This is a genomic window from Streptomyces sp. NPDC003023, from assembly GCF_042888225.1.
Classification (GTDB): domain Bacteria; phylum Actinomycetota; class Actinomycetes; order Streptomycetales; family Streptomycetaceae; genus Streptomyces.
In genome coordinates this window covers 1-57,671 of record NZ_JBIAPL010000013.1, presented here as the reverse complement: position 1 = coordinate 57,671, position 57,671 = coordinate 1, and the positions used below count along the sequence as shown (strand labels likewise).

Annotated in this window: 42 protein-coding genes and 1 pseudogene; 30 read left to right on the top strand and 13 right to left on the bottom strand. The window is 70.9% G+C overall.

Annotated elements, in window-relative coordinates; genetic code table 11:
• Positions 1-614: 614 nt before the first annotated feature.
• Positions 615-902, bottom strand: a complete 288-nt coding sequence (locus ACFYV1_RS30660; RefSeq protein ID WP_389398877.1) for a hypothetical protein — start codon at positions 900-902, stop codon at positions 615-617.
• 703 nt (positions 903-1,605) lie between these two features.
• Between ACFYV1_RS30660 and ACFYV1_RS30655 the strand changes: the two genes are divergently transcribed.
• Entirely contained in the window at positions 1,606-1,758 is a 153-nt protein-coding gene (locus ACFYV1_RS30655) for a hypothetical protein (RefSeq protein WP_389398876.1), read from the top strand.
• A 140-nt stretch (positions 1,759-1,898) separates the two neighbouring features.
• On the opposite strand, the gene ACFYV1_RS30650 is transcribed toward ACFYV1_RS30655, so the two are convergent.
• On the bottom strand, positions 1,899-2,651 hold the full coding sequence (locus ACFYV1_RS30650; RefSeq protein ID WP_389398875.1) for a dienelactone hydrolase family protein: 753 nt from the start codon (positions 2,649-2,651) through the stop codon (positions 1,899-1,901).
• A gap of 772 nt (positions 2,652-3,423) precedes the next feature.
• Complete coding sequence (locus ACFYV1_RS30645; protein ID WP_389398983.1) at positions 3,424-3,675, bottom strand: hypothetical protein; 252 nt, start codon at positions 3,673-3,675, stop codon at positions 3,424-3,426.
• Here ACFYV1_RS30645 and ACFYV1_RS30640 point away from each other — a divergent pair.
• Positions 3,675-4,058 (top strand): annotated as a pseudogene (locus tag ACFYV1_RS30640) (hypothetical protein); the annotation flags it as partial. The gene ACFYV1_RS30645 and the pseudogene ACFYV1_RS30640 overlap by 1 nt on opposite strands.
• On the opposite strand, the gene ACFYV1_RS30635 reads toward ACFYV1_RS30640, so the two are convergent.
• Positions 4,036-4,569, bottom strand: a complete 534-nt coding sequence (locus tag ACFYV1_RS30635) for an NUDIX hydrolase (RefSeq protein WP_389398874.1) — start codon at positions 4,567-4,569, stop codon at positions 4,036-4,038. The pseudogene ACFYV1_RS30640 and the gene ACFYV1_RS30635 overlap by 23 nt on opposite strands.
• A 327-nt stretch (positions 4,570-4,896) precedes the next feature.
• Between ACFYV1_RS30635 and ACFYV1_RS30630 the strand changes: the two genes are divergently transcribed.
• Entirely contained in the window at positions 4,897-5,664 is a 768-nt protein-coding gene (locus tag ACFYV1_RS30630) for a GNAT family N-acetyltransferase (RefSeq protein WP_389398873.1), read from the top strand.
• 18 nt (positions 5,665-5,682) lie between these two features.
• On the opposite strand, the gene ACFYV1_RS30625 is transcribed toward ACFYV1_RS30630, so the two are convergent.
• A complete protein-coding gene (locus tag ACFYV1_RS30625) occupies positions 5,683-6,684 on the bottom strand; it encodes an ArsR/SmtB family transcription factor (protein ID WP_389398872.1) in 1,002 nt (333 codons plus the stop codon).
• Between the two features lie 60 nt (positions 6,685-6,744).
• Between ACFYV1_RS30625 and ACFYV1_RS30620 the strand changes: the two genes are divergently transcribed.
• The 3 genes from ACFYV1_RS30620 to ACFYV1_RS30610 all read left to right on the top strand — a co-directional run bounded on the left by ACFYV1_RS30620 (position 6,745) and on the right by ACFYV1_RS30610 (position 11,554).
• On the top strand, positions 6,745-7,953 hold the full coding sequence (locus ACFYV1_RS30620) for an MFS transporter (RefSeq protein WP_389398871.1): 1,209 nt from the start codon (positions 6,745-6,747) through the stop codon (positions 7,951-7,953).
• Positions 7,954-8,243: 290 nt separating this feature from the next.
• Positions 8,244-8,420 (top strand): hypothetical protein, encoded by a 177-nt coding sequence (locus ACFYV1_RS30615; RefSeq protein ID WP_389398870.1) that lies wholly within the window; start codon positions 8,244-8,246, stop codon positions 8,418-8,420.
• A gap of 56 nt (positions 8,421-8,476) precedes the next feature.
• On the top strand, positions 8,477-11,554 hold the full coding sequence (locus tag ACFYV1_RS30610; RefSeq protein ID WP_389398869.1) for an AAA family ATPase: 3,078 nt from the start codon (positions 8,477-8,479) through the stop codon (positions 11,552-11,554).
• Here ACFYV1_RS30610 and ACFYV1_RS30605 read toward each other — a convergent pair.
• The 3 genes from ACFYV1_RS30605 to ACFYV1_RS30595 form a co-directional block, all read right to left on the bottom strand.
• Entirely contained in the window at positions 11,526-11,933 is a 408-nt protein-coding gene (locus ACFYV1_RS30605) for a DUF6191 domain-containing protein (RefSeq protein WP_389398868.1), read from the bottom strand. The genes ACFYV1_RS30610 and ACFYV1_RS30605 overlap by 29 nt on opposite strands.
• A gap of 18 nt (positions 11,934-11,951) precedes the next feature.
• Positions 11,952-13,109, bottom strand: coding sequence for a PQQ-dependent sugar dehydrogenase (locus ACFYV1_RS30600; RefSeq protein ID WP_389398867.1), 1,158 nt, complete (start codon positions 13,107-13,109; stop codon positions 11,952-11,954).
• A 257-nt stretch (positions 13,110-13,366) separates the two neighbouring features.
• Positions 13,367-14,365: an aldo/keto reductase gene (locus ACFYV1_RS30595; protein ID WP_389398866.1), complete on the bottom strand. Its 999-nt coding sequence runs from the start codon at positions 14,363-14,365 to the stop codon at positions 13,367-13,369.
• Positions 14,366-14,441: 76 nt separating this feature from the next.
• Here ACFYV1_RS30595 and ACFYV1_RS30590 point away from each other — a divergent pair, with 76 nt between their 5' ends.
• The 7 genes from ACFYV1_RS30590 to ACFYV1_RS30560 all read left to right on the top strand — a co-directional run bounded on the left by ACFYV1_RS30590 (position 14,442) and on the right by ACFYV1_RS30560 (position 24,552).
• The gene (locus tag ACFYV1_RS30590; RefSeq protein ID WP_389398865.1) at positions 14,442-15,392 is read left to right on the top strand and encodes a 2-hydroxyacid dehydrogenase; all 951 of its coding nucleotides are present in this window, start codon (positions 14,442-14,444) and stop codon (positions 15,390-15,392) included.
• 524 nt (positions 15,393-15,916) lie between these two features.
• Positions 15,917-18,727 (top strand): putative bifunctional diguanylate cyclase/phosphodiesterase, encoded by a 2,811-nt coding sequence (locus ACFYV1_RS30585; protein ID WP_389398982.1) that lies wholly within the window; start codon positions 15,917-15,919, stop codon positions 18,725-18,727.
• A 210-nt stretch (positions 18,728-18,937) separates the two neighbouring features.
• Positions 18,938-20,791, top strand: coding sequence for an acetolactate synthase large subunit (locus ACFYV1_RS30580; RefSeq protein ID WP_389398864.1), 1,854 nt, complete (start codon positions 18,938-18,940; stop codon positions 20,789-20,791).
• Positions 20,792-20,809: 18 nt separating this feature from the next.
• The gene (gene ilvN, locus ACFYV1_RS30575) at positions 20,810-21,334 is read left to right on the top strand and encodes an acetolactate synthase small subunit (RefSeq protein ID WP_389398863.1); all 525 of its coding nucleotides are present in this window, start codon (positions 20,810-20,812) and stop codon (positions 21,332-21,334) included.
• A 106-nt stretch (positions 21,335-21,440) separates the two neighbouring features.
• On the top strand, positions 21,441-22,442 hold the full coding sequence (gene ilvC, locus ACFYV1_RS30570) for a ketol-acid reductoisomerase (RefSeq protein WP_389398862.1): 1,002 nt from the start codon (positions 21,441-21,443) through the stop codon (positions 22,440-22,442).
• 223 nt (positions 22,443-22,665) lie between these two features.
• Positions 22,666-24,258: a phosphoglycerate dehydrogenase gene (gene serA, locus ACFYV1_RS30565; RefSeq protein ID WP_389398861.1), complete on the top strand. Its 1,593-nt coding sequence runs from the start codon at positions 22,666-22,668 to the stop codon at positions 24,256-24,258.
• A gap of 150 nt (positions 24,259-24,408) precedes the next feature.
• The gene (locus ACFYV1_RS30560) at positions 24,409-24,552 is read left to right on the top strand and encodes a hypothetical protein (RefSeq protein ID WP_389398860.1); all 144 of its coding nucleotides are present in this window, start codon (positions 24,409-24,411) and stop codon (positions 24,550-24,552) included.
• Positions 24,553-24,679: 127 nt separating this feature from the next.
• Here the strand turns inward: ACFYV1_RS30560 and ACFYV1_RS30555 are convergent, their stop codons facing one another.
• Positions 24,680-25,915: a PucR family transcriptional regulator gene (locus ACFYV1_RS30555; protein WP_389398859.1), complete on the bottom strand. Its 1,236-nt coding sequence runs from the start codon at positions 25,913-25,915 to the stop codon at positions 24,680-24,682.
• A gap of 169 nt (positions 25,916-26,084) precedes the next feature.
• On the opposite strand from ACFYV1_RS30555, the gene ACFYV1_RS30550 reads away from it, so the two are divergent.
• The 6 genes from ACFYV1_RS30550 (at position 26,085) to ACFYV1_RS30525 (ending at position 32,311) form a co-directional block, all read left to right on the top strand.
• Positions 26,085-27,011 carry a proline dehydrogenase family protein gene (locus ACFYV1_RS30550; protein ID WP_389398858.1) on the top strand — a complete coding sequence of 309 codons (927 nt, stop codon included), beginning with the start codon at positions 26,085-26,087 and terminating at the stop codon, positions 27,009-27,011.
• Between the two features lie 248 nt (positions 27,012-27,259).
• Positions 27,260-28,891, top strand: a complete 1,632-nt coding sequence (pruA, locus tag ACFYV1_RS30545) for an L-glutamate gamma-semialdehyde dehydrogenase (RefSeq protein ID WP_389398857.1) — start codon at positions 27,260-27,262, stop codon at positions 28,889-28,891.
• Between the two features lie 131 nt (positions 28,892-29,022).
• The gene (locus ACFYV1_RS30540) at positions 29,023-29,397 is read left to right on the top strand and encodes a hypothetical protein (RefSeq protein ID WP_389398856.1); all 375 of its coding nucleotides are present in this window, start codon (positions 29,023-29,025) and stop codon (positions 29,395-29,397) included.
• Positions 29,398-29,660: 263 nt separating this feature from the next.
• Positions 29,661-29,789 carry a hypothetical protein gene (locus ACFYV1_RS30535; protein ID WP_389398855.1) on the top strand — a complete coding sequence of 43 codons (129 nt, stop codon included), beginning with the start codon at positions 29,661-29,663 and terminating at the stop codon, positions 29,787-29,789.
• A gap of 85 nt (positions 29,790-29,874) precedes the next feature.
• The gene (locus tag ACFYV1_RS30530) at positions 29,875-30,945 is read left to right on the top strand and encodes a 3-isopropylmalate dehydrogenase (RefSeq protein ID WP_389398854.1); all 1,071 of its coding nucleotides are present in this window, start codon (positions 29,875-29,877) and stop codon (positions 30,943-30,945) included.
• Positions 30,946-31,204: 259 nt separating this feature from the next.
• Entirely contained in the window at positions 31,205-32,311 is a 1,107-nt protein-coding gene (locus ACFYV1_RS30525; protein ID WP_389398853.1) for a branched-chain amino acid aminotransferase, read from the top strand.
• A 454-nt stretch (positions 32,312-32,765) separates the two neighbouring features.
• Here the strand turns inward: ACFYV1_RS30525 and ACFYV1_RS30520 are convergent, their stop codons facing one another.
• On the bottom strand, positions 32,766-34,187 hold the full coding sequence (locus ACFYV1_RS30520; RefSeq protein ID WP_389398852.1) for a cytosine permease: 1,422 nt from the start codon (positions 34,185-34,187) through the stop codon (positions 32,766-32,768).
• A gap of 140 nt (positions 34,188-34,327) precedes the next feature.
• On the opposite strand from ACFYV1_RS30520, the gene ureA reads away from it, so the two are divergent.
• From ureA to cimA, 5 genes are all read left to right on the top strand, one after another.
• Positions 34,328-35,014: an urease subunit gamma gene (gene ureA / locus ACFYV1_RS30515; RefSeq protein WP_389398851.1), complete on the top strand. Its 687-nt coding sequence runs from the start codon at positions 34,328-34,330 to the stop codon at positions 35,012-35,014.
• A complete protein-coding gene (locus tag ACFYV1_RS30510) occupies positions 35,014-36,696 on the top strand; it encodes an urease subunit alpha (protein WP_389398850.1) in 1,683 nt (560 codons plus the stop codon). Before ureA ends, ACFYV1_RS30510 begins: the two co-directional genes overlap by 1 nt.
• 10 nt (positions 36,697-36,706) lie before the next feature.
• Entirely contained in the window at positions 36,707-37,723 is a 1,017-nt protein-coding gene (locus ACFYV1_RS30505) for an agmatine/peptidylarginine deiminase (protein ID WP_389398849.1), read from the top strand.
• Positions 37,724-37,763: 40 nt separating this feature from the next.
• Positions 37,764-38,384, top strand: coding sequence for a TetR/AcrR family transcriptional regulator (locus tag ACFYV1_RS30500; RefSeq protein WP_389398848.1), 621 nt, complete (start codon positions 37,764-37,766; stop codon positions 38,382-38,384).
• Between the two features lie 598 nt (positions 38,385-38,982).
• Complete coding sequence (gene cimA / locus ACFYV1_RS30495) at positions 38,983-40,602, top strand: citramalate synthase (RefSeq protein ID WP_389398847.1); 1,620 nt, start codon at positions 38,983-38,985, stop codon at positions 40,600-40,602.
• Between the two features lie 101 nt (positions 40,603-40,703).
• Here cimA and ACFYV1_RS30490 read toward each other — a convergent pair whose 3' ends face one another.
• Positions 40,704-42,575, bottom strand: coding sequence for a ricin-type beta-trefoil lectin domain protein (locus tag ACFYV1_RS30490; protein ID WP_389398846.1), 1,872 nt, complete (start codon positions 42,573-42,575; stop codon positions 40,704-40,706).
• Positions 42,576-42,829: 254 nt separating this feature from the next.
• Here ACFYV1_RS30490 and ACFYV1_RS30485 point away from each other — a divergent pair, with 254 nt between their 5' ends.
• The 4 genes from ACFYV1_RS30485 to ACFYV1_RS30470 all read left to right on the top strand — a co-directional run bounded on the left by ACFYV1_RS30485 (position 42,830) and on the right by ACFYV1_RS30470 (position 50,395).
• Positions 42,830-43,810, top strand: a complete 981-nt coding sequence (locus ACFYV1_RS30485) for a LacI family DNA-binding transcriptional regulator (protein WP_389398845.1) — start codon at positions 42,830-42,832, stop codon at positions 43,808-43,810.
• 606 nt (positions 43,811-44,416) lie between these two features.
• Positions 44,417-47,512: a glycoside hydrolase family 3 N-terminal domain-containing protein gene (locus tag ACFYV1_RS30480; protein WP_389398844.1), complete on the top strand. Its 3,096-nt coding sequence runs from the start codon at positions 44,417-44,419 to the stop codon at positions 47,510-47,512.
• Positions 47,513-47,674: 162 nt separating this feature from the next.
• Positions 47,675-49,060 (top strand): hypothetical protein, encoded by a 1,386-nt coding sequence (locus ACFYV1_RS30475; protein WP_389398843.1) that lies wholly within the window; start codon positions 47,675-47,677, stop codon positions 49,058-49,060.
• A gap of 144 nt (positions 49,061-49,204) precedes the next feature.
• Positions 49,205-50,395 carry a S8 family peptidase gene (locus ACFYV1_RS30470; RefSeq protein WP_389398842.1) on the top strand — a complete coding sequence of 397 codons (1,191 nt, stop codon included), beginning with the start codon at positions 49,205-49,207 and terminating at the stop codon, positions 50,393-50,395.
• Between the two features lie 112 nt (positions 50,396-50,507).
• On the opposite strand, the gene ACFYV1_RS30465 is transcribed toward ACFYV1_RS30470, so the two are convergent.
• Positions 50,508-51,128 (bottom strand): YceI family protein, encoded by a 621-nt coding sequence (locus tag ACFYV1_RS30465; protein ID WP_389398841.1) that lies wholly within the window; start codon positions 51,126-51,128, stop codon positions 50,508-50,510.
• A gap of 389 nt (positions 51,129-51,517) precedes the next feature.
• The gene (locus tag ACFYV1_RS30460) at positions 51,518-52,729 is read right to left on the bottom strand and encodes a glycoside hydrolase family 64 protein (protein WP_389398981.1); all 1,212 of its coding nucleotides are present in this window, start codon (positions 52,727-52,729) and stop codon (positions 51,518-51,520) included.
• 245 nt (positions 52,730-52,974) lie between these two features.
• Here ACFYV1_RS30460 and ACFYV1_RS30455 point away from each other — a divergent pair, with 245 nt between their 5' ends.
• Positions 52,975-56,814, top strand: a complete 3,840-nt coding sequence (locus ACFYV1_RS30455) for an endo-alpha-N-acetylgalactosaminidase family protein (protein ID WP_389398840.1) — start codon at positions 52,975-52,977, stop codon at positions 56,812-56,814.
• A gap of 252 nt (positions 56,815-57,066) precedes the next feature.
• On the top strand, positions 57,067-57,671 hold a 605-nt coding region (locus tag ACFYV1_RS30450; RefSeq protein ID WP_389398839.1), incomplete at its 3' end, for a carboxyl transferase domain-containing protein.

The window sequence follows — 57,671 nt, the reverse complement described above, 5'->3', positions numbered from 1 at the left end:
CATAGGGGGACGCGTGGCCCTCGCGTCGCACTTTGTGAGGGCTCGTCGCCTTCTCCGGTGAGCTGTCTCGGGCTGGTGGCGGCCAGACCGTCGGGTCGGCGTCGGCCACCGGTCTGCTTCTGTGGGCTCACCGCCTGGCCTACACGGAATCTGCGCCTGATCTCGCCGGAGAGAGGCACCTTCTGCCGTCCTGATCGCCTGTTGGACAGCCCACCTCGTGAGATCACGAGGCTCGTTGGCGGCCCGGCGCGCGACCCCGGCGGCAGCCTAACCGGGCGTGTCAACGGATCGCGATCCGCACTCTCTTGACATGCTGACCACATCGAGGTGCATCCCCGAGGTGTCGTGGTAGGCCCGGGTATTGGTGGGGTCGACGCTCACCGGCGACAGGTCACCTTGCCCTGCTCGGCGGCCGGGCTGTCAGCCTTCCAAGAGGGACTTGAGGACATCGGCGTCGCGCCACTGCCGGAGACGGTTGTGGCAGGTACGGCTCGATGACTTCCCCTGTGGCTGCGCCAGTTGCGCTTGCGTCATGTGGAAAGATCTGCCGTCGCGGCGGCCCGTGCGAGGGTGAAACACGGCCTGTCACCGTCCGTCCTCGGATCGAACTCGGCTCAGCCGAGACCACGATGGGCGGCCCACAACTCCCCGGCTCGGCCGGCGGCGTCGGCGACCAGCGCCGCGAGCTCGGGTTTGTCGGGCACGGGGAACGAGACGTACGCGCCCCGACCACCGCCCACCGGGCGGCCGTAAGCCTTGACGGCGAGGTGACCATCCGGGAGAAGCCGGACGTTGAGTGTGGTGAGGGTGAACGCCTCGCCGCGTCGGGTGTCCGTCCAGCGGAGCGCCTGAGGGATCGTGACGTTGATCGCCAGAGCACTCACTTCCAGGTCGCTGCTCATGGACGGATGATCTCACCCGAGCTCGCTGCAGGTGCCCCGCACCGAGAGATTGACTCAAACGCGCCCCGGGAGCAAAGCCCGCCCGCATTGCCGTGCCGGCGTACGGCTGAGCATGCCCTGCCTCGACGCCGAGCAGGACACTGGTCGAAGCGGCCGCGGCCGATCGCGTGGCAGCCCGCCAACGATGCCCGCGACGAGGCCGAGTGCCAGTCGTCGTGCCAGAACCTCGCCTACACCGACCGCGACATCACCCAACTCCGTGCGCGGCTGGTTGTGTTGGCAACGGGCGCTGCTGACCTGCTGGCTCCCCTTCCCCTACGTGATCGCGCTGCCGCCCGGGCCGCCAAAGTGCGGAAGGTCCTGGACCGCCACAACGCTGTCACTCCTGCCACCGAGTCCGCCGAGAAGAGCACCTCATGAGCCGTCAGCCCCGTGACCACAACGCCCGAACGCACGGCCCTCCGCGCCGCTGCGGACCGCCTGCTCGCGGGCACCCCCTTGCGGTCCACAAGAGGCAAGCTCACCGGCACCGAGCTGATCACCGAGTCCGGTCTGCGACGCGATGTCGTCTACGGCGACCACAACGAGTTGGCCGAGGAGTTCCAGGCCCGCGCAAAGCCCAGCACACGGACCCAACGCCGCCGAGAAAATCGCCGAGCAGAATCGAGCCCTCAAAGAGGAGAACGCCGCCCTCAAAACCGACATGGCCGCCGAGCGAGAGAGGAACAAAACCCTGACCAGGGTCGCCGTCGAACTGTCGCTGGAGTTGGAGCAGGCGAAGGAGGAACTCACCCAGAACGCGGATGTGGTGCGGTTGCCTGGCAGCCGCACCAACTCCCCATCCTGGCAGCGCTGATCAACCTGCAGGCCCCTGGGGTCCTTTCCTCGGCAGGTGCAGCGGGGACGTGAGGGCGGGCTCAGCCCGCCCTCACACCGGCTTCTAAACCCTTGGACTCCGGAGCCGTGTACTTCAGGTTTGGTTTCCGAGCCGGAGCCTCAGCGGTTGGCCAGGGTGCGGTCGAGGAGGGGCAGGAGGCGGTCCCAGTGGCGCTGCAGCGCGGCGAGGTTGAAGGCGTCGGTGTCGGCCATGGTGAAGCCGTGGATGGTGCCGGGGTAGATCTCGGAGGTGTAGTCGACACCCGCGGCGTCCAGGGCCTGGTTGAGCTCGCCGAGGGCCTCGGGTGTCAGGTCTGTTTCGGCGTGGCCGAGGTAGACCTGGGCGGTGATCTTGGAGAGGAGGTCGTGCAGGCCGTTGGGCCCGTCTGCGACCACGGGGCAGTGGAATCCGGCGACGGCGGCCACCTGGCCGGGGTGGGCCGAGGCCGTGCGCATCGCCTGGAGGCCGCCGATGCAGTAGCCGGTCACCGCGACCGGTCCGGCGCCGACCTCGGGCTGTGCGGTGAGGAACCTGAGGTAGGCGTCTGCATCGCTCAGGACACGTTCGTCGGCGATGTGCGCCTCGATCAAGGGCATCAGCTGGGCGATGACCGCGGGCCGGGCCTCTTCTCCGATGTGCTCGGGAAGTTCGATCACCGGTGCAGGGCCGTGCCGGTAGAAGTAGTTGGGGACGAGCACGTAGTACCCGTGCCCGGCCAGTTCGCGGGCCATCTCCCGCAGCACGGGCCGGATGCCGAAGGCGTCCGCGTACATCAGCACCCCCGGGTGCCGCCGCTCACCATCGTCGGGGAAGGCGGCGAAAGCGTCGGCCTGGCCGTCCGCGGTGGCAATGTGCAGCGTCTTGGTGGGCATGAGTTCTCCTGTCGTGGTTGACGTGTCGAGCTGTGATCAAAACGACAGGAGGCGGAGCCCGCGCAGCAGCGCAAGATCCTCGATCCAACAGCGGGCCAGCACCGGCCCGTACGGCGCTCAGAGGAGCGCCGGGTCACCAATCCGTGTGTGGCGCGATGCCGTCCCGGTAGTCATGCCGCGCAGCGTAGCTCAGCGGACGAGAGTCGCCGGCGGTACCCCAGAAGATCCCGGGCTCTCTTCGAGACTCCGGAACTGCCCGACAACCTTGATTCCGACAACCCCCTTGCCTAATAAATGCAGCCAAAGTTGCAGCCGAGGTTGATCTCCCAGGAGGTGCGGCAGTAGCCGTACGGGGACGCTCGCGCACCAGCACCGTGCCCTGCGCGGGCCGCCCGCTCAGATCGATACCCCACACTTCGGCGGCAGTCTGCACCGCCAAGGCGGGAAGCGACCCACCGTCGGTGGCGGCTTGGCGCAGGCCCTCGAAATGGTCGGCGGAGATTCGGGCGCCGGCCCGTGTTCCCGGCTTGAGGAGAAGGCGTCCGTCGAGGAGCGGGGAGGCGATCAGAGTGTGGGCCATCGGTGGCCCACCTTCCGGATCACTGAGCGGGACAGCGAGTGGGACTCCTGGCGACCGGCGCGGCAGTGGATCTCGCCCAGCCCGTTGCAGGTGCCGCAGGTCTTGCTGGACGAGTTGGTGCCGCTGCCACCGCAGTCCCCGCACTGTTCGTTGCGAGGCGAGCGAGGGGCCGGGATTTGCGCGGGCTCGCGATCAGTTGGTGCACGAGACCTCCTCCAGGGCGTCTTCCCAGGTGTGCTGCATGGCGTGGTCGGCGAACAGACAGCAGCCCTCACCGTCAGGACCCGGAGCGGCCACCGGGCAGTCCGGCAGCACGACAAGTTCCGCCTCGTCCGTCCCATGCCAGCGGAGCCACAGCGCGGTCCCGTACGCGCCGGCGTCGGCGAGGAGACCGAAGTGCTCACCGCCGTGCGCGGACAACTGACACTGCACCGCCCTGTCGATGTAAGGTCGCCTACTTCGATGAGCCGAAGCTGATCGTGGACACCGGCATCGCGCACGGTCGCCTGGGCGAAGCCGCCCTGGCAGAACCCCTCATCGCGGACGCTCTTCAACGGGAACACCAGTCGAACCACCGAGGCCGGGCCTTCCACGCCTTCTGGCTCGCCCGCACCCAGCTCCAGCGCGGCAAACTCGACGAGGCGTGCCACACGGCCATGGACGCCCTGACCCCGGCAGCGGCCGTCAGCTCGCAACGAGTCGTCGGTCACTTGAGGGAGTTCTACGAACAGTTGAAGCCCTTCCGCCTGGAGCCGGCCGCAGTGGCATTCGAGGCCCGGCTCCGGGCGGTGCTGCCCCGCCAGGTCAGCGGATCGCCTCGTCCATGAGTACGTAGAGCAGCCCGACGAGCGAGCCGCTGCTGACGATCTCGCGCCGGTCGATCATGCCCCGCACGTCGGTCAGCGGGATCCACTCGATCCGGTCCGACTCGTTCCTCTCGGTCGGCGGACCCTCGTACGTCGCCCCGTCGGCCCGGAAGACGTGGTGCTGGGAGTCGGTGATGCCGTTGGCCGGCTCTGCGTAGATCAGCGGCTTGATCGGACCGGGGCGCCAGCCGGTCTCCTCCAGGACCTCACGGGCGGCTGCATCCGCCGGGCTCTCGCCCTCCTCGACCAACCCCATGGGCAGCTCCCACGCCCAGGCGTCCGTGATGAAGCGGTGCCGCCACATCATCAGAACCTCACGCCGCTCGTTGAGCACGACAGCCACGGCCAGGTGGCGGAGCTTGACGACGTGATGCTCCCAGCGGTTCCCGTCCGGCGTCTCGACGTCGGTGAGCCACAGGTTCACCCAGCTGTTCTCGTAGATCGAACGTTCACCGTGGATCTTCCACTGCATCGCTGCGGCCCCTCTCGATCGGCCTCCAGCATCCCAGAACAGCGGCTGACCAAGGCGAGGTTCGATCAGGATTCATGTCAGGCTGACGAATAGTGCCGCGTCTGCACCAACCGGTTCGCCTCCTGGGTACGCGGAAGCTAACCCGGGCGCACGTGCAGAGGCTCGAGGAGTTCGACCACTGGCGTTGGTACGGGCGGTGCGCCGTGCTCCATGACGACCAGGGGGAGCCACAGGAGACCTACTTCTGGGGCTTCTCCGGCGACTGAGCCGCAGCACCCGCTTGAAAACCGTTGGTGCGTGGAAGTGGGCAAGTGCTGCAATGCCTGGATGGGCCCTCATGAGCGCGCAGCCGTACTCGCCTTGTTCGACCGCCAGTTGCGGCGCGATGTCCGCGACGGGGAACGCGACGGCGACGTCGTACGGCAGTCGGGCGCCGACGGTGACTGGAGCGGCGTCCTCTGGTCCTCGCTGCGACCGGAGACGGCCGACGCAGCGATCGCCCGTCAGGTGCGGCACTTCTCGGCGTTGGGCCGGGCCTTCGAATGGAAGCTGTACAGCTACGACACGCCGGGCGACCTCGGCCGCCGGCTGCTCGACGCCGGGTTCGTGCCCGAGCCGGACGAGACGGTGATGGTCGGCGAGGCCGCACGCATGGCCGTCGAGGTGGAACTGCCCGACGGTGTACGGCTGGAGCGGGTGACCGACGAGGCGGGCGTCGACCTCGTGGCACAGGTGCACGAACAGGCCTTCGGCACCGGCAGCGACCGGCTGCGCGAGCAACTGCTCGTACAGCTGGCGAAGGAGCCCGACACGATCGACATCACCGTGGCCATGGCCGGCGGGGTTCCGGTGTGCTCCGCGCGCATGGAGCGGTACCCGGGAACGGACTTCGCCGGTCTGTGGGGCGGTGGCACTCTTGCCGCCTGGCGGGGCCGCGGCATCTACCGCGCCCTGGTCGCCCACCGGGCCGGGCTCGCCGTGGCCGAGGGGGTGCGCCATCTCCAGGTCGACGCGTCGGACGACAGCAGGCCCATCCTCGAACGACTCGGCTTCACGGCGCTGTGCACCACGACGCCGTACGTCCACGAGGCCTGAGCCGTCCGGCGCCTTCCCTTACGCGCCCTGGGCCCGGACCAGCACGTCCCCGGCGTCGGTGCGGTAGTAGAGAACCGACCGGCCCGCGCGGCGGCGGCCCACCAGCCCGGCGTCGAGCAGCACCTTGAGGTGGCGGCCCACCGAGCCGAGACCCTGGCCCGTCGTCGCCACCAGATGCGTGGTGCTCATCGGACTGTCCAGGAGCACCAGCACGTTCGCCCGCCCGGTACCGAGCAGCCTGGTCAGCGCCTCCGGAGCGGCGGCCAGGTCCGGCTCCGCCAGCGTGCCGGAGCACGGGTACACCACGGCGTTCCGGCGAACCGAGCCGTCGGAGCCCGGCCGGTCCGTGGAGATCCATCCCCTGCGCGGTGTGACCGGCACGAGCAGCAGCTGGGCTCCCATCAGTCGCCGCGGCGGGAAGGCACGGGTGTTGATCTGCAGCCGGTTGCCACCCAGCCACCGCATCTCCGGATGCATGTCGTCCAGGGTCGCGGCCCAGCCCGCCCGGCTCAACTGGCCCGTACGCGCGATCACATCCGCCTCGATGACGCGCCGTCGCCGCGCCCAGTCGGGTGCCACGGCCTCCCGCCACACCCACTCCAGCAGGTCCGCGACACGGCCCGGCAGATCGGGCCGTCGCAACGGGTCCGGCAGGGATCCGCGATGAGCGACCTCGAGGTCCGCGTGAGCGGTGCCGGCCGGCGTCTCACGTATCCGTGCCAGCTCGTCGTAGAACTCCGTACCGCCCTGTGCCTGACCCTCGCGGGACGGCACCGGCGTCAGGAAGTCGGCGATCCACCGGTGCCGGCCCAGTGCGACGCGCACCAGCAGGGCGGTGACCGGATCGGCGGCCAGGCGTTTGCGGTAGGCGGGCCCGTGAGCGTCCAGCCAGCGGCGCTCGGCCGGATGGGCGGGGGAGTCCGTCTCCAGGGTCATCAGGCTCGCTGTCGTCTCGCAGAGGGGCGACACGACGAAACGGCTGTTCGCGAGCGTATCCGCGTTGACTTCCCACCAGCCCAATGGTTTCGCCTCCTCGCGAAACATTACCTCCGCGCCCGAACGCCTGCCGAGACTCCGGCCATGCGTACGTATCAAGAGCTTTTCAGGGCCGCGGAGTTCACGGCGCTGCTCGCGGCCTCCGCGGCACATGTGGCGGCACAGACGGTGAGCAGAACGGCTCTGGGGACGCTTGTCCACGACGCGACCGGCTCACCGCTCCTCACCGCCCTCAGCATGTTCGGCCCCCTGCTGGCACAGATGGTCGGCGCGACGTTCCTGCTGTCGGCGACGGACCGTCTGCCGCCGCGCGCCGCGACCGTCGGCCTGGCGCTCTTCTTCGCCGTGGCCACCACCGCCCTGGCCCTGCCCGGTCTGTCCATGGGAGCGATCTTCGCGATCCTCTCGGTGCAGGGCATGCTCGGCTCGATCGGCAGCGGGGTGCGCTTCGGACTGCTCACCGAGATCCTTCCCGCCGACGGCTACCTGCTCGGCCGGTCGGTCCTCAACATGTGCGCGGGAAGCCTGCAGATCTGCGGGTACGCCGTCGGCGGCGTCCTCGTCGTCGTGCTGTCGCCGCGCGGAGCCCTGCTCACCGGGGCCGCCCTGTTCGTCGTGGGCGCGGCCGTCGCCCGCGCCGGACTCACGAGACGGCCGGCCCGCGCGCAAGGCCGTCCGTCCGTGAGCGAGACCTGGCGGACCAACGCGCGCCTTTGGGCGGAGAAGCCGCGGCGCCGCGTCTATCTCGCCCTCTGGGTACCCAACGGGCTCGTCGTCGGCTGCGAGTCCCTGTTCGTCTCCTACGCACCACGCCACGCGGGGCTGTTGTTCGCCTCCGCGGCGGTGGGCATGCTGGCGGGGGACATGCTGACCGGCCGATTCCTGCCCGCGCACTGGCGGCAGAGGTTCGGTGCGCCGCCACTGCTGCTGTTGCTCGCAGTCCCGTTTCTGATCTTCGTCCTGCATCCGGCGCTGCCTGTGGCGCTCGCGGCCGTCGCCGTGGGGTCGGTCGGGTTCTCCGCCAACCTGCTTCTCCAGGAGCGCCTGATGTCGCTGGTCCCGAGCGAGTTGCGGGGGCATGCCCTCGGACTGCACTCCTCGGGGATGTTCACGATGCAGGGTGTCGCCGCGGCGCTCGCGGGCGGCATCGCGCAACTGACCTCACCCGCGACGGCCATGACCTTGATGGCCGCCGCGTCGGCCGCTGTCACCCTCGCCCTGGCACCCGGACTGATGCGGTCCGCACCTGCTGCCCTACGCGTCGGACGCGGACAGGACATGACCAGGACATGAAGTCGCGGACAGGAACCGCGGCCCGTGGACAGGAACCAAGGCCCGCGGACCAGAACCAAGGCCCGTGGACAGGAACCAAGCCCCGCGGACCAGAACTAAGGCCCGCGGACAGGAACCAAGCCCCGCGGACCAGAACTAAGGCCCGCGGACCAGAACTAAGGCCCGCGGACGCGGGACTAAGCCGCCGACCGCCAGGAGATCCGGCAGTCGCCCGATGCGGCCGACCGCATCGAGGGACGAGGGTGGACACACCGACCGGGGCCGAGCGCCCCCGACACAGGAGGAACACCATGTTCGACTACGCCATCCAGCAACTGCGTCACGCCGATCTGATCCGGGAGGCCGACGCCGAGCGTCGCGTCCCCCGCGCGACGCGCATCCGCCGAGGCTCCCGCCCGTCCTCCCGCGACGAAGGGAAGGGGCGGGTGAGCCGGCCCGACAGCCGCCACTTCACACCGGCCGCCTGACCCGTACCGTGACCGGCGCGTCGATCACGGCTGCCGCGCTCCCGGACGGTTGTGCGATGCTCGGCGACGTGGAGACAAGGTCCGTCAGCCCGGTGTTCGTCGGCCGAACCGGTGAGCTCGGGGTGCTCACCGACGCGCTCACCCGTGCGGCCGGCGTCGGCCCGCCGACGCCGGCCGGGGCACCGGGCGAGCCCCAGGCACTGCTCGTCGCCGGTGAGGCGGGGGTCGGGAAGACCCGGCTCGTCGAGGAACTGCTGAGCGAAGCCTGCCGCCGCGACGCCGTCGTCGCGGTCGGCGGGTGCGTCGAGACAGGCGCGGACGGGCTGCCGTTCGCCGCCTTCTCGACCGCGCTGCGCTCCCTGCACCGGAGGCTGCCCGAGGAACTTCTGGCCGCGGCCGGCGGCCAGGAGCAGGAACTCGCCCGGCTGCTGCCCGAGCTCGCCGCCCCCGGCGGCGAACACGGCCGGCACGACGAGGAGGGCATGGCCCGTCTCTTCGAACTCACGTCACGACTACTGGAACAGATCGCGGCGGACCGCACCGTGGTCCTCGTACTGGAGGACCTGCACTGGGCCGACGCCTCCACCCGCAATCTCCTCGCCTACCTGTTCCGCACCCTGCGCCGCGGCCGGCTGGTCCTGATCGCCACCTACCGTTCCGACGACGTCCACCGGCGCCACCCGCTGCGCCCGTTCCTCGCCGAACTCGACCGCATGCGCACGGTGCGGCGCATCGAGGTGCCACGCTTCAACCGGACCGAGGTACGCCGCCAGATGGCCGGCATCCTGGCGGCGGAGCCCGCCCCCGCCCTGGTCGACCAGGTCTTCGACCGATCCGACGGCAACGCCTTCTTCGTGGAGGAACTCGCCACCGGCCTCAGCGCCGACAACTGCCCCGCCCTGCCCGACTCCCTGCGCGACATCCTGCTCGTTCGTGTGGAGGCACTGCCGGAGGACGCGCAGGGCGTGGTGCGGATCGTCGCCGAGGGCGGCTCCACCGTCGAGCACGGACTGCTGCAGGCGGTCGCCGGTCTGCCGGAGGACGACCTCATCGCCGCGCTGCGCTCCGCGGTCGGCGCGAACATCCTGCTCGCCGCACCGGACGGGGACGGCTACCGCTTCCGGCACTCCCTCGCCCGTGAGGCCGTGAGCGACGATCTGCTGCCCGGTGAGCGCTCCCGCCTCAACCGCCGCTACGCCGAGGCGCTGGAGACCGACCCCGCGCTCGTACGGGAGGCGGAGCGGGCCACCCGCCTGGCCACCTACTGGTACCGCGCGGGCGACGCCGCCAAAGCACTGCCCGCCGTGCTCCGGGCCTCCGTCGGGGCGCGGCGGCGCCACGCCTATGCCGAGCAACTGCGGTTGCTGGAAAGGGCCATGGAGCTGTGGGACGGCGCCCCCGAAGGCGTCCGCTCCGAGCTGCGGCCACTGGACCATGCCGAGGTCTACCCTCCGTGCGGCTGCGACCCGGCCACGACACCGCTGCGCTATCTCGACCTGATGGCGGAAGCGGCCGTCGCGGGCCGGCTCTGCGGTGAACGCGAACGGGCACTGAAGACGGCCAAGCGCGGCCAGCGGCTGGCGGAGGCGGAGGACGATCCGCTGCGGGCCGCCTGGTTCTCGGTGCAGCGGTCCCGGCTGGTCTCCGCGCTGGGTCGCGGCGACGGATGGGCCGAACTGGGCGCCGCCCAGGACCTGGTGCGAGGCCTGGCACCGTCCGCCGTGCACGCGGAAGTACTCGCGGAGGCCGCGGCCTGGCGCAGGGAGCACGCACCCGGCGCGGAGAGTCTCGCGACGGCAGAGCAGGCCGTGGAGTACGCGCGCATGGTCGGCGCGGAGGACATCGAGCTCCGCGCCCGTCTCACGCTCGGCAGCCTGATGGCCGACGCGGGCGACGTCGAGGGCGGTGTGGCCGGTATGTACGCCGTCAAGGACCGGGCAGTCAGCCTCGGACTGACCGCGCACATCGGCCGCATCTACACGAACCTGCCTTCCGTGCTGGAGAGCGTCGGCCGTTCACAGGAAGCGATCCGGATCCTTGAAGAGGGCATGGCGATGGTCGGCAGGTACGGGCTGCTGGACAGCCGCGCCTGGATCAGGAACAACCTGGCCGCCTCCTGCTTCTCCCTCGGCCGGTGGGACGAGGCGGAGGAGGCGGCGACGCACGCCCTCCGCGTCGCTCTGAGCCCCAGGCCGAGCGGCCGCGCCGCCGTGCTGCTCGCCGGGATCGCCGTCGAACGAGGCGACATCGCCAGGGCCGTCGAACAACTCGCGGTGGCAAAAAGGCACTTCGGCACGAATGATCCGGTACTGCAGGCCACGCTTCCCTCGACCACGATCGCCCTGCGGATCGCCGCCGCACAGGGCCGGGTCCTCGACGCCCGTCTCGAGCTCGAACGGGCCGCCGCGTCCGGCTTCCCCCTCGGCACCCAGCGTTATGCCTGGCCGCTGCTGCGTGCGGCCGCCGCCCTGGAGGCCGACACCCGGGGGCTGCCGGCCGCGGAACCGGGCCGCCCCGAGGCCGTCCGGCGCATCCGTGCCGCCGCCAAGGCACTGGTGACCGGAGTACCGCTGTGGCGCGCCTACGAACTCCTGGTCCGAGCGGAGCTGCGGCGCGCGGAGGGAGGCGACACCCTCGCCGACTGGACGGAGGCGGCGGAGGCGTTCGAGGCGCTGGAGCGGCCCCACGATCTCGCGGTCGTGCGCCTGAGACGGGCCGAGTGCCTGCTGCGGTCCGCCACCGGAGCGGGCGACCCCGACCGCAAGCAGGTCACGGAACTGCTCCGCCAGGCCCGGGAGGTCGCCCGGGAACTGGGCGCACGTCCACTGGGCGAGGAGATCGACCTGCTGGCCAGGCGTGCCCGTGTCACCCTCACGGAGTCCGCCGAGCCGGTGGACGATGCGCAGGCCGGTCCCGATCTCGGTCTCACCCGCCGCGAGCAGGATGTGCTGCGCCTGGTCGCGGCCGGTCACAGCAACCGCCGGATAGCCGAGGAGCTCTACATCTCACCGAAGACGGCGAGCGTCCATGTCTCCAACATCCTCGCGAAGCTGGGTGTCTCCGGCCGTGGCGAGGCCGCCGCCCTGGCCCACCGTCTTCGCCTCTTCACCGACCTGGCGGGCGACGTGACCTGACGCCGTCCCCGCCGGGGCTCGGTCCGGGCGGCGGGACGCTGTGCTCGGGGGCGCGGCCCGGCTCGGGGACGGGGGCGACGCGTGACTCTCCGGCGGGCTGGTCGGCGGCGCCCGCCTGCGTGACATCCGCCTTCACGGTGTCTGCCGCCGTGGTGTCCGTCTCCGTGGTGTCTGCCTCCGTGGTGTCCGTCTCTTCGACCTCCACCTCCGTGGACCGCGCCGTGCGCGGGTTGACCGTGACCTTGCCCGAGTCGAGGTCTATCGGTCCCCGGCCGGGGTCGCCGTCGCCGACGTCGACCCGCGTCAGCGCCAGTCGGTTGCGCTCGTCGTCGGTGTGCTTGCGGCCGGGTGCGAACATCTCGTCGAAGGCGTTGAACACGGACCGATCACCAACCCCTTATCGCACCTCCAGCTGGAGGATCCTGTCGTCACCCGCCGCGGGTGTGCCCCGGTTGTCCGTCTCGCTGGTGACGAGCCAGAGTTTGTCCCCGCCCGCCGACACAACCGTGCGCAGGCGGCCGTAATCCCCCTCGAGGAACGGCTGGGGGTCCGCGGAAGGTTCCGCTCCGGCGAGCGGGATGCGCCAGAGGCGCTCACCGCGCAGCCCCGCCATCCAGATCGACCCCTGGGCGTACGCGATACCGCTCGGTGAGGCGTCCGCCGTCTTCCACTGGGCGACCGGGTCCACGAAGCCCGACCCGCCGTCGCCCTTGCCCTCGACCTCCGGCCAGCCGTAGTTCTTGCCGGACTCGATCAGGTTGAGCTCGTCCCAGGTGTCCTGCCCGAACTCGGCTGCCCACAGGCGCTTCTCCGCATCCCACGCGAGCCCCTGCACATTGCGGTGACCGTACGAGTAGACGACGGAACCCGACTCCGGATTGCCGGGGGCCGGCTGTCCGTCCGGGGTCATGCGGAGGATCTTGCCGCCGAGGGAGTCCTTGTCCTGGGCCAGGCCGGTCTCACCGGTCTCTCCCGTGCCCGCGTACAGCATCTTGTCCGGGCCGAAGGCGATCCTTCCGCCGTTGTGGACGACTCCCTTGGGGATGCCCCGGAGAACCGTGTCCGGAGCGCCCAGCTGCCGGCCGGCCGGCTTCTGCTCGTCGTACATGAGCCGGGCGATGCGGTTGTCGGAGGCGGTGGTGAAGTAGGCGTACACCTGGTGGTCGGAGGCGTACGAGGGAGAGACGGCGAGGCCCATCAGACCGCCCTCGCCGCCCGGCGCGACACCGGGCACGGAACCGATCTCGGTCTTCTTGCCGGTCTTCGCGTCGACGCGGGTGATCGTCCCCTCGTCGCGCGAGGCGATCAGCAGGTCACCACCCGGCAGCGCGGCCGCGCCCCAGGGCGACTTGAGCTCCTCGGCCAGGGTGGAGACGACCTTCACCGACCCCTTGGCAGGGGGCCCGGCGGGGCGGGGGGAGGTGCTCGACGCCGCGGCCGAGGGGGACGCTGTCTTCTCGGAGGAGCCGGTGGTGCCGCCGGCCGGACGCTTCTCTCCGCCCGAAGAGCACCCCGCCGCGAACAGGAGCGCGACGGCGGCCACTACGGCCGTCACTGCAGGACGGTGCACGGTTCTGATCCCTTCGACGGGCGGCTGGAGCTGCCTTCTCCTCTTCTTACACCGCAGGCGGCGCCGAGGTTCCCGATCCTGCCGAGAAGCCGGCGCCGCGCCGCGCCCAGGCGTGGGGCCGTGCCGGCCCCTGCGCCCCTGGCGCGGCCCGTCATGTGAACGCCGTGGTGCGGGCAGTGCCCAGGCCCACGACCGACGGCGTACGCCGTACCCGGGCCCACGCCCCCTGGCGCGGGAAGCGCTCAGTCCCACGACCCCAGTGCCGCCGGCAGCGACGCGATCTCGGCCAGGTCGTACGCGCTCAGCTCCAGTTCCACCGCGCCCGCGTTCTCCACCGCCCACTCGGGCCGCTTCGTCCCCGGCACCGGCACCACATGCCGCCCCCGCGCCAGCACCCAGGCCAACGCCACCCGTGCGGGCGTCGCGCCCGCCCCGTGCCGCTCCGCGACCCGGCGGAGCCCGGCCACGACCGGCTGGTTGGCCGCCATCATCTCCGCGGTGAACCGCGGATGGCGTGCCCGAGCGTCGTCCGGTTCGAACCCCTGTCCCGGAGTGAGCGTCCCGGTCAGGAACCCGTTCCCGAGCGGCATGGCCGCCAGGAATCCCACCCCCCGCGCCTCGCACCAGGGCAACAGCCGCTCCAGCGCCTCCGGCGACCACACGGACAGCTCCGCCTCGACCGCGCTGACCGGGAACACCTGCTGCACCCGCTCCAGTTGGCGGATCGTTCCCTCGTACAGATGACCGCCTGAACGGCGTGACGCCCGCGCACCGACCGCGCACATCCCGAGTGCACGCACCTTGCCCGCGCCCACCAGCTCGGCCATCGCGCCCCAGGTCTCCTCCACAGGGACCTCGGGGTCGGCGCGGTGCAGCTGGTAGAGGTCGATCACATCGGTCTGCAGACGGCGCAGCGAGGCGTCGCAGGCCCGTTTCACGTATCCCGGCCGCCCGTTGGCGACGATGTGCTGGTCTCCCACGAGCAGGCCCACCTTCGTCGACACGAAGGCGTCGGAGCGCCGCTCCTTGAGCACCCGCCCGAGCAGCAGCTCGTTGGTGAACGGCCCGTACATGTCCGCCGTGTCCAGGAGGCTCGCACCCGCGTCGAGAGCGCTGTGGACGGTACGGAGCGACCGTTCCCCGCGCTGCTGGGAGCTGCTGTAGGCCCAGCTCATCGGCATGCAGCCGAGTCCGACGGCGCCCACCTCGAGACCCGCCGCACCGATAGACCTGCGCTCCAACTCCCCGTACCTCTCCCTCGGCCGCTCCCCAAAACTAACCAATGACCGGCGGCCGCCTTCGCATAGCCTCCTGACCATGACTGCTGATGTGTGGCTTCCCATTCCGGCCGACGAGATCGACGGGCTTCCCGCGCCGTCGGAGACCGGCCTGAACTACCGCTTCTGGGACGGCGGGCCCGAGTACCCGGCCGATCCCGCGGACTGCGCCTTCTACACGGTCCCCTACATGCGGGGCATGGAGGTGGCCATACGGCCCCTCGCGGCCATGCGCTCCGTACGGGTCGTGCAGACGCTCTCCGCCGGAATCGACCATGTGGAGCCGGGACTCGCGTCGCTGCCCGCCGGTGTGCGGCTGTGCAACGCCAAGGGCGTCCACGAGGCGTCGACCGCGGAGCTGGCCCTGGCGCTGGTCCTCGCCTCGCTGCGGGGGATCCCCGGATTCGTACGCGGTCAGCAGGCGGAGCAGTGGCGCGCCGGCTTCTACCCGTCGCTCGCCGACAAGTCGGTGCTCATCGTGGGGTACGGGGCCATCGGCGCGGCGGTCGAGGACCGGCTCGCGCCCTTCGAATGTGCGCGGGTGGCGCGCGTCGCGCGCTCCGCACGGACTACGGAGCGCGGGGAAGTGCGCGCACTCACCGAGCTTCCCGTCCTGCTGGCCGACGCCGATGTCGTGATTCTGACGACTCCGCTCACCGAGCGGACGAAGGGACTGGTGGGCGCCGACTTCCTGAGCCGGATGAAGGACGGTGCGCTGCTGGTCAACGTCGCCCGTGGGCCGGTCGTCGACACGAAGGCGCTGCTCGCGGAGTTGGAGAGCGGCCGGATCACCGCTGCGCTCGACGTCACGGACCCGGAGCCGTTGCCCGCCGGGCATCCGCTCTGGCACGCGCCCGGCGTTCTGATCAGTCCCCATGTCGGCGGCTCGACCTCGGCGTTCATGCCCCGCGCGAAGCGACTGCTCGCCGCGCAGATCACCCGCTTCGCGGCCGGGGACGCGTTGCGCAATGTCGCCGTAGTGACCGAATAACGACCCCAGAGCAATCGGCTGCGAACACGGAGCGAAGTCACTCGAATGCACCGCGTGCCTTAATCGTCGCAGGTGGTCACGGAGAGTAGAGGGGCTATGTCCCTGAGTGACGATATTGGTGTATCGTCCCGACCTGGGGGCTGCACCGTGCGAGGGGTGGTGCTGTGGCGCGAACTGATTGCCGATCAGACGTGAGGGGGGCGACGGGCGATGCAGGGTCGATGGACCTACGATCCGACGCGGCGGGGCAGCCGCCTGCGAGCCCTGCGCACCGTGCTGCGCAGGCCGCTTCCGACATCTCCTCCGCCGGCAACTCCCCGGCCGCCGGGCCCTTGGCCGCCGTGCGTCCCGCCGACGGACCGCCGGCCGACGGACCGCCGGCCGACGGACCGCCCGCCGACGGACCGCCGGTCGACGGACCGCCCGCCGACGGGCCCCTGTCCGGGGCGCATCCGGCTGACATGCATCCGGCCGACGGGCCCCTGCCCGGGGCGCATCCGGCCGACGCACCCCCGGACCGCGCGATGAGCGCGCCGGGGGCATTGGTGATCCGGAAGGTCGTGCTGGGTGGCAACTCCGGGCTGGTTCACCAGCTCGTCCTGGCGTTCGTCTGCGCCTCCTACGCGACCGGCGCCGCCTTCGGCTGGGGTTCCCGCCAATTGGCCCTGATCATGGGCGACTTCGGTCTCAGTGCCGCCGCTCTCGTCGCCGCCGTCTCCTGCCTGCTCTACGCGCGTACGCCGAAATGCCGCTTCCGGCCCGCCTGGATGCTGTTCGCGCTCTCCTCCGCCATGGCGGCCGCGGGGAACGCCGTATGGGGCTGGTACGAGGTGGTGCTGGGCCGCGACGTACCGGACATCTCCCTGGCCGACCTGTTCTTCCTCTGCTTCGCACCGCCCGCCATCGTGGGCCTCCTGGTCCTCGCCAAGAGGCCCGTCTCCAAGGCCGGCTGGGTCTGCCTCGGACTCGACGCCTGGCTGATCGGCGGCTCGCTGCTCACACTCTCCTGGAGCCTCGCGCTGGCCCACACCGCCCACGCGCAGGGCGAGAGCGTGGCCCCCGCGGCCCTCTCCCTCGCCTATCCGCTGCTGGACATCGTCCTGGTCAGCATGGTCCTCGCGCTGCACTTCCGTCGCTCCTCCGCCAACCGGTCGGCCGTCAACACCGCGATCGCGGGACTCGCGCTCACCGTGCTGTGCGACGCCCTGTTCACCTCACCGCTGCTGCGCGAGAGCTACCGCTCAGGCCAGCTGCTCGACGCCGGATGGTTCGCGGGCTCGCTGCTGCTCGCATACGCCCCTTGGGGAGCGCGCAGGATGCCAGACTCCGTCCGGCCGCCACGGGGCCCCACGCACCCGAGCCGCCCCATCACCAGCTCGCTCTCGGCGCTCACTCCGTACCTCGCCGCCGCCGTGTGCACCCTCGGCATCCTCTACAGCGTCATCGAGGGCCGCCGGGTCGACCGGGTCGTCGTGCTCACCGGCTGCACCGTCGTCCTCGCCCTCGTCGTACGGCAGGGCATCATGCTCCTCGACAACATCGCCCTCACCCACGAACTGGCGCAGAAGGAGAACCACTTCCGCTCCCTGGTCCAGGGTTCGAGCGACGTCATCATGATCGCCGCTCCCTCCGGGGTGCTGCGCTACGTCTCCCCCGCGGCGGCCGGCGTCTACGGGCGCGACGCCGAGGAACTGGTGGGAACGGAGCTGGCGGCGCTGATCCACCCGGAGGACCTCGGCCGGGTCGTCCACGAACTGCGCCGCTTCCTGGCCGCCGACCCCTCGGCGAAGCCCACCACACGCATGGAGTGCCGGTTCAGGTCCGGCACCGGCGACTGGCTCAACGTGGAGTCGACGGTCAGCCGCCACCAGGGCGGCCTGATCTTCAACAGCCGCGACGTCACGGAACGGGTGCGGCTCCAGGCCCAGCTCCAGCACAACGCGGAGCACGACCCGCTCACCGATCTGCCCAACCGCGCCCTGTTCACCGAGCGGGTCAGAGGCGCCCTCACCGGCCGCAGGGCGGGCGACGGGGGCACTGCCGTGCTCTTCATCGACCTCGACGGCTTCAAGGGCGTCAACGACCGCCTCGGCCACCAGGCGGGCGACGAGCTGCTGATCCAGGCGGCCCGGCGGCTGGCCGACTCCGTACGGACCGGTGACACCGCCGCGCGGCTCGGCGGCGACGAGTTCGCGGCCCTGATCGTCGGCGACGGCTCCACGGACCGCTCGGCCCGCGAGGCCCAGGTCCAGGAGATCGCCGACAGGCTGCGGCTCATGCTCTCCCAGCCGTACCGCATCGACGGCGGCGAGGTCCGGGTGGCGGCCTCCATCGGCGTCGCCTTCGCCGAGCCCGCGATGAGCCCCACCGACCTCATGCGCAACGCCGACCTCGCCATGTACCGGGCCAAGGCCGGCGGGAAGGACCGCGTCGAGATGTACGTGCCCCAGATGCAGGCCGAGGTGGTCCGCCGCACCGAACTGGCCGCCCGGCTGCGCAGCGCCCTGCACGAGGGCGAGTTCGCGCTGCTGCACCAGCCGGTGGTCAGCCTCGCCACCGGCCGGATCGCGGCCGTCTCGGCACAGGCCCGATGGCGCTCGTCCCAGGGCATCCTGTTCACACCGGCCGAGTTCCTGAGGGTCTCCGACGACGGCGACCGCAGCGCCGAACTCGGCCGCTGGCTGCTCGAGGAGGCCGTGGGGCAGGCGGCGGAACGAGCCGGCCTCGGTCATACGACAACGGTGTCGGTACGGCTGTCCGCGCGCCTGCTGCTGGACAGGTCGCTGCCCCTCGGTTCCATCGAGGCGCTCCTCACGAGGCACGAGCTGCCTTCCGGCGCACTCGTCATCGAGCTGGCGGACAGCGACCCGCGCATCTCCTTCGACGAGCTCGAACAGCGGCTGACCGCCCTGCGCAGGATGGGGGTGCGGATCGCGCTGGACGGCTTCGGCAGCGGCTACGCGGCGATCAACGCGCTGCGCAGACTCCCCGTGGACGTGCTCAAGCTCGACCGGGGGCTGGTGGAGGGCATCGTCGAATCGGCCAGGCTGCACAAGATCACGAGTGGTCTGCTGCGGATCGCGGGCGACCTCGGACTGCAGTCGGTGGCGGACGGCGTCGACGGTCCGGAACAGGTGCTCGCGCTGCGCGCCATGGGCTGCACGCACGGGCAGGGCATGGCCTTCTCCGGGCCCCTGGACGAGTACCGGTTGCGCCGGTCCCTGGTCCGCGGCGAGTACCCCGTACCGAGGGGCATCGCGCTGCCGGTGCTGACGGCGGGCATCCCCCCTGCCCGGAATGGCTCAAATAATGAGACGCGCGTCCCACCCACTTGACAGTGATGGCGCGCCGGGGGGAGGGTCATTGCCATGCGCACCCGAATTCTCGTACTTGGAAAGCGCGTCGGCTAGCAGAGCCGCGAAGACAGCTCTGCAGACAACTCCCGACGCGCTCCCCTCGCTTGCCTCACGGCACGAGGGGTTTTTTGTTGCACCGGAACCCACCAAACCACCGCAAAAACCCTCAGCTTCGAGAAGAGAACTTCGATGACCGAGCAGGCCTCCGGGGCCCACCATCCGCAGCCGCGGGCCCGTAACGGCGGACAGCCGTCCGCCGCCGTCGAACACGTCACGGGTGCGCAGTCCCTCATTCGCTCTCTCGAGGAAGTAGGGGCCGACACGGTGTTCGGCATTCCGGGCGGTGCGATCCTCCCGGCGTACGACCCGATGATGGACTCCTCGAAGGTCCGCCACGTCCTCGTCCGTCACGAGCAGGGTGCCGGACACGCCGCCACCGGCTACGCGCAGGCCACCGGCAAGGTCGGTGTCTGCATGGCCACCTCCGGCCCCGGCGCCACCAATCTGGTCACCCCGATCGCCGACGCGCACATGGACTCCGTGCCGCTGGTCGCGATCACCGGCCAGGTCGCCAGCAAGGCCATCGGCACGGACGCCTTCCAGGAGGCGGACATCTGCGGCATCACCATGCCGATCACCAAGCACAACTTCCTGGTCACGCACGCGGACGACATCCCGCGCACCATCGCTGAGGCCTTCCACATCGCGGCCACCGGCCGCCCCGGCCCGGTCCTCGTGGACATCGCCAAGGACGCCCTCCAGGCGAAGACCACGTTCAGCTGGCCGCCGCAGACGGACCTGCCCGGCTACCGTCCGGTCACCAAGCCGCACGCCAAGCAGATCCGCGAGGCCGCCAAGCTGATCACCGGCGCCAAGCGCCCGGTGCTGTACGTCGGCGGCGGTGTCATGAAGGCCGGCGCCACCGCCGAACTGAAGGTTCTCGCCGAGCTCACCGGCGCCCCCGTCACCACCACCCTGATGGCGCTGGGCTCCTTCCCCGACAGCCACCCGCTGCACGTGGGAATGCCGGGCATGCACGGTGCGGTCACCGCCGTCACCGCGCTGCAGAAGGCCGACCTGATCGTCGCCCTCGGAGCCCGTTTCGACGACCGTGTCACCGGCAAGCTGGACAGCTTCGCCCCGTACGCCAGGATCGTCCACGCCGACATCGACCCGGCGGAGATCGGCAAGAACCGCACCGCGGACGTCCCGATCGTCGGTGACGCCCGCGAGGTCATCGCCGACCTGGTCCAGGCCGTCCAGGCCGAGCACAGCGAGGGCAACACCGGGGACTACAGCGCCTGGTGGAAGGACCTCAACCGCTGGCGCGAGACGTACCCGCTCGGCTACGAGCAGCCGGGCGACGGCAGCCTCGCCCCGCAGCAGGTCATCCAGCGCATCGGCGAACTCGCCCCCAAGGGAACGATCTTCGCCGCCGGCGTCGGTCAGCACCAGATGTGGGCCGCCCACTTCATCGACTACGAGCAGCCGGCCACCTGGCTGAACTCCGGCGGCGCCGGAACGATGGGCTACGCGGTCCCCGCCGCCATGGGCGCCAAGGCCGGCGCCCCGGAGCGCACCGTCTGGGCGATCGACGGCGACGGCTGCTTCCAGATGACCAATCAGGAACTCACCACCTGCGCCCTCAACAACATCCCGATCAAGGTCGCGATCATCAACAACGGCGCCCTCGGGATGGTCCGCCAGTGGCAGACCCTGTTCTACAACCAGCGCTACTCCAACACCGTGCTGCACTCCGGCCCGGAGGCCACCGGCCTGGAGAAGAGCGCCGGCACCCGGGTCCCCGACTTCGTCAAGCTGTCGGAGGCCATGGGCTGCCACGCGATCCGCTGCGAGTCCCCGGACGACCTCGACAAGGTCATCGCGGAGGCCAACTCGATCAACGACCGTCCGGTCGTCATCGACTTCATCGTCCACGAGGACGCCCAGGTGTGGCCCATGGTCGCCGCAGGCACCTCCAACGACGAGGTCATGGCCGCCCGGGGCGTCCGCCCCGACTTCGGCGACAACGAAGACGACTGAGAGAGAGCGATACAAGACATGTCCAAGCACACGCTCTCCGTCCTGGTGGAGAACACCCCCGGCATCCTGGCGAGGATCGCCGCCCTGTTCTCCCGCCGCGGCTTCAACATCGACTCGCTCGCCGTCGGTGTCACCGAGCACCCCGACATCTCACGCATCACCATCGTGGTGGGAGTCGAGGACCTGCCGCTCGAGCAGGTGACCAAGCAACTCAACAAGCTCGTCAACGTCCTGAAGATCGTCGAACTCGAACCGGGCTCCGCCATCCAGCGCGAACTCGTCCTGGTGAAGGTCCGCGCCGACAACGAGACCCGCTCCAAGATCGTCGAGATCGTCCAGCTGTTCCGCGCCAAGACCGTCGACGTCTCACCCGACGCGGTCACCATCGAGGCCACCGGTTCGAGTGACAAGCTCGAGGCGATGCTGAAGATGCTGGAGCAGTTCGGCATCAAGGAGCTCGTGCAGTCCGGCACGATCGCCATAGGGCGTGGTGCCCGGTCCATCACGGACCGGTCGCTGCGCGCGCTGGAACGCAGCGCGTAGCACCGTTTCTCGCCTGGCGAGACCCCGAGACCCCCCGATCCATCCCGCCGTACGGTGGGACGCAAACTGCGTCATCCCAAGACGTGCACACCAAGGAGATATCCCAGTGGCCGAGCTGTTCTACGACGACGATGCCGACCTGTCCATCATCCAGAACCGCAAGGTCGCGGTCATCGGCTACGGCAGCCAGGGCCACGCCCACGCGCTGTCGCTGCGTGACTCCGGTGTGGACGTCCGCGTCGGTCTGCACGAGGGCTCCAAGTCCAAGGCCAAGGCCGAGGAGCAGGGCCTGCGCGTCGTGACGCCCGCCGAGGCCGCCGCGGAGGCCGACGTCATCATGATCCTCGTCCCGGACCCGATCCAGGCCCAGGTCTACGAGGAGTCGATCAAGGACAACCTGAAGGACGGCGACGCGCTGTTCTTCGGCCACGGCCTCAACGTCCGCTTCGGCTTCATCCAGCCGCCGGCCGGTGTCGACGTCGCCATGGTCGCCCCCAAGGGCCCGGGCCACCTGGTCCGCCGCCAGTACGAGGAGGGCCGCGGCGTTCCCTGCATCGCCGCCGTCGAGCAGGACGCCACGGGCAAGGCCTTCGACCTGGCGCTGTCGTACGCCAAGGGCATCGGCGGCACCCGCGCCGGCGTCATCAAGACGACGTTCAAGGAAGAGACCGAGACCGACCTCTTCGGTGAGCAGGCCGTCCTCTGCGGTGGCACCGCGGCGCTGGTCAAGGCGGGCTTCGAGACCCTGACCGAGGCCGGCTACCAGCCGGAGATCGCGTACTTCGAGTGCCTCCACGAGCTGAAGCTGATCGTGGACCTCATGTACGAGGGCGGCCTGGAGAAGATGCGCTGGTCGGTCTCCGAGACCGCCGAGTGGGGCGACTACGTCACCGGCCCCCGCATCATCACGGACGCCACCAAGGCCGAGATGAAGAAGGTCCTCACCGAGATCCAGGACGGCACCTTCGCCAAGAACTGGATGGACGAGTACCACGGCGGTCTGAAGAAGTACAACGAGTACAAGACCCAGGACTCCGAGCACCTGCTGGAGACCACCGGCAAGGAGCTGCGCAAGCTCATGAGCTGGGTCGACAACGACGAGGCGTGATCCTCAGGGGCGAGGGGGCCGGCACCGGCCCCCTCGCCCCGCCACTTCGTCCAGCCACGGACGAGTGATCCTGCCACCGAGGCGCAAGGCGCACTGCGCGGCACCACTACACTCATCAACACACGCGTCAGGCCCACAGTGTCGTGCGTCTTCCACGCGGCTAGCCCCCTCCACCGCTGCGGCCGTCGGGACGGCCGTCTGCACCGGACATGTGAGGACTCACGTGAGCTCGAAACCTGTCGTACTCATCGCTGAAGAGCTGTCGCCCGCCACCGTCGACGCGCTGGGCCCGGACTTCGAGATCCGGCACTGCAACGGCGCCGACCGCGCGGAGCTCCTGCCCGCCATCGCCGACGTCGACGCGATCCTGGTCCGCTCTGCCACCAAGGTCGACGCGGAGGCCATCGCCGCCGCCAGGAAGCTGCGCGTCGTGGCCCGCGCCGGCGTGGGCCTGGACAACGTGGACGTCTCCGCCGCCACCAAGGCCGGCGTGATGGTCGTCAACGCTCCGACGTCCAACATCGTCACCGCCGCCGAGCTCGCCTGCGGCCTGCTCGTCGCCACCGCGCGCAACATCCCGCAGGCCAACACCGCCCTGAAGAACGGCGAGTGGAAGCGCTCCAAGTACACGGGCGTCGAGCTCAGTGAGAAGACCCTCGGTGTCGTCGGCCTCGGCCGCATCGGCGTCCTGGTCGCGCAGCGCATGTCGGCCTTCGGCATGAAGATCGTCGCGTTCGACCCGTACGTGCAGCCCGCCCGCGCCGCCCAGATGGGTGTCAAGCTGCTCTCGCTCGACGAGCTGCTCGAGGTCTCCGACTTCATCACCGTCCACCTGCCCAAGACCCCCGAGACGCTCGGCCTGATCGGCGACGAGGCGCTCCACAAGGTCAAGCCGGCCGTCCGCATCGTCAACGCCGCACGCGGCGGCATCGTGGACGAGGCGGCGCTGTACTCGGCGCTCAAGGAGGGCCGGGTCGCCGGCGCGGGACTCGACGTGTACGCGAAGGAGCCCTGCACCGACTCCCCGCTGTTCGAGCTGGACCAGGTCGTCTGCACCCCGCACCTCGGGGCGTCCACGGACGAGGCCCAGGAGAAGGCCGGTATCGCCGTCGCCCGCTCGGTGCGCCTCGCGCTCGCCGGTGAGCTCGTGCCCGACGCGGTCAACGTCCAGGGCGGCGTCATCGCCGAGGACGTGCGTCCCGGTCTGCCGCTCGCCGAGAAGCTCGGCCGCATCTTCACCGCTCTCGCGGGTGAGGTCGCGGTCCGTCTCGACGTCGAGGTGTACGGCGAGATCACCCAGCACGACGTCAAGGTGCTCGAACTGTCCGCGCTCAAGGGCGTGTTCGAGGACGTCGTCGACGAGACCGTCTCCTATGTCAACGCGCCGCTGTTCGCGCAGGAGCGCGGTGTCGAGGTCCGCCTGACGACCAGCTCGGAGTCCCCGGACCACCGCAACGTCGTCACCGTGCGCGGCACGCTCTCCGGCGGTGAGGAGATCGCGGTCTCCGGCACGCTGGCGGGCCCCAAGCACCTCCAGAAGATCGTCGCCATCGGCGAGCACGACGTGGATCTGGCCCTCGCCGACCACATGGTCGTCCTGCGCTACGAGGACCGTCCGGGTGTCGTCGGCACCGTCGGCCGCATCCTCGGCGAGGCCGGTCTCAACATCGCCGGCATGCAGGTGTCGCGTGCCGAGGAGGGCGGCGAGGCGCTCGTCGTCCTGACCGTGGACGACACGGTCCCGGCGACCGTGCTCACGGAGATCGCCGAGGAGATCGGCGCGGCGTCCGCCCGTTCGGTCAACCTCACCGACTGACCCGTACGACCCACCGCCCGGCCCCCGGTCGCCCGCCCTGTGCCCGCGACCGGGGGCCGGTGCGCGTCGCCGGGCAGAAGTCGCCCGGGACCGCGACGTTTCCGGGGCGGGCCCGCTGGCTCCCTGTGGCGCCTGAGCCCGGAGATCGTGGTGACGGGCGACCAAGTGCCCGCTGTGCGCGACCATCCGGCCAGGTCCGGCGCGAGGGCGCGCGGCATCATCCCGATGCTCATGGGCGGCGAGGAGGCCGACGTCTTCCAGGAGGACGTCGACACGCTGGGCGAATCCGCATGACGCTGATGACGGGCCTGACCGCCCAGTGGACCTTCGACCCGGCGACCGCGATCCGTGGGGGACGAACCCGCCGAGGGGCTGCGGCAGGTGATGAACGCGGCCGAAGGGACTCGGTGGCCCGTCGGTGTCACAGCCGTGCGAGTTTGAGGGCCATGTGCAGCAGCAGCCGGTGTTCGCCGTCGTCGAGATCCAGACCGGTGAGCTGCTCGACGCGCGAGAGGCGGTAGTAGAGCGTCTGGCGGTGGATGCCGAGTGCCGCCGCCGTGCGGCCCGCCTGGCCCGCGGAGTCGAGGAACACCTCGGCGGTGCGGGCCAGTTCCGTGTGCGAAGGGGCCAGCAGATCCCGCACCGCCGGGTCGTCGGCCGTGTCCGCGGGAAGGGCCGTCAGCAGACGGTACGGCCCGAGGTCCGGCCACCGGGCGACCGGCCCCAGCCGGGACTCCGCCCGCGCGGCCCGCGCGGCCGACACCGCCTCCCGCCAGGCACTGCCGAGCTCCCCCAGACCGCGGCGCGGCGCGGCCAGTCCCGCCGCGGCGCCGGCCGGCTGCCGGGCCGCGCCCGCGCCGCCGGCCGTCCGCGGGCCCTCGGCGCCGACGACGGCGCCACCCGCCGCGGCCGCACTCAGCCGGGCCGCGACGGTCTTGGCGGGGGAGGGGTTGCCGGCCGAGCGCAGCCGGACCAGCGCGGCCACGGCGTCCGGGCCGACGGGTGCGTCGGGCCCGGGGGCCGTCGAGGCCGGCAGGGGCAGGGTGCACAGTGCCGCCGTGCCGGGCAGGGACCGTACCGACGGAGCGTCCTGCGCGGTCCACGGCATCACGCACACCAGGATGTGCAGTCCCTCCGCGCCCGCGCCCAGTCCCGTGCTCAGCTCGGCCACCGCCATGTCGTACTGCCAGCCACGCTCCGCCGCGAGCGCCGCCCGCAGTTCACGGGAGAGGTCGGCGCCGACTCGTTCCTCGTCCGCGAGGAGCGTGCCGATCCGGTCCGCGACCTCCATCGCGGCGGTCAGCTGGGCCGCCGACGGCCCCGGCCGCGCGTCGAGCAGCCACACGTACCCGAGCGCGACTCCGTGGTGCCGCACGGGCAGACAGATCCGGTCACGGTAGACGCCGGCCTCCGGCGTGGCGGGGATACGGACCGGCCCTGTCGCGCGGGTGATGCCGAAGCCCTCGAACCAGGCGCGCACCGCCGGAGTGGACTTCCGGGTCAGGATCGAACGGGTCCGTACGGGGTCCATCGCCGTGTCGTCGTCGCTGTCGTGCGCGCCGAAGGCGATCAGTCCGAAATCGCGGTTCTCCAGCGTCGCGGGTGTCGCCAGCAGTGCGGAGATCTCGTCGACGAGGTCCTGGTAGTCGCCCTTCACCCCGCCATTCTCGCACCTCTCAGACATATGTCTGAGATCCGGGACACGGATGCGTGACAGCTGTCGATGGCAGGGGCTCGGCGCGATCCTTAGTTTCAGGGTGGTTCTTCGTGCCGTTTCCGGACCGTTCGGTTTCGGCCACTTCAACACCTGTTCCGTGGAGGTGCCCGTGCTGGGTCCCGTGATCCTCGCCGCATCGCGCAGCGACAAGATGCGCCGCTTCGTGTCCGCCGCACCGGGGACCAAGCAGGTCGTCGCCCGGTTCATCGCCGGCGAGACGGTCGAGCAGGTCGTCCCCGTCGTCAAGGACGCCGCCGCCAAGGGCCTCGAGGTCACCCTCGATGTCGTCGGCGAGGACATCACCACACGCGAGCAGGCCGCGGCCGCCCGCGACGCCTACCTCGAGCTGATCGAGCACCTGGCGGGCCTCGGGCTCGGCACGAAGGCCGAGATGTCGGTCAAGCTGTCGATGTTCGGCCAGGCACTGGAGGGCGGGCACGAGCTCGCGCTGTCCAATGTCCGCCCCGTCGTCGAGGCCGCCGCGGCCATCGGCACGACGGTTACGCTGGATGCCGAGGACCACACCACCCTCGACTCGATGTTTGCCATTCACGAGGAGCTCCGCAAGGACTTCCCCCAGACCGGCTGTGTGATCCAGGCCTACCTGTTCCGCACCGAGGACGACGCCCGCCGGCTCGCTGACGCCGGCAGTCGCGTCCGCATCGTGAAGGGCGCGTACAAGGAGCCCGCCTCCGTCGCGTACCAGGACAAGGCCGAGATCGACAAGGCGTACGTGCGCGTCCTCAGGATCCTGATGGAGGGCGACGGCTACCCGATGATCGGGTCGCACGACCCGCGCCTGATCGCCATCACCCAGGACCTGGCCCACCGCGCCGGGCGCAAGCTCGACGAGTACGAGTTCCAGATGCTGTACGGCATCCGAAGCGACGAGCACGTCAGGCTCGCCGCAGAGGGCCACCGGATGCGCGTCTACACCGCGTACGGCACCGACTGGTACGGCTACTTCATGCGCCGCCTCGCCGAGAAGCCGGCCAACCTGCTCTTCTTCCTCCGCTCGATGATCACAAGAGGGTGACCGGTGGTTGTCGCCTTTCCAGGTGCATCCTGGGAAGCGACAACCACCGCTCTCCGCCCGGCTGCGCCGGACCCGTTCCGATCTGTTTCCCGAAGGAGCAACGGAACCCGTGACTCCGCCCCTTGAGGCTTCTCGGTCACTCGCCGAAGCGAGCTCGTGACGGTCAAGCCCTGACCGCAGCCCAACATACGTACAGGACTTCAGTTCCTCCCGGCTGAAGTCGGCACATCACTCGGAAGAGGTAACCCATGGACGCTGTGACCCAGGTCCCCGCCCCGGTCAACGAGCCGGTGCACGGCTACGCCCCCGGCTCGCCCGAGCGCATCCGCCTCGAAGCCAAGCTCAAGGAGCTGGCAGAGAACCCGATCGAGCTGCCGATGACGATCGGCGGAGTGAAGCGGATGGGCGGCGGCGAGCGCGTCGACGTCGTGCAGCCGCACAACCACAAGGCCGTCATCGGCACCTTCGCCGCCGCCACCCAGCAGGACGCGCAGGACGCGATCGACGCCGCCCTCGCCGCCGCGCCCGCGTGGCGCGCGATGTCCTTCGACGACCGCGCCGCGATCATCCTGCGCGCCGCGGAGCTGCTGTCCGGCCCGTGGCGCGAGACGCTGGCCGCCTCCACCATGCTCGGCCAGTCGAAGACCGCCCAGCAGGCCGAGATCGACACCCCCTGCGAGCTCATCGACTTCTGGCGCTTCAACGTCAAGTACGCCCGCGACATCCTGGCCGAGCAGCCCCCGGCCAACTCGCCGGGCGTGTGGAACCGCATGGACCACCGCCCGCTCGAGGGCTTCGTCTACGCGATCACCCCGTTCAACTTCACCGCCATCGCCGGCAACCTGCCGACCGCGCCCGCCCTGATGGGCAACGTCGTCGTCTGGAAGCCGTCCCCGACGCAGACCCACGCCGCCGTGCTGCTGATGCAGCTCCTGGAGGAGGCCGGTCTGCCCAAGGGCGTCATCAACCTGGTGACCGGAGACGGCATCGCCGTCTCCGAGGTGGCCCTCGAGCACCCGATGCTCGCCGGCATCCACTTCACCGGTTCGACCCGCACCTTCCAGCACCTGTGGAAGACGGTCGGCAACAACATCGAGAAGTACCGTTCCTACCCGCGGATCGTCGGCGAGACCGGCGGCAAGGACTTCGTCGTCGCCCACCCGAGCGCCGACCGCGCCATCCTCAAGACGGCGCTGACCCGCGGCTCGTTCGAGTTCCAGGGCCAGAAGTGCTCCGCGTCCTCGCGCGCGTACGTCCCCGCCTCGATCTGGAACTCCGGTTTCAAGGAGGAGTTCGCCGCCGAGGTCGACGCCATCCGGATGGGTGACGTCACCGACCTGACGAACTTCATCGGCGCCGTCATCGACGAGCGTGCGTTCGCGAAGAACAAGGCCGCGATCGACCGGGCGAAGTCCGACCCGACCTGCACGGTCGTCGCCGGCGGCAGCTACGACGACTCCACGGGCTACTTCGTCCGCCCGACCGTCATCGAGTGCTCCGACGCCGACAACGAGGTCTTCACGACCGAGTACTTCGGCCCGATCCTCGCCGTCCATGTCTACGAGGACGACAAGTACGAGGAGATGCTGGAGCAGATGGAGTCGGTGTCGGCGTACGCGCTGACCGGCTCGATCATCGCCGGCGACCGTGCCGCGGCGGCCGACGCCATGGAGAAGCTCCGCTACGCGGCGGGCAACTTCTACATCAACGACAAGTCGACCGGCGCCGTCGTCGGCCAGCAGCCCTTCGGCGGCGGCCGCGCCTCCGGCACCAACGACAAGGCCGGCGCCCCGCAGAACCTGATGCGCTGGACGCTGACCCGCGCCATCAAGGAGACGCTGGTCCCGCCGACGGACTACACGTACCCGCACATGGGCTGACCGACAGGTCGCCCCCAGGCTCCGCCCCCGTCCCGGCCCCCACGCCGCAACGGGGGCGGCTCCATGTGCGCGGCGGAACGGGCTTGACGAGGGCTCAGTTTGCGGCGGCGTATGCCGGATACCCGAGACGCATGGCTGAGACCAAGAAGAACACGACCAGGGCACGTACGACCGGCAACGCCGGAACGCGAGCGGCACGTCGGGCCGAGGAGACGGCGACGGACGCCGGCCGGCAGACGGTGGGGTCCGTGCGCGACATCGGCGACGCCACCACCCGGAAGGCGGCCGCCGCCGCGAGGACCGTCCGGCGCACAGCCGTCTCCGCGGCGGAGACGGCCGCGGGCCGGGCCGGCGTGGTCTGGTCCCTGGTGAAGGCACGCAAGGCGGTGGTGGCCGGGGCGGGTACGGGGGTGGCCACCGCGGTCGTCGGCTCGTACGCGCTCGGCCGCCGCGTCGGCCTCCGGCAGCGCGGGCCGCTGTCCCGCCTCACGGGCGGCAGGCTCTGAACGACGGACGACAGGACTCGGCCGCACCTCGCCGGCCCCCGCGAGGTGCGGCCGCGGTGATCGCGTCTCAGATAGTAGGAAGTCCGAGTAATTGTGGAGACAGAGCGGCCGAGCTGTCCTAACTTTGTAGAAGCCGAACGTCTCGCTCGATCCAGCGAATGGCGGCCGTGAGTCCGTGCCCCCTGGCAGGCAATCCCTGCGGCACCACTCCCCGCCCCTTCCGGCGCCTCGAAATCTCTTCTGATCTCAAGGAGTCGATCACCATGACCGCTGTGACCGTCCGCCGAGTCCGCCACGCCTCCCGCACCGGCGAGTCCGACCGCAAGAACGCCGCCGCCGCCCTGCAGCGCGCCCTCGACCGCCGTGACAACGGCGGCTCCACCGGCCACTGACGACCACCGGCCCCGTCCCACCCATGGCAAGTCCACATGATGGACGTCTCATGTCATTGGATGGGACGGGGAGTAGGGTGCCGACATGTCACGCAGCATCAATCTCGCAGTTGTCCCCGGTGACGGCATCGGCCAGGAGGTCGTGGCGCAGGGCCTGAAGGTCCTTGCCGCGGTCCTGCCTGAGGATGTGAAGCTGGAGACCAAGGAGTACGACCTCGGCGCCCAGCGCTGGCACCGCACCGGAGAGACACTCCCCGACGCGGAGCTCGACTCCCTCAAGGGCCACGACGCCATCCTCCTCGGCGCCATCGGCGACCCGTCGGTGCCGTCCGGTGTGCTGGAGCGCGGTCTGCTGCTGAAGCTGCGGTTCGCCTTCGACCACTACGTGAACCTGCGTCCGTCGAAGCTGTTCCCGGGCACGGCCACCCCGCTGGCCGGCCGCCCGGACATCGACTTCGTCGTCGTCCGCGAGGGCACCGAGGGCCCGTACACGGGCAACGGCGGCTCCCTGCGCACCGGCACGCCCGCGGAGGTCGCCACCGAGGTCAGCCTCAACACCGCGTACGGCGTGGAGCGCGTCGTCCGCGACGCGTACGAGCGCGCAGCCTCCCGCCCCCGCAAGAAGCTGACGCTCGTGCACAAGAACAACGTTCTCGTGTACGCGGGCCACATGTGGAAGAACATCTTCGACCGGGTCGGCCAGGAGTACCCCCAGGTCACCACCGACTATCTGCACGTCGACGCCGCGACGATCTTCTTCGTCACCCAGCCGGAGCGCTTCGACGTCATCGTCACCGACAACCTCTTCGGTGACATCCTCACCGACCTCGCCGCCGCCGTGACCGGCGGCATCGGCCTGGCCGCCTCGGGCAACATCAACCCGACCGGTGAGTTCCCGTCGATGTTCGAGCCCGTGCACGGCTCCGCGCCCGACATCGCGGGCACCGGCAAGGCCGACCCCACCGCGACCGTGCTCTCCGTCGCCCTGCTGCTGCGGCACCTCGGACACGAGAACGAGGCCGTCCGCATCGAGGACGCGGTCGCCGCCGACCTTGCGGAGCTCCCCCGTAGCCCCTCGGGCACGGGAGGGGCCCCCAACGCCGTCCGCACGACGGACGAGATCGGCGACGCGCTCGCGGTACGAGTAGCGAGCTGACCCGCCGGAAGTCGATTCCGGGGGCGTCCCCGGACACCCCCTGAAGCCGCCGGGTCGCATCCCACACCGCGCCCGGCGGCTTTTGCTGTGCGGCCTCCGGGTGCCACCATCGAACCTGGGCCGCATTCACGCCGTTCCATGCACGGTCACCCACGCGCGATAATCGAACGTGGACCGTGATGCCAGGCGATGCTCGGACGTCCAAGCAGTCGACGTGAGCGCGGTCCGTCACAGACAACCGGTGAAGGACACTGCACTCATGACGACGCCCACGATCGAGCTCAAGCCCTCCTCGAACCCGCTGTCCGACGCGGAGCGCGAGGCGATCCTGGCCAACCCGGGATTCGGCCGCCACTTCACCGACCACATGGTCATGATCAAGTGGACGGAGGGGCGTGGCTGGCACGACGGCCAGCTCGTTCCGTACGGGCCGCTGTCCATGGACCCCGCCAACATGACCCTGCACTACGCGCAGGAGATCTTCGAGGGGCTCAAGGCCTACCGCCGTCCGGACGGCTCCGTCGCCACCTTCCGCCCCGAGGCCAACGCCGAGCGCTTCCAGCGCTCCGCCCGCAGGCTCGCGATGCCCGAGCTGCCGGCCGACACCTTCATCGCCGCCTGTGACGCCCTGGTCCAGCAGGACAAGGCATGGGTTCCGGCGCACGGCGGCGAGGAGTCGCTCTACCTGCGCCCGTTCATGATCGCGACCGAGGTCGGCCTCGGTGTGAAGCCGGCCAACGAGTACCTCTTCCTCGTCATCGCCTCCCCGGCCGGCGCCTACTTCCCCGGCGGCGTGAAGCCCGTCTCGATCTGGCTGTCCGAGGACCGGGTCCGCGCCGTCCCCGGCGGCATGGGAGATGCCAAGACCGGCGGCAACTACGCCGCGTCGCTGCTCGCGCAGGCCGAGGCCGCGCAGAGGGGCTGCGCCCAGGTCGCCTACCTCGACGCCGTCGAGCACAAGTGGGTCGAGGAGCTGGGTGGCATGAACCTCTACTTCGTCTACGAGACCGGCTCCGGCGGCGACCTCAAGATCGTCACTCCCGAGCTCACCGGCTCGCTGCTCGCGGGCATCACCCGCGACTCGCTCCTCACCCTGGCCAAGGACCTCGGCTACGGCTCGGAGGAGGGCCGCATCTCCATCGACCAGTGGCAGGCCGACACGGAGAACGGCACCCTCAAGGAGGTCTTCGCCTGCGGCACGGCCGCGGTGATCACCCCGGTCGGCACGGTCAAGAGCGCCCGTGGCGAGTGGGAGCAGTCCGGGGGCGAGCCGGGTGAGGTCACGATGAAGCTCCGCGAGGCGCTGCTCGACATCCAGACCGGCAAGGCGGCCGACGTCCACGGCTGGTCCCACGAACTGGCCTGACCCAGGGGCAGGTGCGATTGCGACGCCTCGGGCTCCGGTCCCGCTCTCCTTGGAGCCCGGCCGGCGTTCGAGGCCACCGCGCGAAGCGCGGTACACCAACCGCCAGGGCGGTACAGCGGCCCGGCCCCCCGAAACACCGCGCGCAGCGCGGTGAACGGGTCCGGGCGAAGCCGCCACGCGGCGGAGCCGCAAAGTGGTGCAGCAGGAGGGGGCGGGTAGGGGACTGGCCCGCGCAGCGGCCCCGGCGCCGCCCCGCGTCACCGCACCCCGGGCGCGGTCCCGCGTCACTGCCGTAGTGCGCGGCGGCCCGGGCGTGGTCCGGGGCCGCCGCCGCAGGCGGGCAGTGGTCCCGGCGGCCCGGGGGCGGTTCGGTGCCACTGCCGTAGTGCGCGGCGGCCCGGGGGCGGTCCGGCGTCACCGCCGTAGTGCGCGGCGGCCCCGGCGCGGCCCCGCGTCACCGCACCGCAGGCTCCCGCACGGCGGCCCCTGACCCCGCCCCCACCCTCCGCACCGCGAGCGCCGCGTACACGACACCCCCCACCAGCCCCGACAGCACGAAGCTGCAGTCCACCCCGCCGGTCAGCGCGAGCAGAGGGCCCTCGTACAGCGGGGTGGAGACGGCGGCCAGCCCCACCGCGGCGCCGAGCGCCCACGAGAGCGTGGCCCGCGGATTCCAGCCGGCACGGAACCAGTACACGCCGCCCCGCGCGCGGCGGTTGTAGACCTGCAGCGCCTCCGCGTCGTAGGAGCCGCCGCAGCGGACGTGCGTCATCAGGGTGATGACGGCCCAGGGCGTGCCGACCGCCGTGAGCAGCAGGACGAACGAGGTCATCGCCGACTGGGCGTCCCACACGAAGTGGCCGAGGAAGACGAACGCGGTCGCCACCGCCGCCACCACCACGGTGGCCCGGGTGCGGGTCGCGCGCGGCAGGATCGCGTCGAGGTCGAGGCCCATCGAGTACAGCATCAGTCCCGCGTTGCCCACGGAGCCGGCCGCGGCGGCGACCAGCAGCGGGACCAGGTACCAGGCCGGAGAGGCGGCGACCAGCGGTTCGGCGTAGTCCAGTCCGGCGCGGGCCGCCAGCGCCGTGTACGTACCGAAGAGCTGGGGCACGAGCAGTCCGGCGACAAGGCCGAGGCAGGTGGCGCCGAGTACCCGGCGGGAGCTGTGGCGCAGCGGCGAGATGTAGCGGGTGTAGTCGCCGAGGAGGGTGATGAAGGCGATCGGCCCGCTGAGCCCGGCGGCCACGGCGGACAGTACCCAGGTCGGCCAGAACGAGCCGAGCAGGTACGGGGTGTCCGGCGGCGCGGCCGTGGTCAGGTCGGGTGCGTAGGCGACGACACCCAGCAGCAGGAGTCCGGTCATGCCGACGGCGAGGATCTTGCTGAGCCGCAGCAGCAGCCGGTAGCCGTACACGGCGCCCACGACGGTGCAGGCGGCGAGCAGCGCGTAGACGAGGGTGTGGGCGAGGCCGCCGGTGGGCAGTCCGGCGAGCCGCGCCAGCGTGCCGATCACCACGTCGCCGCCGATCCACAGCGTCAGGGCGGTGTAGCCGAGCGAGAGCAGCAGGCCGACGACGGACCCCACGAGCCGGCCGCGCACCCCGAAGGCCGCACCGCTGGATGTGGACAGATTGGTCGCGGTGCGCAGGGAGACGAGCGCCAGCGGGGCGGTGACGGCCACGCCGACGATCGTGCCGGCGACGACGGAGGTGACGGACGGCCACAGGCCGAGCCCGAAGGAGACCGGGAGCCAGCCGAAGACGATCACGCCCAGGCAGAGGTTCGATCCCAGCAGGATGGCGACGAGGTCGCGCGGAGTGCTGGTGCGCTCCGCTTCGGGGACGGTGTCGACTCCGCGCTGTTCCACCGGCATGGGCTGCCCCTGTTCCTTGTGGTTTGAGTGACGCTCTAATTGAGTGCTGCTCAATGTGAGCCATGCCTCGTGTGAAGTCAATGGTTTCGATCCGAGAGGGGCATTGTTAGAGTGACACTCAAATCTGGAGGTGTGGTGACGTGCGACTGACCCCGACCGAGCGCGACCGGCTGCTGCTGTTCGGCGCCGCCGAGCTGGCACGGGCACGCAGGGCCCGGGGCCTGCGGCTCAACGTGCCGGAGGCGACCGCGCTCATAGCCGACACCGTCTGCGAGGCGGCCCGCGACGGACGCAGGCTCGCAGAGGCGATCGAGGCCGCGCGCTCGGTGCTCGGACCCGACGACGTCCTGCCGGGCGTCGCGGACGTGGTGACCGAGGTCCATGTGGAGGCCGTCTTCGACGACGGGTCCCGTCTCGCGGTCGTGTCCGACCCGATCGGCGGCGGGGGACTGGGTGAGCGGGCACCGGGAGCGGTACTGCCCGCGCCGCCGCACGAGGAGGCCGCACCCGCGCTGCGGCTGACGGTGCGCAACACCGCGACCGTGCCCGTCAGCGTCACCTCGCACTTCCACTTCTTCGAGGCGAACCCGCGGCTCCGCTTCGATCGCGCCGCCTCCTACGGCATGCGCCTCGCCGTCCCGGCAGGCTCCTCGGTCCGCTTCGACCCCGGCGGCGAGGTGGCGGTCGGGCTCGTGCCCATCGGCGGCGACCGGATCGCCATCGGCTTCGCCGGCCTGGTCGACGGCCCGCTGGACGCGCCCGGCGCGAAGGAAGAAGCCCTGCGCAGGGCCGTGGCCTGCGGCTACCTCGGAGCGGAGGAGAACTGATGGACCCGTACGAGTACGCGTCCGTGCACGGGCCCCGCGCCGGGGACCGGGTCGTCCTCGGTGACTCCGGCCTGGTCGTCCGGGTCGAGTCGGACGCGCAGAAGCCCGGCGACGAGTTCCTGGCCGGCTTCGGAAAGACCGCGCGCGACGGCCTGCACCTCAAGGCCGCCGCCGTCCGCGACACCTGCGACGTCGTCATCAGCAACGTGCTGGTCGTCGACGCCGTCCAGGGCATCCGCAAGGTGTCCGTCGGCATCCGGGAAGGCCGTATCCACGCCATCGGGCGCGCCGGGAACCCGGACACCCTCGACGGGGTGGACGTCGTCGTCGGCACCGGCACGTCGATCGTCTCCGGCGAAGGACTGATCGCCACGGCGGGCGCCGTCGACACCCATGTGCACCTGCTCTCCCCGCGGATCATGGAGGCCTCGCTCGCCTCCGGCGTCACCACCGTCATCGGCCAGGAGTTCGGCCCTGTCTGGGGCGTCGGCGTCAACTCGCCCTGGGCACTGAGGCACGCCTTCAACGCGTTCGACGCCTGGCCCGTCAACATCGGTTTCCTCGCCCGCGGTTCCTCCTCCGACCCCGCACCCCTCCTGGAGGCCCTCGCCGAGGGCGGTGCCTCCGGCTTCAAGGTCCACGAGGACATGGGCGCGCACACCAGGGCCCTCGACACCGCGCTGCGGGTCGCCGACGAGCACGACGTCCAGGTCGCGCTGCACAGCGACGGCCTCAACGAATGCCTGTCCGTCGAGGACACCCTGCGGGTCCTCGACGGCCGTACGATCCACGCCTTCCACATCGAGGGCTGCGGCGGCGGGCATGTCCCGAACGTCCTCAAGATGGCCGGCGTCCCCAACGTCATCGGCTCGTCCACCAATCCGACCCTGCCCTTCGGGCGGGACGCCGTCGCCGAGCACTACGGGATGATCGTCTCCGTCCACGACCTCAAGACCGACCTCCCCGGTGACGCGGCCATGGCGCGGGACCGGATCCGCTCCGGGACCATGGGCGCGGAGGACGTGCTGCACGACCTCGGCGCGATCGGCATCACCTCCTCGGACGCGCAGGGCATGGGGCGCGCGGGCGAGACCGTGCGGCGCACCTTCGCCATGGCCGGGAAGATGAAGGCCGAGCTCGGCCCGATGGAAGGCGACGGCGCGCACGACGACAACGCGCGTGTCCTGCGCTACATGGCCAAGCTGACCATCAACCCGGCGATCGCCCACGGACTGGCCCACGAGATCGGTTCCATCGAGGTCGGCAAGATGGCCGACATCGTCCTGTGGCGGCCCGAGTTCTTCGGTGCGAAACCGCAACTGGTGCTCAAGTCCGGGTTCCCCGCGTACGGAGTCACCGGTGACCCGAACGCCGCGACGGACACCTGCGAACCGCTCGTCCTCGGGCCGCAGTTCGGCGCGTACGGGGCGACCCCGGCCGACATCTCGGTCGCCTTCGTGGCGCAGGCCGCGGTGGACCTCGGGTCCGACCTGATGCCGACGCGCCGCCGCCGTGTCGCCGTACGCGGCACACGGGGCATCGGCCCCGGCGACCTGCTGCTCAACTCCCGTGTCGGAGACGTGTCCGTGGACGGCCGCACGGGACTCGTCACGCTCGACGGCGACCCCGTCCGCTCCGAGCCGGCCGAGTCGATCTCCCTCAACCGCCTCTACTTCCTCTGAGGATCCTTCGATGACCTTCCGCATGCCCGCCGAGTGGACCCCGCACGAGCGCACCTGGATGGCCTGGCCGGGCCCGAACCCCACGTTCACCGACGACGCCGAACTCGCCGGGGCCCGCAGCGCATGGGCCTCGGTGGCGCGTGCCGTACGGCGCTTCGAGCCGGTGACCGTCGTCGCCGGTACCGGCCAGTCCGCCTCCGCCCGTGAACTCCTCGGCCCGGACATCGACATCGTCGAACGCGACCTGGACGACGCGTGGATGCGCGACATCGGCCCCACGTTCGTCACCGACGGCTCGCGGCTCGCCGCCGTCGACTGGGTCTTCAACGGCTGGGGCGCGGCGGACTGGGCGCGCTGGGAGCACGACGCCAAGATCGCCCGTCACGTCGCGGACCTCGCAGGCGTCCCCGTGCACCCCTCCCCGCTGGTCAACGAGGGCGGCGCGATCCACGTCGACGGGGAGGGCACCGTCCTGCTCACGGACACGGTGCAGCTCGGCCCGGAGCGCAACCCCGAATGGACCCGCGCCGAGGTCGAGGCGGAGATCCACGCCCGGCTCGGCACGAAGAAGGCGATCTGGCTGCCGCGCGGTCTCACCGGCGACTACGGGATGTACGGCACCCGCGGCCACGTGGACATCGTCGCGGCCTTCGCCCGCCCCGGCGTCGTGGTCGTCCACACCCAGCCCGACCCGTCCCACCCCGACCACGAACCGTGCAAGGCCAACGTCGCCCTGCTCGCCGCCCAGACGGACGCCAAGGGCCGTCGCCTGGAGGTCGTGGAGGTCCCCGCCCCGACGGTCCTCGTCGACGACGAGGGCGAATGGGTCGACTACTCGTACATCAACCACTACATCTGCAACGGCGGTGTGGTGCTGTGCGGCTTCGACGACCCGAGGGACGAGATCGCGGCCGGCATCTTCCGGCGCCTCTTCCCCGAGAGGACCGTGACCCTGGTCGACGCGCGGGCGATCTTCGCCGGCGGAGGCGGCATCCACTGCATCACGCAGCAGCAGCCGAAGGTCTGACCGTGGCCGTTCAGCACCCCCGATCGGGTAGAACGTACGAGTGACCAGCACCAGCCCCGCCGGCCCCCGCCGCCGCCACCAGCCCGCGCCGCCGCGTGAGGCGCTTCTCGCCGCCGCCATGGCGACCATCGCCGAGCGCGGGCTCGACGGGCTGACCATGGCCGGACTTGGCCGCGAGGTCGGAATGAGCAGCGGGCACCTCCTGTACTACTTCCGTACGAAGGACGAGCTGCTGCTGCAGACCCTGGAATGGAGCGAGGGCCGCCTCGGCCTGGAGCGCGGCGCGCTGCTCTCCGGGCAGGCACCGGCCCGCGAGCGGCTCGACGCGTACATCGCCCTGTACGTGCCCGACGGTCCGCGCGACCCCCACTGGACGCTCTGGCTCGAGGTCTGGAACCGCTCGCAGAACACCGACGCCGACATGCGCGGCCGCCAGGCCGCGATCGAGGGCGCCTGGCACCGCGACCTGGTGGCGCTGCTCGCCGAGGGCATCTCACACGGCGAGTTCCGCGCAGGCGTGGACCCCGACCGCTTCGCCGCGAGACTGCGGGCGCTGCTCGACGGCTTCAGCGTCCACGTCGCCGTGGGGATACCGGGCGCGGGGCGCGAGCAGGTCCTGGCGCATGTGGACGAGTTCGTGACGGAGACGCTGCTGCGGTAGTGGGCGTCTGCGGCGCCGTCCCCCTCCCCGCCCTTTTCCCGAAACCGGGGCCGACCCCGTCCCCCGTGCGCCGCCCTGACGGGCGGTGGCCGGGGGTGGTGCCCCCAGCGGGCTGAGATGCCGCTGCGCGACGTCAGCCGGCCGGCGGGCAACTACAGCCTCGCCGGCGTTTGAGGCGCGGGGGTCCGGGGGCAGGGCCCCCGGAAACACCGCGCGGAGCCCGCCACGCGGGGAGCCGCACATCGGTACAGCGGGAACGGGCGGGGAACACGCCCCGCGCAGCGGCCCCGGCCGCGCCCCGACCGCATCGTGAGACTCCCGTCCAGACACGGACGAACCTGTGGCAGACTTCGGCCGTGCTCTCGTTCGCCATGATTATCGGCAGCAGCGCGCCGGTCCGCAGTGACCGCTGACCCGTGGACAGAAATCCCGCGGCAGGCGGCACCGTGCCCCAGACCCGCGCGCAGACCTCTCGCACCCGCGAGGGGTTTTTTCGTTTTACGGCCTCACCCGCGGCCGGAGGCGAGCAGCGCGCGATGATGGGGGCAAGTGGAGCCAGACATTCCGGAGCCACTCATCCGACAGGAGTCAGGACAGCATGACCACCAACGCAGGTGACCGGACCCAGCACGTCGACGACGGTTTCCACGTCTTCGACACCACACTGCGTGACGGTGCCCAGCGTGAGGGCATCAACCTCACGGTCGCGGACAAGCTGACCATCGCCAGGCACCTCGACGACTTCGGTGTGGGCTTCATCGAGGGCGGCTGGCCGGGGGCGAACCCGCGGGACACCGAGTTCTTCGCGCGCGCCCGGCAGGAGATCACCTTCCGGCACGCCCAGCTCGTCGCGTTCGGCGCGACCCGCCGCGCCGGTGCCATGGCGAGCGAGGACCCCCAGGTCAAGGCACTCCTCGAGTCGGGCGCTCCGGTGATCACCCTGGTCGCAAAGTCGCACGACCGCCACGTCGAGCTCGCCCTGCGCACGACCCTGGACGAGAACCTGGAGATGGTCCGGGACACCGTCTCCTATCTGCGCGAACAGGGCCGCCGGGTGTTCGTCGACTGTGAGCACTTCTTCGACGGCTACCGCGCGAACCCCGCGTACGCCAAGGCCGTCGTCACGACCGCGTACGAGGCCGGCGCCGACGTCGTCATCCTGTGCGACACCAACGGCGGCATGCTGCCCGCCCAGGTCCAGGCCGTGGTCTCCACCGTCCTCGCCGACACCGGCGCCCGCCTGGGGATCCACGCCCAGGACGACACCGGCTGCGCCGTCGCCAACACCCTGGCCGCCGTCGACGCCGGTGCCACGCACGTCCAGTGCACGGCCAACGGCTACGGCGAGCGGGTCGGCAACGCCAACCTCTTCCCGGTCGTCGCCGCGCTGGAGCTCAAGTACGGCAAGAAGGTGCTGCCCGACGGCGCGCTCGCGGACATGACCCGCATCTCGCACGCCATCGCGGAGGTCGTCAACCTGACGCCCTCCACCCATCAGCCGTACGTGGGAGTCTCCGCCTTCGCCCACAAGGCCGGCCTGCACGCCTCGGCGATCAAGGTCGACCCCGACCTGTACCAGCACATCGACCCCGAGCAGGTCGGCAACACCATGCGGATGCTCGTCTCCGACATGGCAGGACGCGCCTCGATCGAGCTCAAGGGCAAGGAACTCGGCATCGACCTCGGCGGCAACCGCGAGCTGGTGGGCCGGGTCGTCGAGCGGGTCAAGGAGCGCGAGCTCAAGGGCTACACCTACGAGGCCGCCGACGCGTCCTTCGAACTCCTGCTGCGCGCGGAGGCGGAGGGCAGGGCCCGCCGCTACTACCGCACCGAGTCGTGGCGGGCGATCGTCGAGGACCGCCCGGACGGCACGCACGCCAACGAGGCCACGGTGAAGCTGTGGGCCAAGGGCGAGCGCATCGTGGCCACCGCGGAGGGCAACGGCCCGGTCAACGCGCTGGACCGGGCGATGCGGGTGGCGCTGGAGAAGATCTACCCGCAGCTCGCGAAGTTCGAGCTGATCGACTACAAGGTCCGTATCCTCGAGGGCCGTCACGGGACCGGCTCCACCACGCGCGTGCTGATCACGACCGGCGACGGCGCGGCGGAGTGGGCCACGGTCGGTGTCGCGGACAACATCATCGCCGCGTCCTGGCAGGCACTGGAGGACGCCTACACCTACGGCCTGCTGCGCGCGGGCGTCGAACCGACGGAGTAGCCGGCGCGGGCCCCGCGACGGAGCAGCCGCGCGACGCGGCAGCCGCGAGCGGGGGCGGGCCGGTCCACCGGCCCGCCCCGCCCGCGCTCCTCCCGAATCAATCAGCTCTGCAGCCGCCACTTCTGGTTCGCGGCCCCGGTGCACGACCAGATCTGCGCCCGGGTCCCGTTCGCCGACGAGTTGTCAGAGGCGTCGAGGCACTTGTCCGCCGGGACGTTCACCAGGTCCGCGGTGGACGATTCGTGACGCCACCGCTGTGCGCCCGAACCGTTGCAGCTCCACAGCTGGACCTTCGCACCGTCCGCCGTCGAACCCGACGTGACGTCCAGGCACTTGCCGAGCGCCTGGACGGAGCCGTCGGAGCGGAGGGTCCAGCGCTGGGCGGCCGAACCGTTGCAGTCCCACAGCTGGACCGCCGTGCCGTCGGCAGAGGAGCCGCCCGCCACGTCCAGGCACTTGCCGCCGAGGCCGACCAGCGTCCCGGTCTGCTCGGAGCCGCCCGACTGGGTGCCGGACCAGGTGAACGTCGCGGACGTCCTGCCCGGCAGCGAGTACGTGTAGTGCTGCCCGCCCCAGTTGACGGACATCGTCCGAGCGCTCGACGAGTCGTTGTACGCGATGAGGGCCTTCGAGCCGTCCGGGTTGCGCCAGGCCACGTTCGGGACGGTGGAGCTGCCGGTGGACGCGATCCGGTGTGCGCCGGGCTTCACGAACTTCGTGAGGTGGCCCATCGTGTAGTACTCGATGGTGTAGTCCACCTGACCGTGCCGTGAGTCGCCGTTGTGGACGGTGATCAGTCCGTCGCAGGTGCCGCAGCCGCCGTTGTGCGGGCCGCGGTTCTGGTCGACCGCGAGGGACCACTTGGTCACCGACTTCGCCCAGTTACGGGTGTAGTCGATGATGTTCATCATGTCCTCGCGCTGCTGGTTCGCGATCCAGGTGCCGCCGGAGTGCTCGGTCTGGAAGGCGTCCAGCTGCGGATACTGGTTGTGGACGTCCGTCTGCTTGGAGACGTTGCCGCCGTAGCCGTGCCAGGCGACACCGCCGAAGTTCGGGTGGCTGCGGACCGCCGCGTCGTTCACGGTCTGCGCCGCGTACGCGTCGTAGGTGTCCCAGTTCCAGTCGTGGGCGAGCACCTTGGCCGGCAGACCGGCGTTCGCGAGCTTGGGGAGCAACTCGCTCTTGGTGAAGTACGCGAGCCCGGAGGCGTTCCAGCTCATGGACGGGTAGCCGCTGCAGCACGTCGGCTCGTTCTGCGCGGTGACGTAGTCGACCGGGACGCCCTGGTCGCGCCAGGCCTGGAGGTACTTCACGAAGTAGTCGGCGTACGTGCCGTAGTTCTCCGCCTTGAGCCAGCCGCCGTTGAGCTGTCCGCTGTCCTTCATCCAGGCGGGTGCCGTCCAGGGGGAGGCCACCAGGGTGAGCTGCGGATTGAGCTGCCGGGCCTGCTTGGTGAGCGGCAGGACGTCCTGGAGATCGTGGGCGATGGAGAACCGGGACAGCGACGGGTCGGTCTGTCCGGCCGGCAGGTCGTTGTACGTGTAGCCGAAGCGCGCCAGGTCGGAGCCGCCCATCGGATTCCGTACGAAGGACAGTCCGATGCCGTCGGTGGGCGAGAACAGCTTCCTCATCGTCGCGTCACGCGTCGCCTGTGACAGCGCGCCGCTGCCCTTCATCAGCCAGGCGGCGGTGTCGGTGAAGGACGCGCCGCCGCCGGTGAAGGTCTGGTAGCGGGTGTTCTCGTCGACGTTGACGACGGTGCCGCCACCGCCGGTGCCGGCCTGGAAGTTGACGGGTGTCTGCTGCTGCAGCCCGCGGGTGACATGCCGGCCGCCGCTGTCGTCCGTCGTGGTGAGCCAGATGTTCACCTGCTCGCCCACGGCCTGGGCGGTGCCGGCGGTCAGGCCGGTCAGCCCGGCCGTGGCCAGCGCGCCGGCCAGCAGAATGCGAATGGTTCTCATCGGTCGTGCCATGGACATGGCCCTCTCGGCTGAGGTGTGGGGGACGGGGCGTGAGTGAACTCCCGCCGTGCGCGCCCGTCAAGACCTCGCGCATTCAGACTCTGAACACAGAACTCGCCTCAGCGGCCCAGAACTTGGGATTCTGTGGATCTCAGCGTGAAGTATTGACGCCGGAGCGGCGTGACGGTTGACTCACCGCACACCGCCGGAACCGGTTCCGGCAGCGGTTCCGGTACCGGTACCAGACATCGACGCGGAGGCCCTCGATGCGTGTCACCATCGCCGACGTCGCACGTGAGGCGGGTGTCAGCAAGACCACCGTCTCCCGGGTGCTCAACACCAAGGCCGACGTCGACGCGGGCACCGCCGCCCGTGTTCGTGAAGTGATCGATTCGCTCGGCTACGTACCCAGCTCCGGCGCGGTCGGCCTGGCCCGCGGCACCAGCCGTACGGTCGCCATGCTGACCCCGCCGCTCACCTGGCCCTGGATGGGCGAGGTGCTGCAGGGCGTGGTGGACACGGTGGAGGCCGCCGGGTACGGCCTGCTGCTGTTCACCTGCAACCGGGGAGCCGAGTCCGTCGACCACTTCATCAGCCAGGTCTCCGCCCGTGCGTTCGACGGGCTCCTGGTCATCGAACCGGAGAACACCCTCGACACCATCACCGCCATGCACCGCCGCGGTCTGCCGGTCGTCCTCATCGACGACCGTGGCCACCACCCCGAATTCCCGTCGGTCGCCACGACCAACCGGGCGGGCGGGGCGTCGGCGGCCCGGCACCTGCTCGCGGGCGGCCGCCGCCGCCCCCTCGTCGCCACGGGGCCCGCCGCCTTCGGCTGCGTACGCGAGCGGACGGAGGGATTCGTCGGTGTCCTCCCCACGGATCTCGTCATCACGGGCGAGTTCACAGAGGAGTCGGGTCGGCGCGCCGTGGAGCAGGCACTCGCGGAGGGCAGATCCTTCGACTCCGTCTTCGCGCACAACGACCTCATCGCGGCGGGCGTGCTGCGCGCTCTGCGGGACGCGGGCCGCAGCGTCCCGGCCGACATCGCCGTCGTCGGCTTCGACGACATCCCCATGGCCCGCCACACGGAGCCCCCGCTGTCCACGGTGCGCCAGCCGATGCGGGAGATGGGGGAGACCGCGGCGCGACTGCTGCTCGCCCGACTGGCGGGCGAGCCGATCGGTGACGCTCTGGTCGTGCTGCCCACGGAACTCGTCGTCCGAGCCTCCGCGCCCGACGGCTGACCGCCCGCCGCTCCGCCCGGACCCTGCCGGAGGGCTCGGCCGCCCCGGCCACCGAACGGGGCCTGCCCGCCCCGTACCCGACCCGGGGCACGGGACGACGGCAGGCACCCGCCCCACCCCTGCCCGTCCGTCGCGACCACCTGCCACAGGCCCTCGCCCGCGGCGGCCCTGCACCACCGGCCTGCCGCGCACCACCTGCCCTGTCCCGCACCACCGGCCGCAGGCCCCCCGCCCGCGGCGGCCCCGGCCATCCGCCCCGTCCCGCTCCACCCGGCCTGACCTGCACTGCAGCTCGTCCCGCACCACCTGTCGTCCGTACCACCGGCCGCCCTGCACCACCTGGCCTGTCCCGCACCACCTGTCGTCCGTACCACCGGCCGCAGGCCCCCCGCCCGCGGCGGCCCCGGCCACCCGGCCCGTCAAGGGCCGTGCCAGACCGTCACCGGCCCGTCAGGGCCGTCCCGCACCACCCGGCCTGTCCCGTCCCGCACCACCGCCCGTCCCGCGCCATCCGGCCCCCGTCAAGACCGTGCCAGACCAGCCCGTCAGGGCCGCCCCACACCGTCACCGGCCCGCCAGGGCCGCCCCGCACCGAAGGAGCCGCACATGCCCAGACCCCCTCGGCCAAGACCACGACCCGGGCGCCGCCGGGCCGGCACCGCACTGGCCGCCGCCACCGCCGTGATCGGATCGCTGCTCGCCGGTGCGCTGCCCGGCAGCGCGTCCGCCGCCGACGAGCCGACGCCCGTGCCCGTCGACCGGTTCGAAGGGGAGGTCCCCTTCGCCAACCCGCCCGCGGAGGGCATCTTCACCTGGGGCAGCGACGCCGACGACCAGCCCACGCTGCGGATCGAGGAACGCGCCGACGCGCCCGAGGGCGGCAAGGTCCTCGAAGGCTCCTACGACATCAGCGGCTGGGGCGGCATCAGCCACGATTTCGCCTTCGACCGGCCCGCGCACGACTGGACCGCCTCCAAGGGCATCCGCTTCTGGTGGTACGGCCAGAACACCGCGCCCCTGCCGCCCGGTTCGGGCAAGCGCATCAACTTCGAGATCAAGGACGGCGGCGCGAACGGCGAGGCGTCGGAGCTGTGGACGATGTCGTTCACCGACGACTGGGAGGGCTGGCACCTCGTCGAGATCCCGTTCGCCGACTTCCATTACCGTGCCGACTACCAGCCCGTCGGCGGCATCGACCAGGTCCTCGGCCTCAACGAGATGTGGGGCTGGGCGCTGACCCTGCCGACCGGCGCCCCCGGCACGTTCGCCGTCGACGGCATGGAGCTGTACGGCAAGGCCGACCCGGCCCTCAAGGCCAAGGTCCTGACCGACGCCGCCGTCTACCCGGTCGACGAGGGCGGCACCGCCCACGTGAAGGTCTCCGTCGCCACGACCGGATCCGTCCCGACCGACGAGCCGGTCACCGTCGAGTACACGACCGACGGCGGCAGCGCCGAGTCCGGCAAGGACTACGAGCCGGTCACCGGGTCCGTCACGTTCCCGGCGGGCACCGCGTCCGGGACCTCCCGCACGGTCCCCGTCGCCACGAAGAAGGACGGGACGGCGGAGTCCGCGGAGACCGTGCCGCTCACCCTGGCGGTCAGCGGGGCCAAGGCCCCCGCCGAGACGCCGCAGGTCGTCGTGAACGCCCACGGCCTGCCGTACCAGAACCCCCGGCTGCCGGTGAAAAAGCGCGTCGCCGACCTGCTGTCCCGCATGTCCCTGGCGGAGAAGGCCGGCCAGATGACCCAGGCAGAGCGCAACGCCCTCAAGTCGCAGGGTGACATCGCCTCCTACGACCTCGGCTCGTTGCTCTCCGGCGGTGGTTCGGTTCCGACACCGAACGCGCCAGAGGCATGGGCGAAGATGGTCGACGCGTACCAACTGCGGGCCCAGGCCACCCGGTTCCAGATCCCGCTGATCTACGGTGTCGACGCCGTCCACGGGCACAACAACGTCATCGGCTCGACGATCATGCCGCACAACATCGGCATCGGCGCCGGACGCGACCCGAAGGTCGCCGAGCGGACCGGCGCGGTCACCGCCGAGGAGGTGCGCGCCACCGGCATCCCGTGGGACTTCGCGCCCTGTCTGTGCGTGACCCGCGACGAGCGCTGGGGTCGCTCGTACGAGGCGTTCGGTGAGGACCCGGCGCTGGTCACCGCCATGGAGACGGTGATCCAGGGCATGCAGGGCGCCCGCAACGGCAAGGACCTGGACCGCAACGACAAGGTGCTCACCAGCGCCAAGCACTTCGTCGGCGACGGCGGCACCGAGTTCGGATCGTCGAGGACCGGTTCGTACACGATCGACCAAGGCGTCACGAGGGTCACCCGTGAGGAGCTGGAGGCGGTGCACCTCGCGCCGTTCGCGGAGGCAGTCAAGCGCGGCACGGGCACCGTCATGCCCTCGTACTCCTCGCTGGACATCATCGGTGACGACGCCGGCCCGGTGAAGATGCACGCCAACGCCGAGATGATCAACGGGGTACTCAAGGACCGCATGGGCTTCGACGGCTTCGTCATCAGCGACTGGCAGGCCATCGACCAGATCCCCGGCGACTACCCGAGCGACGTCCGCACCTCGGTCAACGCCGGACTCGACATGATCATGGTGCCGACCGACTACCAGGAGTTCATCAGGACCCTGAAGGACGAGGTGGACGCCGGGCGGATCAGCGAGGAGCGGATCGACGACGCGGTGTCCCGCATCCTGACCCAGAAGTTCCGGCTGGGCCTCTTCGAGCAGCCGTACGCCGACACGACCCACCTCGACGAGGTCGGCTCCGCCGAGCACCGCGCGGTGGCCCGTGAGGCGGTCGCCAAGTCCCAGGTGCTGCTCAAGAACGACGGCGCCGTGCTGCCGTTGAAGAAGTCGCAGAACGTGTACGTGGCAGGGTCCAACGCCGACGACCTCGGCAACCAGGCCGGTGGCTGGACCATCAGCTGGCAGGGCTCCTCCGGCGCGATCACCCCCGGCACCACGATCCTCGAGGGCATGAGGAAGGCCGCCCCCGACGCCGTGATCGACTACTCGAAGGACGCCTCCGCGGCCACCGAGGGCTATGACGTCGGTGTGGTCGTCGTCGGCGAGACTCCTTACGCCGAAGGCTTCGGCGATGTCGGCAACGGCAACGACCTGGAGCTGACGGCCGCTGACAAGGCCGCCGTCGACAAGGTGTGCTCCGCGATGAAGTGCGCGGTCCTGGTCGTCTCCGGCCGCCCGCAGCTCATCGGCGACAGACTCGCCGGGATCGACGCGCTCGTCGCGTCCTGGCTGCCCGGCACGGAGGGCGACGGCGTCGCGGACGTGCTCTACGGCAAGCGCCCCTTCACCGGACAGCTCCCGGTCACCTGGCCGAAGTCCGAGGCGCAGCTGCCGATCAACGTCGGCGACACGGCGTACGACCCGCAGTTCCCCTACGGCTGGGGCCTGACCACGCTGCAGCGGACCCCCGGCGGCGGTGAACTCACCCTCAAGGCCATCGAGATCGCCGCCAGGGTCCTCCGGGCCACCGGTCGCGGCAGCTCGTCCGAGGCACGCGAACTGGTGGGCAAGGCTCGTCTGATCGTCCAGCAGAAGATCGGCTCGGACATCACGGAGGCATCGGCGAAGCCGTTCGCCGATGCGGACCATCTGCTGCTCACCGGCGATCCGGCGGCCGCGGTCGGCAAGCTGACCGCCGCGTACCGGGCCGGCTGACCGGCCCACCTCGGCGGCAGCATCCGGCAGGGCGGATGCTGCCGCCGAGCCGTGTCTCCCCTCGTCCGCCGGACACGTCCGCCGGACACGTCCGCCGGACACGTCCGCCGGATACGTCCGCCGGACATGTCGTGCTCGAACCGATTGGAGTAGCGTCGTGGTATGAGGACACGGCCGTTCACGTTGGTGTCGGCCCTCGCGGGGCTGACCCTGTTGCTGCTCCTGATCCTGGCACCGGCCTCCGGTGCGGCACCCCGGGCATCGGGGCTCTCAGACGCCGCCGCCGCCCTGAGACAGGGCCCGGTGTACGTCCATCCGGCCATGTCCGGTCAGGTGTCGCAGTCCGAGGCCGACTCGCTGGCGAACCGGATCGAGGACGCCGACAAACCCGTGTTCGTGGCGGTGCTTCCCGCCACCGCGGAGTTCCCGCCCGGCGACCTGCTGCGTGACCTGCGCACGGAGACCGGCATCACCGGCCTCTACGCCGTCAGGCTGGGCGACGGCTTCGACGCCGGGGCCGACGCGGCCGTCATGTCCGGACGGGCCGTCGACAATCTGACCGGCGCGGTGAAGGGCCCCGGACCTGAGGACGCCGCGGTCCAGCTCGACTCGTTCGTCGACCAGGCGCTGCCCCAGGTCAGGGGTGGCGCGCCGGCCTCCTGGGACTCCGGCCCCGACGGTGGGGGAGACACCGGGGCGGGCTCCCTGATCGTCCTCGGCGCGGTCGTGGCCGCCGGCGGTGCCGGTGCCTACGCGATCGTCCGCAACAAGCGCCGCCGGAAGGCGGAGGAGGAGCGGGCGGCCCTCGAGCGGCTCCGTGTCGTCGTCGACGAGGACATCACCGCCTTCGGCGAGGAGCTCGACCGGCTGGACTTCCACCCCTCGGAGAAGGGCGCGGACGACACGATGCGCGCCGACTACGAGCGCGCCCTCGACTCGTACGACACCGCCAAGTCCCGTATGGGCGCCGCGCGGCACCCGGGCGATGTCCGCGGGGTCACGGAAGCGCTGGACGACGGCCGGTTCTCGCTCGCTCTGCTCGCCGCCCGCCGTGAGGGGCGGCCCGTGCCACAGCGCCGCGCGCCCTGCTTCTTCGATCCGCGCCACGGCCTCTCGGTGAAGGACATCTCGTGGGCTCCGTCGGGCGGCGCGGCCCGAGACGTCCCCGTGTGCGCCGCGGACGCGGCCCGTGTCGAGGACGGCCTGGACCCGATGGCACGCACCGTCGACACCGGGTACGGCCGCCGCCCCTACTGGGAGGCCGGGCCGGCGTACGGTCCCTGGGCGGGTGGTTACTTCGGCGGCGGCATCCTTCCCGGCCTGCTGATGGGCACCATGCTCGGCCACATGCTGGCCACCCCCGCGTACGCGGCCGACTACGGAGCGGGTGAGTTCGGCGGCGACGAATACGGCGGCGGCGACTTCTCCGGCGGCGACTTCGACTCGTCCGACTTCGGCGGAGGAGGCGGCGACTGGGGCGGCGGAGGCGGCTTCGGCGGCGGTGACTTCGGCGGGGGTGGCGGGTTCGACGGCGGCGGCGGCTTCTGAAGGGCGCCCACGGCGGACCGGTTCCCTCGGTTGTTCCACGATCGGCCGGACCGCGCGGGCCCGCTTTACGGCAACAGTGGGGGCGCGATTCGTAACCGCTACCGACAGTAGGAAATCGTAACGCAGCGTGCTTGTCTCGTGGGCATGCGCAAACGAACCAGGCTCAAAGCCTTTGCCGCCGTGGCCGTCACGACCCTGCTGGCGACGGCCGGACCGTTGTCCCAGACCGCCCGGTCCGCCGCCCCCGCCCCCGAGTTGGCTCCACTGCACCGGGCGGCGAACGCCGTCCCCGGACGCTACATCGTCACCCTCGCGCAGACCGCGGACTCCGCCGCGATGACGGGCGAGGCGGGCGTAAAGGCGCTCTTCACCTACACCTCCGCGCTCCGCGGGTTCGCCGCAGACCTCACCGCCGACCAGCTGAAGCAGGTCCGGCTGATGCCCGGTGTCCTCGCCGTGGAGGAGGACGCCACGGTCAAGGCGAGCACCGGGACCGCCTCGTCCCTGGCCCCGGCGGCGTCCTGGGGCCTCGACCGGATCGACCAGCGGAAACTGCCGCTCGACGACGGCTTCACCGCGGCCGGCAGCGGCCAGGGCGTCAACGCGTACATCCTCGACACCGGCATCGACTACGCGCACAGCGAGTTCGGCGGGCGGGCCACCTTCGGCTACGACGCCGTCGGCGACGGTCGCCGAGGCCAGGACTGCCAGGGACACGGCACGCACGTCGCGGGCACCGTCGGAGGCAGAACGTACGGTGTGGCGCGCAAGGCGTCGCTGGTGAGCGTGCGCGTACTGGACTGCGAGGGGGGCGGCACCCTGTCAGGGGTGATCGCCGGCATGGACTGGGTGGCGGCGAACGCCAAGCAGCCGGCCGTGCTCAACGCGTCCCTCGGCGGGAACAAGTCCACGGCCGTGAACAACGCGGCCGACGCCCTCGCCGCCAGCGGTGTCCTGCCGGTCGTCGCGGCCGGCAACGAGGCACAGAACGCCTGCAACGTCTCGCCGGCGTCGGCGGAGGGCGTACTCGCCGTGGGGGCGGTCAACTCCTCCGACCAGGAGACGGACTTCTCCAACTTCGGCGCCTGTCTGTCGCTCTACGCCCCCGGGGCCGCGATCGTCTCGGCCAGGCTCGATGGCGGAAGCGTCTCCCTGAACGGCACCTCGATGGCATCGCCGCACGTCGCGGGCGTCGCGGCGCTGTACAAGTCGAAGCACCCCACGGCACAGGCCGAGGAGGTGGCCGACTGGCTCGTCGCGGAGTCGACCAAGGACGTGGTGGCCGGCATCAGTCCCGGGTCGCCCAACCGTCTGCTCTACAGCGGCGGCCTCTGACCGGACGCAGCCGGCGGGGCCGGGAGTCCCGGCCCCGCCGCGGCGGTGCGTGCACGGTCCGCGTCGGCCGCCCTGGGTGCGGTCGGCGAAGCGGTCGGTGTGCGTGGTGCGGTCAGGCGGCCCGGGCGGCGGCCTTGATCGCGGAGATGTCGAAGGTCAGCTTGACCTTGTCGCTGACCATCACGCCACCGGCCTCCAGTGCCGCGTTCCAGGTCAGGCCCCAGTCGGAGCGGAGGATCTCGGTGCCGCCCTCGAAACCGACGCGCTCGTTGCCGTAGACGTCGGTGGCCGAGCCCTGGAACTCGAGGTCGATCGCGAGCGGACGGGTGACGTCCTTGATCGTCAGGTCGCCGGTGATCCGGTACTTGTCGCCGCCGAGCTGCTCGGCGGAGGTCGAGCGGAACGTCATCTTGGGGAAGTTCTCCACGTCGAAGAAGTCACCGCTGCGCAGGTGGCCGTCGCGGTCCGCGATACCCGTGTCGACGGACGCGATGTCGACGGCGATGGAGGCGCTGGAGCGGGACGGGTCGCTGCCGTCGAGCTGGAGCGTGCCCTCGTGCTCGCCGAAGCTGCCGCGCACGTTGGTGACCATGGCGTGCCGCACGGTGAATCCGATGCTGCTGTGCGCCGGGTCGATCGTGTACTCGCCGGTCAGCGCCGCGAGGGCGGGGTCCACGGTGGCGACGGCGGTGGCGGTGGCGGCGGTGTCGTTCCTGCGGTTGAAGAGGCCCATGACTGCTCCTTGGGGACGGGGCGCGGGGTTGCCCCCTCGCGCTGTTGTTTAAGCTTCAACGACATCGACTGTAGGGGCATTCTCTTAAAGTTTCAACTACTTCTGGAAGCAGAGACGGGAAATTGGCGACGCCGTCTGGCGGACGCGCGTAGAACTCGGGCGCGATCTCCCTGCTCCACCTGCGCAGCCGTCCCACCGGAAGTACGGTCCGCAACGGTCACCAGTAGAAGGGTTCGGGCTCCGGAAACATCTACGCCGACGAGGGAACCCGCTGGGACGTGACCTACTGCAACTGCGGCGGCTGCTGACCCGAGCCGCCCCGGGGAAAGGCATGCGGGCGTCCGGCCCCCCGGACCGGACGCCCGCACGCATGATCGGAATACGTACGATCAGGACCCGACGCTCACCGTGAAGCGCCTCGGATTCCCGTCGTGCGCCGCGCCGGAGACGTCCGGCTGCCCGTCGGGGCGGACGTCGTCGTACGGGAAGGCATACCCGATGGGGGAGTTGGCGTGGACGACACGCGACCAGTGGTTCGTGGACGGGTCGCGGTAGTAGTCGGCCGCCGTCGCGCCGTTCGGCTGGTGGGGGTGGGTCAGCAGGGTCGAACGGTTGAACGCGGCCGAGACCCGCGCCAGCAGCGCCTTCTTGTCGTCGGAGTCGCCCGGGTTGTTGGCGAACGGGCCGTGGTTGCAGGTGAAGACGTCCCGCGACGACGGCTTGGTGAAGGTGTGGCCGCCCGCGAAGGTGAGCACGTCGCCGCTGACCCGTCCGGCGAGCACGCCCCGGCCGCCCTGCAGGTCCACCCGCAGGTCCTCGGAGCGGTACTTCTGCCAGACCTGGTCGATGTAGCCGGCGAAGGCGTCCCTGAAGGGCATCTCGTCCGGGCGGTCGAAGTAGGGCGCCATGACGGTCTGCGGCGAGGTCACCCGCAGCACCTTGCCGCCGTCGCCGCGGATGACCAGCTTGTCCCAGGGCTGTCCGTCCTTCGCCGCCTGGGCGACGAGGTCGTTCGCGATCTTCTCCAGCGCTCCCTCGGGGAGCGGGGCGACCGCGTGGGTGGCGTCGCCGGTGAGGGTCAGGCCGATGGGCAGCGCGGTGACCAGGTCGACGTAGCTGATGTTGGCGTACAGCTGCTGGGAGTTGAAGGTGAACTCGCAGAACGACCAGGTCCGGCCGTAGTTGGGGTCGGCGGGGGTGGCGAAGGCCGGCTCGACCAGCGAGGGGCCGGGGTTGACGAAGAAGTCCAGCTTGTCGTCGCGCACGAAGTAGACGCGGGCGCCGAACATCCGCGGCAGCGTGAGGACGACCGGACCCTCGCCCGCTCCCTTGAGCGGGATGGCGCAGTCGACCGGAAGCGGGGTCTGGGGCGCCGAGGGGTTGGCCGGCTTGTGGAGGCTGCCGTCGGCGCGCAGCAGCACCCAGTCGCCGGAGCCGTCCTCGTGGCCGGTGACATAGGCGTTGACCGTGCCGGGCAGTGACTTGTTCTCCAGGGCCAGTTCGCAGGTGACGGGCGCGGCTCCGGCGCCGGGGCTGAGAGCGCTCCCCCAGGCGGGGTGGGTGAGCGCGGTCGCGGTCGCGGCGGCACCGGTGAGGAACATGCGACGGGATATCACGGGATGAACTCCTGCTGCTGTGGGGGGATTCGTGGGGGAGTTCCACTCTTGCCACCGGGTACGGCCGACGTCAAGAGTTGTGACTGAGAGCGCTCTCAGAGTGGTCGGGTCTTCACAAGTCGTCACGGCCGACCACGACTTGGACTAACGCGCGCCGGTTGTTGGACTGCCGGGCGCCCCGGCCGCCGACTTCGTTGACGCCCCCGAGAGCCGGGGGCTACCCAGTCCCCATGCCTCGTACCTTCCGTGCGGCCTGCGCGCTGGCCGCCGCCTCCTGTGCCGTCTTCGCCCTGGCCGGGCCCGCGCATCCGGCCCCACCGGCCGACGGGCCCGGCGCCGTGTCCGCCTCCGGCGCCGGGCCCGTCATCAGCTCCGGCCGGCTGTCGGTGGCCGTCGCCGACGACTTCCCCCGTGTCCTGTCGTACACCGACCGTGCATCCGGCGCGTCACTGCTCGGCAGCACGGCCCCGGTCACCGACGTGGTCCTCAACGGCAAGCCGTACAAGGTCCGGCTCGCCTCCGCACCCCGTGTGGAGGAGTCCGCCGCGCACTACACGCTCGTCTTCCCCGAACTGCCCGGCGTCGAGATGGACGCCGTGCTGGCGGTCTCCGGCCGCTCCGTGACCTTCAGGATCACGGCGGTGCGCGACACCGGGTCGTTCCGGCTCGGCACCGTCGACATACCCGGTCACGACCTCGTGTCCGTCGGCAGTACGGAAGCGGGCGCGGCCACCGCGTTCACCCGGCTCGACCCCGACTCCACGCGGACCGCCGACGTGTTCACGGACGTCACCGGCGCCACTCCCGCGCAGGCGTCCCCCGTCGGCGCGTCCTACGCCATCGTGAACACCGGCTCCCTCGCCGCCGCCGTCGAGTCCAACTCCTCCTACGACAGACCCAGCGGCCCCACCGGAGGCGACGACGCGCGCCTCTGGCACCAGGCCCGCAAGAAGGCCGACGGCTCCACGCGCGTGGGCGTCTGGTCCGGTCAGTGGACCTACCGGGGTGACGGCGCGCCGCAGCCGGAGAGCGGCGGCGACCTGCCCTGGGCGAAGGTCGTCGTCACGCCCGACGCGAACGGCGACAGCCGCGTCGACTGGCAGGACGGCGCGATCGCCTTCCGGACGATCGGCGTCACCGCCCCCGGCAGCGAGGACACCCCGGACCGGGTCATCACCCACATCCCGTTCAACTTCGCGAGCCAGGCCACCCACCCCTTCCTGCGCACCCTCGACGACGTCAAGCGCATCTCGCTCGCGACCGACGGCCTCGGCCAGCTCGCCGTCCTCAAGGGCTACGGCTCGGAGGGCCACGACTCCGCCCACCCGGATTACGGCGGCAACTACAACAAGCGCGCGGGCGGGCTCACCGACCTCAACAAGCTGCTCGAGGCCGGCGAGAAGTGGGGCGCGAGCTTCGGCGTGCACGTCAACGCCACCGAGTCCTACCCCGAGGCGAAGGCCTTCGACGAGGAGCTCGTCGACAGGACGAAGCCGGGCTGGAACTGGCTCAACCAGAGCTACTACATCGACCAGCGCCGCGACATCAACAGCGGCGACCTCGCCCGCCGCTTCCAGCAGCTGCGCGACGAGACCCACCCCAACCTGGACTTCCTCTACATCGACGTCTACTACACCCACGGCTGGATCGCCGACAGGACCGTCAAGGCCGTTCAGGACCAGGGCTGGACCGTCGGCACCGAGTGGGCCGACAAGTTCGAGCGGGCCTCCCTCTGGTCGCACTGGGCCAACGACCTCGACTACGGCGGGAAGACCAACAAGGGCCTCAACTCGCAGATCATCCGGTTCATCCGCAACGGCGAGAAGGACATCTGGAACAACCACCCGGTCCTCGGCCAGACCGCCCTCGAGGACTTCGAGGGCTGGACGGGCGAAACCGACTGGAACACCTTCTACGACAACGTCTGGCAGCGCGACCTGCCCGCCAAGTACCTCCAGCACGAACGGATCACCCGCTGGAACGGCGACGACATCCGCTTCACCGGCGGCATCCGCGGCACCGTCGAGGACGGCCGCCGCACCTTCTACGACGGTGACCGCAAGGTTCTCGACGGCGACCGCTACCTGCTTCCCTGGGACGGCGGCAAGAAGCTGTACCACTACAACAAGACCGGCGGCACCAGCAGTTGGGCGGTGGACGGCAAGGGCACGTACACGGTCTACAAGCTGACGGACAACGGCCGGGTGAAGACCGGCACCGTACAGCCGCAGGGCGGCAGGATCACGCTCGACGCGGCCGCCGGACAGCCGTACGTGCTGTACCCGCAGGTCGCCCCCGAGCAGCGTGACGCCCGCTGGGGCGAGGGCGGCCCCGTCGCCGACCCCGGCTTCAACGACGCAGGTCTCGACGACTGGACCACCTCGGGCACCGCCGTCCGCGACACCGACGACCACGGCCGCAACAGCGCCGCACTCGACGGGCCCGCCGCCGTGTCCCTCTCCCAGCGGATCAAGGGTCTCGAGGCGGGCGAGCGGTACAGCGCGTCCGCGTGGATCGAGGTGGAGCCCGGCGAGTCCCGCCGCACCACGCTGTCGGTCGCCGGCGAGTCGGTGAGCGTCGAACGCTCCACGGCGAGGAACCAGGTGGCCGCTTCCGACTGGCACAGCACGAACTTCCAGCGCGCCAAGGTCAACTTCACGGCGACGGGCGAAACGGCCACGCTGAGGATCGACGCCGAGGCGGGCAGCGACGCACGGGTGCGGATCGACGACGTCCGAGTCGTCGCGGGCGCCCCGGCCACCGAGCCGGGAGCGCTCGTCTACGAGGACTTCGAGGCCGTCGACCAGGGCTGGGGGCCGTTCCTGAAGGGGGACGCGGGCGGCGTGACCGATCCCCGCACCCATGTGAGCCAGCTGCACGCGCCGTACACCCAGGCCGGCTGGAACGGAAAGCTGATCGACGACGTGCTCGGCGGCAAGGAGTCCCTCAAGGCGCACGACGAGAACACCGGCCTCGTGTACCGCACCGCCCCGTGGACCGTCCCGATGAAGGACGGCCACAGCTACCGCGTCGAGTACGACTACCAGTCCGGCCACGCAGGCGCCTACGAGTGGGTGACCGGCTACGACCGGGCCGGCGGCGGCTCGGTGGAGACCCGGCGCACACCGGTCGGACAGCAGCGGACCACCGGGCACTTCTCCGAGACCGTGACAGCGGGCTGCGGCGACACCTGGGTCGGACTGCGCAAGCGCGCGGACGCACCCGACGGCGCCGACTTCGTCATGGACGGCTTCACCGTGACCGACCTCGGCCCCGCGGCGGAGCGGACCGCGTGCGGCACGCTCGCGGTGACAGCGGCACAGACCCTCGAACCCGGTGCCGAGAATGAGGTCAAGGCCGTCTTCACCAACGACGAGGCGTCCGCCGCCGACGGTGTGCGGCTCGCTCTCCGGCTTCCCGAGGGCTGGACCGCCGAGCCCGCGGGACCCGTGGCGTTCGAGGCGGTGGCGCCCGGCGCGAAGGTCACCGGGACGTGGCAGGTGACGCCTCCGGCCGACGCCGAGTACCGGACGCACAGCATCGGAGCGACGGCGGCCTACACCGTGGCCGGCTCGGCGCGCGGGCTCACCGCCGTCACCTCCGTCCGCACCCTTCCGCCGCCGCCCTCCGCCGACGCCTGGGCGAGCGACCTCGACTGGACGTCCGCCACGAACGGCTGGGGACCCGTCGAGCGTGACCTGTCCAACGGGGAGACCGGCACCGGAGACGGCGGCCCGCTGCGGATCGGGGGAGTGACCTACGAGAAGGGCCTCGGCAGCCACGCCCCGGCCAGGATCCGCTACTACCTGGGCGGGAAGTGCGCCTCCTTCACCGCACAGGTGGGAGTCGACGACGCCCAGACCTCGCGCGGCAGTGTGCGGTTCAGCGTCCTGGCGGACGGTGCGGAGAAGGCCGCCTCCCCGGTCCTCGGGGCCGCCGCCCCGGCCTGGTCGCTGACCGCCGACGTCACCGGCGCAGACTATGTGGAGCTGGTCGTCGGTGACGGCGGCGACGGCAACGGCAACGATCACGCCGACTGGGGCGCCGCCCGCTTCCACTGCGCGCGCTGACCCGTCCGGTGGGCGGCCCGGTACGGTTGGTGCCGCCCACCGGATTAACCCGAGCAGCGCACACGGCCGACGGCTGCTGTGAGGTGACTCTCAACCGACAGGGTTGTCGGACCCCCACAAAGCACAATGGTCCTGAGCTGGTGGTTGGCGCTCTGTGCGGAATGGTTCTGTCGAAGGGCGACAGGAGAACGGGCGCGAGACTGTACGGAGTCGACGGCAGGGTTTCCTCGGTCCGATCCGTAGGGTCGATACATGACCGTTTTGGACGAGACCACCAGCGAGCCGAGTGACGCACGGGGCCGGGTGGCCGAGCTGCACGAGATCCGTGAGCAGGCGCTGCGGGGCCCGAGTGAGAGGGCGACCGAGGCGCAGCATGCGAAGGGCAAGCTGACGGCCCGGGAGCGGATCGCGTTGCTGGTGGACGAGGGTTCGTTCCGTGAGGTGGAGCAGTTGCGCCGGCACCGGGCGACGGGTTTCGGTCTGGAGGCGAAGAAGCCCTACACCGATGGTGTGGTCACCGGGTGGGGGACGGTCGAGGGCCGGACGGTCTTCGTGTACGCGCATGATTTCCGGATCTTCGGCGGCGCTTTGGGTGAGGCGCATGCGACGAAGATCCACAAGATCATGGACATGGCGATCGCGGCGGGTGCGCCGCTGGTGTCGTTGAACGACGGTGCGGGTGCCCGGATCCAGGAGGGTGTCTCGGCGCTGGCCGGTTACGGCGGTATCTTCCAGCGGAACACGAGGGCGTCGGGGGTGATCCCGCAGATCTCGGTGATGCTCGGCCCGTGCGCGGGTGGCGCCGCCTACAGTCCGGCGCTGACCGATTTCGTGTTCATGGTGCGTGAGACGTCGCA

Coding starts and splice junctions, on each gene's coding strand:
- ACFYV1_RS30535 (WP_389398855.1), top strand. CDS start 29,661: ATGACCGCTGTGACCGTCCGCCGAGTCCGCCACGCCTCCCGCACCGGC.
- ACFYV1_RS30510 (WP_389398850.1), top strand. CDS start 35,014: ATGGACCCGTACGAGTACGCGTCCGTGCACGGGCCCCGCGCCGGGGAC.
- ACFYV1_RS30525 (WP_389398853.1), top strand. CDS start 31,205: ATGACGACGCCCACGATCGAGCTCAAGCCCTCCTCGAACCCGCTGTCC.
- ACFYV1_RS30475 (WP_389398843.1), top strand. CDS start 47,675: ATGAGGACACGGCCGTTCACGTTGGTGTCGGCCCTCGCGGGGCTGACC.
- ACFYV1_RS30520 (WP_389398852.1), bottom strand. CDS start 34,187: ATGCCGGTGGAACAGCGCGGAGTCGACACCGTCCCCGAAGCGGAGCGC.
- ilvN (WP_389398863.1), top strand. CDS start 20,810: ATGTCCAAGCACACGCTCTCCGTCCTGGTGGAGAACACCCCCGGCATC.
- ACFYV1_RS30465 (WP_389398841.1), bottom strand. CDS start 51,128: ATGGGCCTCTTCAACCGCAGGAACGACACCGCCGCCACCGCCACCGCC.
- ACFYV1_RS30460 (WP_389398981.1), bottom strand. CDS start 52,729: ATGTTCCTCACCGGTGCCGCCGCGACCGCGACCGCGCTCACCCACCCC.
- ACFYV1_RS30470 (WP_389398842.1), top strand. CDS start 49,205: ATGCGCAAACGAACCAGGCTCAAAGCCTTTGCCGCCGTGGCCGTCACG.
- ACFYV1_RS30635 (WP_389398874.1), bottom strand. CDS start 4,569: ATGCAGTGGAAGATCCACGGTGAACGTTCGATCTACGAGAACAGCTGG.
- ACFYV1_RS30505 (WP_389398849.1), top strand. CDS start 36,707: ATGACCTTCCGCATGCCCGCCGAGTGGACCCCGCACGAGCGCACCTGG.
- ACFYV1_RS30485 (WP_389398845.1), top strand. CDS start 42,830: ATGCGTGTCACCATCGCCGACGTCGCACGTGAGGCGGGTGTCAGCAAG.
- ACFYV1_RS30655 (WP_389398876.1), top strand. CDS start 1,606: ATGGCCGCCGAGCGAGAGAGGAACAAAACCCTGACCAGGGTCGCCGTC.
- ACFYV1_RS30580 (WP_389398864.1), top strand. CDS start 18,938: ATGACCGAGCAGGCCTCCGGGGCCCACCATCCGCAGCCGCGGGCCCGT.
- ACFYV1_RS30480 (WP_389398844.1), top strand. CDS start 44,417: ATGCCCAGACCCCCTCGGCCAAGACCACGACCCGGGCGCCGCCGGGCC.
- pruA (WP_389398857.1), top strand. CDS start 27,260: ATGGACGCTGTGACCCAGGTCCCCGCCCCGGTCAACGAGCCGGTGCAC.
- ACFYV1_RS30650 (WP_389398875.1), bottom strand. CDS start 2,651: ATGCCCACCAAGACGCTGCACATTGCCACCGCGGACGGCCAGGCCGAC.
- ACFYV1_RS30490 (WP_389398846.1), bottom strand. CDS start 42,575: ATGGCACGACCGATGAGAACCATTCGCATTCTGCTGGCCGGCGCGCTG.
- ACFYV1_RS30585 (WP_389398982.1), top strand. CDS start 15,917: ATGAGCGCGCCGGGGGCATTGGTGATCCGGAAGGTCGTGCTGGGTGGC.
- ACFYV1_RS30540 (WP_389398856.1), top strand. CDS start 29,023: ATGGCTGAGACCAAGAAGAACACGACCAGGGCACGTACGACCGGCAAC.
- ACFYV1_RS30590 (WP_389398865.1), top strand. CDS start 14,442: ATGACTGCTGATGTGTGGCTTCCCATTCCGGCCGACGAGATCGACGGG.
- ACFYV1_RS30610 (WP_389398869.1), top strand. CDS start 8,477: ATGCTCGGCGACGTGGAGACAAGGTCCGTCAGCCCGGTGTTCGTCGGC.
- ACFYV1_RS30630 (WP_389398873.1), top strand. CDS start 4,897: ATGGGCCCTCATGAGCGCGCAGCCGTACTCGCCTTGTTCGACCGCCAG.
- ACFYV1_RS30530 (WP_389398854.1), top strand. CDS start 29,875: ATGTCACGCAGCATCAATCTCGCAGTTGTCCCCGGTGACGGCATCGGC.
- ACFYV1_RS30615 (WP_389398870.1), top strand. CDS start 8,244: ATGTTCGACTACGCCATCCAGCAACTGCGTCACGCCGATCTGATCCGG.
- ACFYV1_RS30620 (WP_389398871.1), top strand. CDS start 6,745: ATGCGTACGTATCAAGAGCTTTTCAGGGCCGCGGAGTTCACGGCGCTG.
- ACFYV1_RS30660 (WP_389398877.1), bottom strand. CDS start 902: ATGAGCAGCGACCTGGAAGTGAGTGCTCTGGCGATCAACGTCACGATC.
- ACFYV1_RS30455 (WP_389398840.1), top strand. CDS start 52,975: ATGCCTCGTACCTTCCGTGCGGCCTGCGCGCTGGCCGCCGCCTCCTGT.
- cimA (WP_389398847.1), top strand. CDS start 38,983: ATGACCACCAACGCAGGTGACCGGACCCAGCACGTCGACGACGGTTTC.